Origin of the sequence: Paraburkholderia nodosa (assembly GCF_001718195.1) — a bacterium.
GTDB lineage: Bacteria > Pseudomonadota > Gammaproteobacteria > Burkholderiales > Burkholderiaceae > Paraburkholderia > Paraburkholderia nodosa_A.
Genome location: NZ_MCNV01000003.1, coordinates 57,407 through 113,557, shown reverse-complemented (window position 1 = coordinate 113,557; position 56,151 = coordinate 57,407). Strand labels below are relative to the sequence as shown.

Below are 56,151 nucleotides of genomic sequence, written 5' to 3'. Positions count from 1 at the left end.
GCGCCGCGCTCAAGCCGGCAGGGTGCGATGCTATGATCGAAACGGTGCGCGGCAGCGGCTACCGTCTCGCCAAGAGCGCCTGAGCTGGACCCATGGCCGCGCCGCAGGGTGACTCACCGGGCGGCGCGACCGTTTCACTGCCGCCGGTATTCGCGCGGTAGTCACTCGATGTCGCGTGCCCGCATCCGACCGTATTTATCTTCGATCGCAGGAACATGAACATCATCTGGGCGCGCTCCCTCGTATCGATCGTGTTGCTCGCGCTCATGTGCGCGGGCGTTGGCGCGATTTTCGGCGTCAAGATCGCGCTGAGCATCGCCGTGCTGGCGCTGCTCGCGCAAATGCTCTTCAGCACGTTTCACAAGCAGCGTCTGTGGCGCCTGCTCGACGCGCCGGTCTACGGCGAAGTACCGAGCGCTCCCGGCATCTGGGGCGAAATCTACTACCGTCTGCATAAGCTCGCGAAGCGCTGGCACGCTCAGGTGCGCCAGGTGGAGCAGCAGCATTCGCGCTTCATCCAGGCGATCCAGGCGTCGCCCAACGGCGTCGCCATGCTCGACGACCACGACCAGATCGAGTGGTGCAACGCGATCTCGGAAGTTCACTTCGGCCTCGATGCGAGGCGCGACCTGCGCCAGCACATCACGCATCTCGTGCGTCAGCCCGACTTCGTGCGCTACCTCAATTCGCACGATTACAAGGACATGCTGATCATGCGAGGCATGGGCGCGAAGCGTCAGAACGTGATCTCGGTGCAGGTGTTTCCGTACGGCGAGAACCGCAAGCTCATCCTGTCGCAGGACATCACCGAACTCGAGCGCACCGACGCCATGCGGCGCGACTTCGTGGCCAACGTCTCGCACGAGCTGAAAACGCCGATCACGGTGCTCTCGGGCTTCCTCGAGACGATGCGCGAGCTGCCGCTTGGCGAAGCCGAGCGCAATCGCTACCTGGAACTGATGGAGCAACAGGCCTCGCGCATGCGCCATATCGTCACCGACCTGCTCGTGCTCGCCAAGCTCGAAGGCGAGGGGCGCCAGCCCGGCGACCACATGGTCGATATGCGCGCGGTGCTCGGGCACGTGCGCGAGGACGCCGAAAGCCTTTCGGGCGGGCGTCACCGCATCACGGCCGATTTCGACGACGGACTGAGCGTCACCGGTTCCGAAACCGAGATCATGAGCGCGCTCGGCAATCTGGCGACCAACGCGGTGCGCTACACGCCGGACGGCGGGACGGTGCATCTGTCGTGGCGCGCAGAACACGGCAGCGCGGTCTTCGCGGTCACCGACAGCGGCCTCGGCATTCCGGCCGCCGATATTCCGCGCCTGACCGAGCGCTTCTATCGTGTGGACCGCAGCCGCTCGCGCGATACGGGCGGCACGGGACTGGGTCTCGCGATCGTCAAGCACGTGCTGCAGCGTCACGACGCGGCGCTCGAAGTGAAGAGCGAGGAAGGGCGGGGCAGCACGTTCACGGTGCGCTTTCCGGCCGCGCGCACGACGAGACGGCAGCCGGCGCCGGCGTAACGAAGCGCCGTCGCAATTGAAAAAGCCGCTTCATTCGAAGCGGCTTTTTTGCGTTCAGCGTTATTGCTCCGTCAAGGCATCACGGACAGAACTTCGCCAGCAAGCTCAACTGCGCATTGCGCACGGCCTTGCCCGCGCGGCGGCGGCGATAGTGGCCGTCGCTTTGCATGAGCCACGCCGATTGATTGTCGCCGAGGAAGGTGGAAAGCCCTTCGGCGATCACGCGGCGCTTGAGCCTGCGGTCGTGAATCGGGAACGCCACTTCGACGCGGCGGAACAGGTTGCGATCCATCCAGTCCGCGCTCGACAGATAGACGTCTTCCTTACCGCCCGCATAGAAGTAGTAGATGCGGTGGTGCTCGAGGAAACGCCCGACGATCGAGCGCACGGTGATGTTCTCGGAGAGCCCCGGCACGCCGGGCTGCAACGAGCACACGCCACGGATGATCAGATCGATCTTCACGCCGGCCTGCGATGCTTCGTACAACTCGTCGATCACGGTCGGCTCGAGCAGCGCGTTCATCTTCGCGACGATGCGCGCCTTCTTGCCCGCGCGCGCGGCATCGGCTTCGTTGCGGATCGCCTCGATCATCTTCGGATGCAGCGTGAACGGCGACTGCCACAGATCGTGCAGCTGCAGCTCGCCGCCGATGCCGGTGAGCTGCTGGAAGACGTGGTGCACGTCCTCGCACATCTTCGGCTCCGAGGTCATGAGGCCGAAGTCGGTATAGAGGCGTGCCGTGCGCGGGTGGTAGTTGCCCGTGCCCAGGTGCACGTAGCGGCGCAGCACCATGCGCCCGTTCACGGGCACGCGGCGCACGATCAGCATCATCTTGGCGTGGCACTTGTGGCCCACCACGCCGTACACCACGTGCGCGCCCACGGCTTCGAGCTGCGCGGCCCAGTTGATGTTGGTCTCTTCGTCGAAGCGCGCGAGCAGCTCCACCACCACCGTCACTTCCTTGCCGTTGCGCGCGGCCTGCATGAGCGCGTCCATGAGCGGCGAGTCGGTGCCGGTGCGGTAGATCGTCTGCTTGATCGCGACGACGTTCGGGTCGTTCGCGGCCTGCAGCAGTAGTTCGAGCACGGGCTGGAAGCTCTCGTACGGATGATGCAGGAGCACGTCGCCCTGATCGATCACATCGAACATGTTGCTGTTCGCGGCAATGCGGCGCGGAATCGCGGGCACGTGCGGCACGAACTTGAGGTCGGGGCGATCGACCATCTCGGGCAGCTGCATGAGCCGTACGAGATTCACGGGGCCATCGACGAAATAGCAGTCCTTTTCGTCAAGGCCGCTTTCGTCGAGCAGGCGCTTCACGAGATGCGGGGGCGTTTCCGCCGACACTTCGAGACGCACCGCATTGCCGAGGTGCCGCGCGGGCAGTTCGCCCTGCAGCGCCACGCGCAGGTTGGTGATTTCGTCTTCGTCGACGAAGAGTTCACTGTTGCGCGTGATGCGGAACTGGTTGCAGCTGCGCACGACGAGGCTCGGGAACAGCTCGCCCACGAAGCGCTGCAAGAGCGAGCCGAGCAGCACGAAGCCGTGCTGGAAACCGGAAAGCTCCTGCGGCATGCGCACGAGGCGCGGCAGCGCGCGCGGCGCCTGCACGATGCCCATGACGGCCTGCCGCCCGAAAGCGTCCTTGCCTTCGAGTTCGACCACGAAGTTCAGACTCTTGTTGAGCACGCGCGGGAACGGGTGCGCGGGATCGAGCCCGATGGGCGTGAGAACGGGCAGCAGTTCGTCGAAGAAGTATTTGCGCGCCCATGCGGTTTGCGCTTCGTTCCAGGCGTCGGTGCCGTGGAAGTAGATGCCTTCCTGTTCGAGCGCGGGCAGCACGGTGTCGTGCAGCATGCGGTACTGGCGATGCACGAGACGCTGCGCGCGCTCGACCACGAGGTCGTACACGTGCTGCAGCGACATGCCGTCGGGCGAGAGCACGCCCGGGTTGTCGCGCATCTGCTCCTGAAGCCCGGCCATACGGACTTCGAAGAATTCGTCGAGGTTGCTGCTGGTGATACAGATGAAGCGCAAGCGCTCCAGCAAAGGAACAGCGGGATCGGACGCCTGTGCGAGCACGCGCTCATTGAATCCCAGAATGCCCAGTTCGCGATTGAGTAGGGGATAGCGGATGGACATCGGCAATGAAAACGGAATGTCAGGAATGGATTCGAACGGACGCTCGGAAATTCTCACAGTAATATGACTTTATTGTGACTTTCGAAGTGTCATAAATTTTACGCCGCATTTTCACGAAATCGACAAGTCGCGTTGCGAACATGCACGCTGGGTAAAAGTACCCATGGTCATGACCAATGCGAGGAGCGACATGGTGAAGTCGGCTACGCTTAAAATGACGCATTTGGACAGCGCGGCGGCGGCGCAGCAAGCCCGCATGGCTGCGCGTTCGTCTCTGTATGCACGCATGGAGCCTGCCCCTTCGATGGTCACCAATCCCCAACTGCTTGCCGCCGTCGATCTCGGTTCGAACAGCTTTCGTCTGATCGTCGGCCGCGTCGAGGAAACCGATGCCGGCAGCCAGATCTACCCGGTGGACGCGCTGCGCGAACCGGTGCGCCTCGCGGCCGGCCTCTCGAGGGACAAACTGCTCGACCGCGCCTCGCAGGTGCGCGGCTGGGACGCGCTCAAGCGCTTCGGCGAGCGCCTGCGCGACTTTCATCCCGACCAGGTGCGCGCGGTGGCGACCAATACGCTGCGTGTCGCCAAGAACGCGCGCGAGTTTCTCACCGAGGCGGAAGCCGCGCTCGGGTTCCCGATCGAAGTGATCGCGGGGCGCGAAGAAGCGCGCCTCATCTATGCGGGCGCCGCGCACTCGGTGCCGGCGAGCGCGGGCAAGCGCTTCGTGGTGGACATCGGCGGCGGCTCGACCGAGTTCATCATCGGCGCGCACTACACGCCGATCCGCATGGAAAGCCTCTATATCGGCTGCGTGAGCCATAGCCGCCAGTTCTTCCCGTCGGGCAACGTCGACGAGTACACCATGCGCCAGGCCGAACTCGCGGCCACGCGTGAAATCCAGATCATTTCCTCCGACTACCGCAAGACCGGCTGGGACCAGGCGATCGGCTCGTCGGGTACGGCGCGCGCGCTCGCAGAACTCGTCGAGGCGAACGGCTTCAACGATCCCGGCATCACGCACGGCATTTCGCGCGGTGGCCTCGAACGCCTGAAGCGCGCGCTCATCAAGGCCGAGAACGTCAACCGGCTCAAGCTCGTCGCGCTCAAGCCCGACCGCATCCCGGTGCTGGCGGGCGGTCTCTCGATCATGATCGCGGTGTTCGAGGAGCTCGGTATCGACTATGTCGACACCACGGACGGCGCGTTGCGCCTGGGCGTGCTCTACGACCTGCTGGGCCGTTCGCAGCACGAGGACATGCGTACGGTGACGGTGGAGGGCTTCATGCGCCGCTACGGCGTGGATCGTGCGCAGGCGGGGCGCATTGGCGAGCTGGCCGTGAAGTTCTACGATCAGTTCGAGGAGCCCGACGACGAGCGCCGCGAAGAGAACCGCATGTTCCTCACGTGGGCGGCGTCGCTGCACGAAATCGGGCTTTCCATCTCGCACAGCGCGTACCACAAGCATTCGGCCTACATCGCCAGCAACGCGGACATGCCCGGCTTCTCGCGCACCGACCAGGCGCGCCTCGCCGCGCTGGTGCTCGGCCACGTGGGCAAGCTCGGCAAGCTCTCGCAAACGCGCGATGTGGAATGGACGCTGCTGTTCTGTCTGCGTCTCGCCGCGCTGCTGACGCGCCGCCGCGCCGATGTCGGTCTGCCGCACATCAAGGTGGAGGAGGAGGGCAACGGCTACGAAGTGCTGCTGCCCAATGCCTGGGTTCAGAATAATCCGCTCACCGATTACAACCTCGTTCAGGAAGCGGCGGAATGGGGCAAGATCGGCATTCCGTATCGCGTGGTCTATACGGAGGAGTGAGCAAAGCGCGCTGCGCCTCGTCTGACTGCGCCGATAAAAAAGCCCGGCTCGTTCGTGAGCCGGGTTTTTTTGTTGACTCATCCTGCCCACTGAGGAGCGGATGAGGTTTTAACGCGTGACGGCTTCGCCGAGGAAGTGGCGCGCGTAACGCTCGTTGATTTCCGAGAGGCGGAAGAGCGTGAGGAAGTCGGCGGTGTTGAAGTCGGGGTCCCAGGCGGGCGCGCCACAGATCTTCGCGCCGAGGCGCAGATAGCCCTTGATGAGCGGCGGCGGCACGGCCGGCGTGCCGGTGCGCAGTTCCTCGACGGGCAGCGGCGTGTGCGGGAACGCGCGGTATTCGGGCGCGGTCAGCGCGTTCGCGCCGAGCGCGCAGTACAGGTTCGCCGCGTAGTGGCCACCGTCAGCCATGGCGACGCTCGCGCAGCCGAGCATCGTCTCGTAGCCGTTGTGCTGCATATAGCCGCCGAGACCGCCCCACAGCGACATGATGACCGAGCCGCTGCGGTAGTCGGGATGCACGCACGAGCGGCCCACCTCGACCATTTTCGGGCGCAGATGCGCGAGGCGCGAGACGTCGAATTCGCTTTCGGCATAGAGGCGGCCGATGCGCGCCGCCTGGTGCGGCGGCAGCACGCGATAGGTGCCGACGACCTTGAGCGTGTCGAGGTCGCGCACGAGCAGGTGGTCGCAGTAGGCGTCGAAGGCGTCGACGTCGAGGCCGGCGGGGCCGGTCAGGCGTGCGCCCATCTCTTCGGCGAAAACGCGGTAGCGCAGGCGCTGGGCTTCGCGCAGCTCCTCGTCGGTGCGAGCCCAGGCCACCTGCAGCCGATGCTGCGCGGTGACCGTTTCTTCGGCACGCGGCAAGCGTCGGTTCGACTCGAACAGCGTCGAGGCGAACGGCAGGGTGGGCGTCGGCAGATCTCGCATAGGGCGTCCTGGTCGGAAGTAAGAGAACTTTTCCGGCAATGTAGTAATACGCGGTTACGTTTCCATGAAAACGCAATGACGATTCGATGACGTGGCGTCAGGCAGACGGACGAGGTGGCGCGAAAGGCGGGGGGCGGCGGGCGCGTTTGAAGGGCGCTTGAATCGCGTTTGAACCGCGCTTGAACCGCTGTAGGGGCCGCGCGCAGGCGGCCCGGTGGGCAGACGCAGGCGGGGTCAGGGCTAGACGAGATCGGGCGTGATGGCCGCGTGGAGGACCGCCTGGTCGCCGCCGTCGCGCTCACGGCTCGCAAGCCAGAGCACGCCGGCTTTCTTGACGGCCCAGCTGCGCGAATCGGCGCCGCCCGAGAGCAGCCGCGCCGCGACCTCGCCGAGCGTGGGCTGATGGCCGACCACGACGACCGTGGACGCGAGGCCCTTGGGCCAGCCGACGGCGGTCAGCACCTCCTCGACGCTCGCCTCGGGGGCGAGTTCGCGCACGACGCGATATTGGTCGGTGAGCGCCTCGGCGGTCTGGATGGTGCGTGCGGCGGGGCTGGCGAGGATCACGGCGTCGTCGGGCAGGCGCGCGCGCAGCCAGCGCGCGACGTTCTGCGCCTGCTTGCGCCCGCGTGTGGTGAGCTGGCGGGAGAGGTCGCTGGCGGCGATGTCTTCGGCTTCGGCGTGGCGCCAGAGGATGAGGTGCATGGCGTCTCCTTTTTTGGCGGTATGGGGTGCACGTGCGGCGTGTCCTGTCATGGTGCACGCCAGGCCGGTGTGCGGCAAGCGCGTGATGTGGATCGCTTTTCGTCGCTATGGCTCACTCAGATTTGACGACGTGGCATCAGTGCCGATACAATCGCTGATTCGTCGGAGCGTAGCGCAGCCTGGTAGCGCATCTGATTTGGGATCAGAGGGTCGTAGGTTCGAATCCTATCGCTCCGACCAGCAATACCGAGGGGTTACACGCCATTGGCCTGTAGCCCCTTTTTCTTTTTCTCCCATGTTGGGTCATACGCGCTCGCGTCTCGTCGTACGGCTTGCGTTCCCTTTGAAAAGCCACCGAGCCTATAAAATACGGATCGGCCACAACTCCCGTGGCGATCGCACCCTGGCAGCCATGTTACGTTTATCCGAAGTCAAACTCCCCCTCGACCACGCCGAAAGCGAACTTGAAGCCGCGATTCGGGGACGTCTCGCGGAACTCGGCGTGGGGGCGGATGCGCTCGTGCGTTACACCGTATTCCGCCGTGCGCACGACGCACGCAAGCGCTCGGATATCAAGCTGACCTATATCGTCGACGTCGAAGTCAAGGACGAAGCGGCCGCGCTCAAGCGGATCGCCGGCAAGCCGCATTGCGGGGTGACGCCCGACATGACCTACCGCTTTGTCGCCAAGGCGCCCGAGCACTCGACGCATCCGCGTCCGGTGGTGATCGGCATGGGGCCATGCGGCCTGTTCGCGGGACTGATCCTCGCGCAGATGGGCTTTCGTCCCATCATCCTCGAACGCGGCAAGGCCGTGCGCGAGCGCACCAAGGACACCTTCGGGCTGTGGCGCAAGTCCGTGCTCAACCCCGAATCCAACGTGCAGTTCGGCGAAGGCGGGGCCGGGACGTTTTCCGACGGCAAGCTGTACAGCCAGATCAAGGATCCGCACCACTACGGCCGCAAGGTGCTCGAGGAGTTCGTCAAGGCGGGCGCGCCGGAAGACATCCTGTACTTGAGCCGGCCGCACATCGGCACGTTCCGTCTCGTCAGCATGGTGGAAAAAATGCGCGCCACCATCCACGAGCTGGGCGGTGAAGTGCGCTTCGAAACCCGCGTCGAAGACATCGAGATCGAACAGGGCAAGGTGCGCGCGCTCAAGCTTTCGAACGGCGAGACGCTGCCGTGCGACCACGTCGTGCTGGCCGTCGGCCACAGCGCCCGCGACACGTTCCAGATGCTGCACGATCGCGGCGTGTTCATGGAAGCCAAGCCGTTTTCGCTGGGCTTTCGGATCGAGCATCCGCAGGGGGTGATCGATCGCAGCCGTTTCGGCAAGTTTGCGGGCCACAAGCAACTCGGCGCGGCCGACTACAAGGTGGTGCATCACGCCAACAATGGACGGGCGGTCTATAGCTTCTGCATGTGCCCGGGCGGCACGGTGGTCGCGGCGACCTCCGAACCCGGCCGCGTGGTCACCAATGGCATGAGCCAGTATTCGCGGGCCGAGCGCAACGCGAATGCGGGCATCGTCGTCGGCATCACGCCGGAGGACTATCCGGGCGGTCCGCTCGCGGGCATCGCCTTCCAGCGCAAGTGGGAAGAGCGGGCGTTCGAACTCGGCGGCGGCAATTACCAGGCGCCGGGCCAGCTGGTCGGCGACTTTATCGCCGGTCGTCCGTCGACGTCGCTGGGCTCCGTGGTGCCGTCTTACAAGCCGGGTGTGCACCCGACCGATCTCAGCACCGCGCTGCCCGACTACGTGATCGAAGCCATCCGCGAAGCCCTGCCTCAGATCGACAGGAAGATCGCAGGCTTCGCGATGCACGACGCCGTGCTCACCGGCGTGGAGACGCGCACGTCGTCGCCGCTGCGCATTCGTCGCAAAGACAATTACCAGAGCATGAACGTCGAAGGTCTGTATCCGGCGGGCGAAGGCGCCGGGTATGCCGGTGGTATCTACTCGGCGGCCATCGACGGCATCGAAGTGGCGCAAGCCGTGGCGCTCGATATGACGTCGGCGCAGGCGTCTTGATAGCAACAAGCTCTGCCGCCCTTATCGCACACCGCCCACATCGGGCTGGCGGCGTGTATTAAGCGGCGTTTGCCCCGGACGTCAGCGCGACGTCCGGCGGCGGTCCGGTCGCCGCTCGGCGATTGCAAAGTGACCCACCCCCAATTTCCGCCTCCTCCAATCCCAAAAAATACTGTATAAATATACAGGTGGAGGCGCGCTGCCTCCTGCCTGCGATGCCCCATTTCTTGCCGGGCAGGGCGCAGCGTTCCCATCAACCAGGCCACGAACCATGGCAGCAGCAGCCCAGACCACTGCGCAAACCACCGCGCAACTCGCCGCGCACTTGCCCCCCCGGCTGCAAAGCCGCGTGTGGCAAGGCGATCAGCTCGCGCGCGCCAGCGAGCGCACGGTGCCGAGCGGCCACGCGACGCTCGACGCCCAGCTCCCCGGCGCCGGCTGGCCCTCGGGCAGCCTGACCGAGCTGCTCGTCGAACAGGGCGGCGTGGGCGAGATGCGGCTCGTCGCGCCGGCGCTGCGCGCGCTCACCGCGCAGGCGGGCCGGCACGTGCTGCTCGTCGCGCCGCCGTGGCGCCCATACGCCTGCGCGCTCAAGGCGTGGGGGCTCGCGCTCGATCGCGTGATCTGGGTGCGCGCGGCCGAAGACGAAGCCGCCTGGGTGGCCGAACAGGCGCTCAAGCAGGAAGGCATGGGCGCCGTGCTGCTCTGGCAGGCGAAGGCGCGCGCCGACGCTGTGCGCCGTCTACAGGTCGCCGCCCAGGATTCGCAGGCGCTCGCATTTCTCGTGCGGCCGCTCGCCGCGCGCAACCAGTCGTCGCCGGCGCCGCTGCGCATGACCTGCTCGCCGGTGCCGCCGCCCGACGACGCGAGCCTGAACCGCCGGCAATGGATGCAGTTCGCCGCGCTCTCCGTCGATATTTTCAAGCGCCGCGGGCCGCCGCCCGCCCAGCCACTCGTCATTACATTGCCGCTGCAGGATGCGGTGCTGCCCCAGCCGGACGCAGCTTCCGTCGTCATGCCGTGGCCCGGGGTCAATCATGCTGTGGATCGCCGTCACCTTGCCGTTGTTGCCGCTGGAGGCCGTCAGACCTCTGATGCCGCCGGCGCCGTCAACGCCGCTCCTGCCTGAAAGCGTCGATGCCCATGTCACCAGCGCGCCGCGCTGCTACGCGCTCGCCGACCACACGCGCATCCTGATCGCCGATCTCGACGCGCTGCGCGCAGGCGTCGAGCCCGGCAACACGCGCTCGCATGCGCTCGCGCTCGCGCCGGGGCTCGTGCTGCTCGAAGCCGATCCGGCGCGCGAGACCCGCGCGTTCGAGGCGCTCGCGCTCGCGTTGCTCGCCTATACGCCCAAGGTGTCGTTCGCGCAGTCGCACACGCTGCTGCTCGAAGTCGGCTCGAGCTTGCGTCTGTTCGGCGGCGTGCGTGCGCTGCTCGCCAGGGTCGCGGCGACAGTGGCCGGCTGCGGGCACACCGCGCGCATGGCGTGCGCGCCCACGGCGTGGGGGGCATGGACGCTCGCGCAGGCGCACGTCACGCGTTCGTCGCGCCGCTGGCACGTGCTCAAGGAAACGACGCTCGCGCGCGTGCTCGACTCACTGCCGGTCACGCTTGCGCCGTTCGCCGCGCAGCACGACCACGCGCTCACGCAGATCGGCTGCGCGACGCTCGGCGATTTGCGGCGGTTGCCGCGCGACGGCATCGTGCGGCGTTTCGGCGACGGCGTGCTCGGCTGGCTCGCGCAGGCGCGCGGCGAGGCGCCCGACCCGCGCGTCTGGTTCGCCGCGCCGCCGTCGTTTCACGCGTCGCTCGAATTGCAGGCGCGCGTGGAGAGCGCCGAGGCGCTGCTCTTTGCCGCGCGCCGGCTCGTGATGCAGCTGGCCGGCTGGCTGGCAGCACAGCACGCGGCGTTGAGCGGCTTCGAGCTGCGTCTGGAGCACGAGCTGGCTTCGCGTCACGCGCCGCGCACATCTAGCCTCACGATCGCCTGGGCATCGCCTTCGCGCGACGCCGAGCATCTGCTGTGGCTGCTTCGCGAGCGCCTGAATCAGACTGAGCTTGCCGCGCCCGTGATCGGCCTTGCGCTCGTCGCCTCGCAGGTGAGCGAATACGCGGCGCCCACCGACACGCTCTTTCCGATGGCCGAGGCTGCCGAGGCATCGCTCGGGCAGCTCTTCGAGCGCATCGGCGCGCGGCTTGGCGAGCAGAACGTGCTGCAGCTTTTCGTCGAGGACGATCACCGGCCCGAGTTGGCGATGTCGGCGCGGCCTTACCGCGAGAGCGGCGCGAAGCGTACGCGCAGGCCGCGCAAGGCAGGCAAGCCGCAGCAGGAAGCCGGCGCGAGCGCGCCCGTGCAAAGCGCCTTCGATCTGCCCGAGGTGCCGCTGCCGACCCAGCCGCGTCCCGCGTGGTTGCTCGAAAAGCCGCTCAAGCTTGCGACGCGCGGCGATCGGCCCGTTTATCGCCGGCCGCTGAAGACGCTCACGCGCACCGAGCGCATCGAGTCCGGCTGGTGGGACGGCGAGGGCGTCGGGCGCGACTACTACGTCGCCGCCGACGACCAGGGTCGCATGTTCTGGCTGTATCGCGAGCGCATTGGCGGCCAGTGGTATCTGCAAGGGCTGTTCGGCTAGCGCTTATTCGTCGTTCTTTCGGGTTTCAGGAATCATGTCGATCAGCGGGACGGGCGCGTCGTCGCCTCCACAGTTGCCGCCGCAGTTGGCCGCGCAGCTGCCTGACTACGCCGAGCTGCACTGCCTGACCAATTTCACCTTCCTGCACGGCGCGTCGCGCCCGGGCGAGATGGTCGAGCAGGCGATCCGCCACGGCTACCGCGCGCTCGCGATCACCGACGAATGCTCGTTCGCGGGCGTCGTGCGCGCCTGGAGTGCGCTCAACGAATACGACGAGGCGCGCAAAAAGGCGTATGACGAAGCCGTGCGCGAGGCCCGCGAACGCGGCGGCCATGCCGCTGCCGCGGCGCTGGGCCCGTTCGAGCCGTCGCTGCACCTGCTGATCGGCAGCGAGCTGAATCTCGTCGACGAATATGGCGCCCCGTTCTGCACGATCGTTGCGCTCGCAACGACACGCGAAGGCTACGGCAACCTCTGCGAGCTGATCACGCTGGCTCGCTCGCGGGCGGCAAAGGGCAGCTATCGCGTGCATCCCGCCGATTTCACCGAGCCCGAGCCCGGTTTCGAGCATCTGCAGCACTTGCGCGAGTGCGTGTTGCTGCTCGTGCCGCAACGCGCGGCCACGCTCGCGCAAACGCTGCGCGCCGCGCACTGGCTCGCGGGCTTCGCGGCCGAGCGCGCCTGGCTCGCGCTCGAACTCTGGCAGACCGGCGGCGACGACACGCAGATCGAAGTGCTGCGCCACGTCTCGCAGGAGAGCGGCCTGCCGCTCGTCGCGGCGGGCGGTGTGCTGATGCACGCCCGTTCGCGCAAGCCGTTGCAGGATACGCTGAGCGCGATCCGTATCGGCAAGCCGCTCGCTTCGTGCGGGCGCGCGCTGGAAACGAATGCAGAGCGGCATCTGCGCTCGCGCGTGCGGCTTGGCGCGATTTATCCGCGCGAGGCGCTCGACGCGACGCTCGACGTCGCGCGCCGTTGCACGTTTTCGCTCGGCGAACTGGCCTACGAATATCCCGAGGAACTGGTGCCGCCCGGCGAGACGCCCCAGTCGTGGCTGCGCAAGCTCGTGATGAAGGGCGCACTGGAGCGCTGGCCCGACGGCCTGAACGACAAGCGCCGGGATCAGATCGAGCAGGAGCTCGGGCTCATCGACGAGCTGAAGTACGAGAAGTACTTCCTCACGGTGCACGACATCGTCCGCTTCGCGCGCGATCAGAAGATCCTGTGCCAGGGGCGAGGCTCGGCGGCGAACTCGGTGGTTTGCTACTGCCTGAAGATCACGGAGATCGACCCCGTGCGCATGAACATGCTCGTGGCGCGTTTTCTCTCCCGCGCGCGCAACGAGCCGCCCGATATCGACGTCGACTTCGAGCATCAGCGCCGAGAAGAGGTCATTCAGTACATCTACCGCAAGTACGGCACGCGCCGCGCCGCGCTGGCCGCGACGCTCATCACCTATCGCTCGCGCAGCGCGTTGCGCGATGTCGGCAAGGCGCTCGGCCTCGACAATGCGCTCGTCGAAAAGCTCTCGGGCGCGCATCAGTGGTGGGACGGCCCCGATTCGATCGCGCGCCATCTGGAGGAAGCGGGCTTTTCGCCCGATTCGCACGTGACGCAGCAGCTCATCCGCCTCACACGCGAGCTGCGCGGTTTTCCGCGCCATCTTTCGCAGCACGTGGGCGGTTTCGTGATCGCGCGCGACAAGCTCTCGCGCCTCGTGCCGATCGAAAACGCGGCGATGAAGGACCGCTACGTGATCGAGTGGGACAAGGACGATATCGACGCGCTGCGGCTGTTGAAAGTGGACGTGCTCGCGCTCGGCATGCTCTCGGCGATCCGGCGCTCGCTCGAATTCGTGGCGCTCAGGCGCGGGTTGCCCGAGATGCGCGTGCAGGACATTCCGGTCGAGGACCCGGCGGTGTACCGCATGTGCGCCAGGGCCGATACGGTCGGCGTGTTCCAGATCGAGTCGCGCGCGCAGCAGAGCATGTTGCCGCGTTTGCGGCCGCGCACGTACTACGACCTCGTGATCCAGGTGGCGATCGTGCGACCGGGGCCGATTCAGGGCGACATGGTGCATCCGTACCTCAAGCGCCGGCACGGCGACGAGCCAGTGGAATATGCGAAGGAAGAATTGCGCCCGGTGCTCGAACGTACGCTCGGCGTGCCGATCTTCCAGGAGCAGGTGATGCATCTCGCGATGGTCGCCGCGGACTACACCGGCGAGGAAGCCGACAAGCTGCGCCGCGCAATGGCCGCATGGCGGCGCGATGGAGATCTGCGGCCGTATCAGGCCGATCTCACGAAGCGCATGCTCAAGAAGGGCTACTCGCCGGAATTCGCCGAGCGCATCTGCAAGCAGATCGAGGGTTTCGGCGACTACGGCTTTCCGGAAAGCCATGCGGCGAGTTTCGCGCTGCTCGTCTACACGAGTTCGTGGCTCAAGCGTTACGAGCCCGCCGCATTTCTGGCAGGACTGCTGAATAGTCAGCCGCTCGGTTTCTATTCGCCTTCTCAGCTCGTGCAGGATGCGAAGCGTCACGGCGTGCCGGTGCGCGCGCCCGATATCGCGTTGAGCGACTGGGCGTCGGTGCTGGAGCGGCGCGACGCACCCGGCGAGCGGCTCGATGGCGAGGCGGTTCGCGCACGCAACGCCGAGGGGCTGCGTTATCGCGCGCTGCTGGGTGCGGCCGTGCTGACGCGCAGGGGCACGCTCAAGCGCGGCGGCCGGCGGCACAGGTTCATGGACGGCCTCAAGCGCGTCGTGCACTTGCGCATTGCGCTTGCGCCGCAGCGCTATGGACGCGGCGGGCCGGCCGTGCGCCTCGGCTTCAGTCTCATCAAGGGCTTTTCCGAAGATGCCGCGCGGCGGGTGATGCAAGCGCGCGAGCGCGCGCCGTTCGCCGACGTCGACGATCTCGCGCGCCGCGCGGCGCTCACGCGACGCGAGCTGGAGGCGCTGGCGGCGTCGAACGCGCTCGAGAGCATCGCGGGCCACCGGCGCGAGGCATGGTGGGCCGTGACCGCGCAGCACGCGGTGCCTGCGCTTTTGCGCGACGCGCCCGTTGCCGAGGCGCCGCTCGCGCTGCCGCGCGCTTCTGAAGGTGCGGAAATCGTCGCCGATTACGCGAGCCTGCGTCTCACGCTCAATCGCCATCCGCTCGAACTGCTGCGCCACGGCCTCGCGAAGCAGCGTTTTCGCACGGCGGAGCAACTGGCGCACTGCCGGCACGGCATGCTCGCGCGCGTGTGCGGGATCGTGACGGTGCGGCAGCGGCCGGGCACGGCAAACGGCACGATCTTCGTATCGCTCGAGGACGAGACCGGCAGCGTCAACGTGATCGTGCACGCGTCGCTCGTCGAGTTGCAGCGCAAGGAACTGCTAGGGTCTTCGCTGCTGGCGGTGGCGGGCGTGGTGCAGCGCGAGGGCGAGGTCGTGCACCTCGTGGCGCACCGGCTGGAAGACCACAGCCGGCTGCTCGGGCGGCTCGCCACAGAGAGCCGCAATTTTCACTGAATTTTCACTGGCGAGCGGCCGGCGCGCCGTCTCTCATGAAAGCGTCGAGCACGGCGCGAATCGCCACGTCGAACGGCGTGCGGCGGCCCATCCCCAGCGTTTCGAGGCGGCTCGAATCGAGATGACAGTCGCGCGGGCGCGGCGTGGCGTCGGTGGGCGTGGGCTGTGCGAGCAGACGCGCCTCTACGCCAAGCGCCTGCGCGATCCGTTGGGCGATGTCGTACTTCGTCATCGGCTCGTCGCCGGACCACTGCGCGACCCCGCGCACCGCGTTGCCGTCTGCGCAGCGCAGCAACAGTTCGCGGATCACGAACGCCACGTCGGGCGTGAAAGTGGGGTAGCGCGTGGCCCACGCGTCCATCGGCGCCGCCTGCGCCCCGGTCTCTCCCGAAGCGACGATGGCCGGCACGAGGCTCGTGACGGCGGATTCGTGCCAGCCGACGATCGGCCCGTACAGCAACGGCAGGCGCAGCACGAGGGCGTTGTCGCTGGTTTCGAGCAAGGCCCGTTCGCCTTCGAGCTTGCTGTGGCCGTAGGCGTTGAGCGGATTCGGCGTGTCGTCGACGCGGTAGGGCGGCTCGGTGCCGTCGAAGACGTAGTCGGTGGAGATCGAGAGCACCCACGCGCCGCGCTGCCGCGCCGCCGCGGCGACGCTGCGCACCGCATCGACATTGAGCGCGCGCGCCGCTGCCGGATCGTGCTCGCACACGTCGGGGCGGCGCTCGGCAGCGGCCAGCACGATCGCGTCGGGCGCCTCGCGCTCGACGAACGCGTTCACGGCCTGCGTATCGCGCACATCGAGCACAGTCTGTTGCGGACCGCCGTGACGGAACGCGGTCGGCACGACTTGCCAGGCGGTATCGGCGGCGAGTTCGCGCACCACGGCGCGCCCAAGCAGGCCAGACGCGCCGATCACGGCAACCTTGAACATGGCCCGGACCGTCAGCTGGCCGTACCGACGACGGTGTAGCCGGCTTCGTCGATCGCCGTTTTCAGGACTTCGGCGCTCTGGCTCGATTCGACCTTCACGCGGCCGGCGGCCAGATCGATCTCGACCCGGGCTTGCGCGTCGTGTTCGTGGATCGCGCGCGTGACGGCGCCTACGCAGTGCTGGCAGCTCATGCCTTCGACGTTGAACTGAATCATCGTGTGTTCCTTTTTCAGAGATTGAGGCTTGTCCTACTCGATATGAGGCCGTCGGCGGATTATGCCAGCGGGGACTGGATGCCGCGCTGGACCTTCCCATCGTGGGAAGGTGTACGATCAGTGCATTGATCAAACGATCGACCAGACAGCGGGAGAACGGCGTGAACATCGGTGAAGCGGCGCGCGAATCGGGCGTTACGGCAAAAATGATCCGGTACTACGAAAGTGTCGGGCTGCTCGCGCCCAAAGGGCGTACGGAGTCCGGCTACCGCGTCTATGGCGCGGAGGAAGTGCATTCGCTGCGCTTCATCCGCCAGGCGCGCCGGCTCGGCTTTCTGGTAGAGGACATCCGGCGCCTGCTGGCGCTCTGGCACGACCGCTCCCGCGCGAGCTCCGAGGTCAAATCGATCGCGCTCGAACATGTCGCGGAACTCGACCAGCGCATCGCCGAACTCTCCCAGATGCGCGACACGCTCGCCCACCTGGCCTCGCACTGCCAGGGCAACGACCGGCCCGACTGCCCGATCATCGAACGGCTTGCCGACGCCGCGACTACAGAGTGCCACGAGCCCGGCCACGTGCACTGAGCGCAGGTGCAACCGCGGCGGGCAAATTGACGCAACCACATGGGCTGTTTGCACCGTATTGGTGCGATGTAACGTGGTTGCCGTCAAGTCTCCGCGAATTCGCTGGAAAATGTGTCGATAGAACATGATGTTGCCGATTCGCACTTAGGGGTCATTCCAAAATGGAATGCACAGTATTCGGGCAATTCACTGGCAAAGTTCGGTGCAACCGTTACAATACGGGTTATCCCTGATGAGGGTTATCCCTGATGCAAATTCACCGGGGATCGCCGAACCGAATCCTTGGAGCACACCGTCATGTTTGCATTCCTTCTTGAAAAGCTGAGCAACTGGTTTGAAACTGCCGAACGTCGTCGCCGCGAAGCGTATCTCGCCTCGTCGGCCGATATCGTCCAGCTCGAGCAGCGCCTTCGTTCGATCGAAACGAACGGCTACAACTCGCTGTAAGCCAGCTTTGACCGGGCTCAGTCCGGTTGAAGCAGCACGATCTCAAGCCCCGCATTGGCGGGGCTTTGTCGTTTCTGCACCGCCGATGGAACCGAGTCTGAGCCTTCCCACCGGGGTAAGGTAAAGTCTTTTTGCGACAAGCCGTCATAGCAATGGTGTCGCTTTCTCTCCGGGGGCCGTTCATGGTGCTAGACCGCATTTCCCACCGCATGCCTGTGTTGCCGCGCCGCGCGTTGCGTCGTTTTTCTGTTGCGCGTGCGGGCCTGATCGTCGTCGTGATGGCGTGCGCCAGCGTCGGCGCGCATGCCGGGCAGCCGCTCATTCTGGATACACAAAGAGGGATCAGCGACGGCCAACCGGGGCTGGTGCTGCAAAACGCGCCGCTCTCGCACGAGCCGATGGTTCAGGCGACGCAACCGGCGGGTCTCGCGCCGGATTCTTCGCAGCCGTATGTCGTCGCGCCGTATGTGGAAGTGCAGCAGGGCGGCGGGAGGCCGACACCGCCGCGGCCGCCGCGCCCCCCTCATCGCCCAAACCCGCCGCTTCCCCAGCCGCTACCGTCCGGGCAGTGACGCCGTTCAGGCGGGGTTGAGTCCGTGGCTTAGTCGCCGCGCGACTCGATCCTGAATTGCGCGCCGGCGTCCTGGCCGAGATTTTTCACGAGCCACGGGAGCGCCTCTTTCATCGCCGCTTCGAGCGTGTACGGCGGGTTCAGGATGAACATGCCGCTGCCGTAGAGGCCGAAGCCGTCTTCTGGCGGGTTGCTCACCGAAAGCGTGAGGTGCAGCCAGTTCTTGTTCTGCAGGCGCTTGAGTTGCTCCGGGAAGCGCTGCGATTCGGGACGGGTGACCTGCGGATACCAGACCGCATAGGTGCCGTTCGCGAAGCGTTTGAGACTTTCCTCGACGCACGTCAGCGTGCGCGCGTAGTCGCGCTTGTCCTCGAAAGACGGGTCGATCAGCACGAGCGCCCGGCGCGGCGGCGGGGGCAGGAGTGCCTTGATGCCGTCGAAGCCGTCGCCCGCGTAGATCATCACGCGGCGGCCTGCGTCGTGGAAGCGGTGGCGCAGCACGTCGATTTCCGTGCTGTGCAATTCGAACAGCCGCATGCGGTCCTGCTCGCGCATGAGGCGCCATGCGAGATAGGGCGAGCCGGGATAGAAGCGCAACTCACCGTCGGGGTTCAGCGCCGCCACTTCGTCGACGTAGTCCGAGAGCGCCGCAGGCAGGTCGTTGCGGCCCCACAGCTTGCCGACGCCCGTGTCGAACTCGGCGTTCTTCGTCGCGTAGCCTTCGCGCAATGCATAGGCGCCGGCGCCCGCGTGAGTGTCGATGTACCAGTACGCCTTGTCCTTCTTGCCGAGGTAATGCAGCAGTTGCACGACAACGGCGTGTTTCAGGACATCGGCATGATTGCCGGCGTGGAAGGCGTGACGGTAGCTCAGCATGATGGACGGGACACGAGGTCCGGTGAATACGGGGGAGACGGCAGCGGCGGCGCGATGACTGCGCCGCCCGCGAGGCCGCGTATTGTACGCCACCGCAAGACGCGGCCCGCGGTACGCCGTCCGTCCGGCTATGCCCGCGCGCGAATCCGCCCCGCGGTGTCGGGTGCGCCGCGCCTCGCGGGTACGCGCTCCACGTCAGTCGTAAGCGTCGCCGACGATCGCCTCGATCTGCGCCTTGACGTCCGGCGTGATCTTTTCCGCCACGTCGCGCGCCTTCATGTTTTCGCCGATCTGCTCGATGCGCGAGGCCCCGGTGATGACCGTGCTCACGTGCGGATTCTTCAGGATCCACGCGAGCGCCAGTTGCCCCACCGAGCAGTCGAGTTGTTTCGCGAACTCGGCGAGCTTGCCGACGATCTCGTTCTTGTCGGGGTCGGTGACGTTCTTGCGCAGCCAGTCGTAGCCCTGCAGTTCCGCGCGGCTGCCCGTCGGCACGCCGCCGCGGTACTTGCCGGTGAGCAGACCCGAGGCGAGCGGGCTCCACGTGGTGAGGCCGAGGCCGATGTCTTCGTAGAGCCGGCGGTATTCGTCTTCCACGCGCGTGCGGTGAAACAGGTTGTATTGCGGCTGCTCCATGACCGGCTTGTGCAGGTGATGGCGCTCCGCGATCTCCCACGCGGCGCGGATTTCGTCGGCGCTCCACTCCGAGGTGCCCCAGTAGAGCGCCTTGCCGCGCGTGATCATGTCGCTCATTGCCCAGACGGTTTCCTCGACCGGCGTGTTCGGGTCGGGGCGGTGGCAGAACACGAGATCGACGTACTCGAGCTGCAGCCGCTCGAGCGAGCCGTCGATGGCGTTCATGAGGTACTTGCGGTTGAGCGTGTGGTACTGGTTGGGCGCTTCGTTCAAGCCCCAGTAGAACTTGGTCGAGACCACATAGCTCACGCGCGGCCACGCGAGTTCCTTGAGCGCCTGGCCCATGAGCGCTTCCGACTTGCCGCCGGCGTAGGCCTCGGCGTTGTCGAAGAAGTTGATGCCGGCGTCGCGCGCCGCCGCGAGCGATTCGCGCGCGAGCCTGGCGTCGACCTGGTTGCCGTAGGTGACCCACGAGCCGATGGACAGTTCGCTTACCTGCAGGCCTGAGCGGCCCAGTCGCCGATAGTTCATGAACGCCTCCTTGTGAGCCGATAAAGCTAGCACGACTTGGCCGTCGCTGCTGAACGGCTTGCGCCGTGCGCGCCGCGCCTTGCAGTGCGGCGAAAATCTCTTTTGCCTGTCCTGCTCGATGCTTCGACGAGGCGCCTTCATGCACAATAGCCTCGTTGGCCGCGACGCAACATCCGGCCGGATGGCATAAGCCATTCGTCAGGTTTGACGGCGCGCGCTCCGAGGTTTCATCCTGTCCCGTTCACTCACCTGGAGGTGCCCGATGTCGTCTCTCTCTCTGAACACGAAACTCGATGGCAAGGTCGCCGTCGTTACCGGCGCGGCCAGCGGCATTGGCAAGCAGATCGCGCTCACGCTCTCGCAGGCGGGCGCCGCGGTCGCCATCGCCGACCTGAACCAGAGCGGCGCGGATGCCGTGGCCGAAGAGATCAAGGGCGCAGGCGGCAAGGCCATCGGCGTCGCCATGGACGTCACGAGTGAAGAGGCCGTGAATCAGGGCATCGACCGCGTCGCGGCCGAACTCGGCCCGGTTGACATCCTCATCTCGAACGCCGGCATCCAGATCGTGAACCCGATCGAAAACTACGCGTTCTCCGACTGGAAGAAGATGCAGGCCATCCACGTGGACGGCGCGTTCCTCACCACCAAGGCGGTGCTCAAGCACATGTACAAGGACGACCGCGGCGGCGTCGTGATCTACATGGGTTCGGTGCACTCGCACGAAGCGTCGCCGCTCAAGTCGGCCTATGTCGCGGCCAAGCACGCGCTGCTCGGCCTCGCGCGCGTGCTCGCCAAGGAAGGCGGCAAGCACAACGTGCGCTCGCATGTGGTGTGTCCGGGCTTCGTGCGCACGCCGCTCGTGGAAAAGCAGATTCCGGAGCAGGCGAAGGAACTCGGCATCTCGGAGGAAGAAGTGGTCAAGCGCGTGATGCTCGGCGGCACGGTGGACGGCATCTTCACGACCGTCGAAGACGTCGCGCAGACCGTGCTGTTCCTCTCGGCGTTCCCGAGCGCTGCGTTTACCGGCCAGTCTTTCGTGGTGAGCCACGGCTGGTTCATGCAATAACGCAGGCATCGGGCCGAGGAGGCGCGGCAATGGCGCAACGCAAGAAGGGGCAGGTCCAGTCGAGCGCAGTCGACGACGAGGTCGGCGCGCATACCGGCGCGCGTGTCGGGAACGCACCGCAGGGGAACGCACCGCAGCCGCATGTTTCGAACTGCGGCGCGCAAGCGAAAGAATGGGAAACCATCGCGCTCACGCTGCAAGGGGGCGGTGCGCTCGGCGCGTATCAGGCCGGCGTGTACGAAGGGCTCGTCGAGGCCGGCATCGCGCCGAACTGGATCGCGGGTATCTCGATCGGCGCGCTCAATACCGCCGTGATCGCGGGCAATGCGCCCGAACATCGCGTGGCGCGGCTGCGCGAGTTCTGGGAGACGATCTGCCAGCCCGCCTTCAGCTTCCCGCTGCCGCCCTTCGTCGAGCATGCGCTCTTCAATGCAAACGCCGCCGTGCGCAAGACCTTCACGGCGATGCAGGCGGCAGGCGCGATCGTGGAGGGGCAGAAGGGCTTTTTCGTGCCGCGCTTCCCGCCGCCGCTGCCCAACGGATCGGGTTCGCCCGAAACGGCCAGCTACTACGACACGAAGCCGCTCAAGGCCACGCTGGAACGCTTGTGCGATTTCGAGCGCATCAACTCGGGCGAAACGCGCGTGTCAGTGGGCGCGGTCAACGTGGGCAGCGGCAACTTCGTCTACTTCGACAACAAGACCACGACCTTGCGTCCCGAGCATTTCATCGCCTCGGGCGCGCTGCCGCCGGGCTTCGCGGCGGTGGAGATCGACGGCGAGTACTACTGGGACGGCGGCCTGATGTCGAACACGCCGCTCTATGAGGTGATCCAGACTACGCCGCGGCGCGACACGCTCGCGTTCCAGGTCGATCTCTGGAGCGCGCGCGGGCCGGTGCCCGACAACCTCATCGACGTGCAGGGGCGCGTGAAGGACATTCAGTATTCGAGCCGCACGCGCCTCGTGACCGATATCCTGCAGCGCTCGCAGCGTTACCGGCATGTGTTGCGCGAGGTTCTCGACCGCGTCGCGCCCGAGCATCGCAATGACCCGTGGGTCGCGCTGGCGGACGAGCTTTCGTGCTCGAAGAAGTACAACGTGATCCACCTCATCTACAGGCAGAAGGAATACGAGGGGCACTTCAAGGACTACCAGTTCGGCCTCTCGACCATGCACGAGCACTGGGCTAGCGGCTTGCAGGATATCCGCGCCTCGCTCGCGCAGCCGGACTGGCTCGACAAGCCGGACAACGACTCGGGCTTCGTCACGCACGATATCCATCGCGATTCGCGAGGCCACGGCGGCTGATACTTGCCGGCGGGTTTTCCGCAGTCTTCACCAAAGAAAAAGGCGTCCGTTCGAAAGAACGGACGCCTTTTTTATCGCGCCGGCTAGCCGCTGCGCAGCGGCCTGTCTTGCTGGCGAACGCGCTTACTTCAGCACTTGTGCGACTGCGCTCGCCACGACGTCGAGATTGCGCGTGTTCAGCGCGGCCACGCAGATGCGGCCCGTGCTCACGGCATAGATGCCGAACTCTTCGCGCAGGCGGTCGACTTGGGCAGCGGTCAGGCCCGAGTACGAGAACATGCCGCGCTGCACGTTGATGAAGTTGAAGTCGCGGTCCACGCCGGCGGCCGTGAGGCGCTCGACGAGGCCCGTGCGCATCGCGCGGATGCGGTTGCGCATTTCGCCGAGTTCCGCTTCCCACATGGCGCGCAGGTCGGCCGAGCCGAGCACGGCTGCGACCACCGAGCCGCCGTGCGTCGGCGGGTTCGAGTAGTTCGTGCGGATCACGCGCTTGAGTTGCGAGAGCACGCGCGCCGACTCTTCCTTGCTGGTGGTGAGGATCGACAGCGCGCCCACGCGCTCGCCGTACAGCGAGAACGACTTCGAGAACGACGACGAGACGAACACGTTGAGTTCCGAAGCGGCAAAGAGGCGCACGACTTCGCCGTCTTCCGCGATGCCGTCGCCGAAGCCTTGATAGGCGATGTCGAGGAACGGCACGAGGCCTCGGGCCTTCACGACCTCGATGACCTGCTTCCATTGGTCGATCGTGAGGTCCACGCCGGTCGGGTTGTGGCAGCACGCGTGCAGCACGACGACGGTGCCGGCGGCGTAGCCGTTCAGCGCGCTCAGCATGCCTTCGAAGTTCACGCCGTTGGTCAGCGCGTCGTAGTACGGATACGCGACGACTTCAAAACCCGCGCTTTCGAAGAGGGCGCGGTGGTTTTCCCAGCTCGGGTCGCTGATCGCGACCTTGGCGCTCGGGTTCACGCGCTTGAGGAAGTCCGCGCCGATCTTGAGTGCGCCCGTGCCGCCCAGCGCCTGCGCCGTGACGACGCGGCCCGCGGCGATCAGCGGCGAGTCGTCGCCGAGCAGCAGCTTTTGCACCGCGGCGTCGTAGGCGCCGAGGCCTTCGATCGGCAGATAGCCGCGCGGCAGACCGGCTTCCACGCGGGCCTTTTCTGCTTCGCGCACCGCGCGCAGCAGCGGAATCTTGCCTTCCTCGTTGGTGTACACGCCCACGCCGAGATTCACCTTGGTCGCGCGCGCATCGGCGTTATAGGCTTCGTTCAGACCCAGGATCGGGTCGCGGGGGGCGAGTTCGACAGCGGAAAAGAGGGACATGATCGTTCGGCTAGAGTGAAGGAAGATCGGTTGGGCCGCATGCTGCACCGGCCACGGAACTCGCTATTGTAACGAATCCTCAAGCGGGATTTCCGCGGATTTGCCATTCTCCGCGCCGTTTTGAGGGCTATTTCCGGTACGATTGGGCGATTTCTGCGGTGTCGTTGCGCAGCGTTCGCCGGCCGCCGATCGTCGTCTGGGCGCGTAGCCCTTGCAGAGCCGGCCGCCGCACCCATCTAGCATCCAGACCCCCCAAGGTTCAGTCAGACCCACCCAGGCTCGCCCCTCGGCAAGAGGCGGCGAGACGCTAGAATAGTTGTTTGCTCCGCGCACAGGATGCCCTCATGTCCGACCACACCGTCGCCGACGCGCCCGCGCTCGACGAGTCGAAATTCGTCCACTACGAAGGCTCGCCGTTCCAGCTCTACCAGCCGTACCCGCCGGCCGGCGACCAGCCTACGGCCATCGAAACGCTCGTGGAAGGCGTGGAAGACGGCCTCTCGTTCCAGACGCTGCTCGGCGTGACGGGCTCGGGCAAGACCTACACGATGGCGAACACCATCGCGCGCCTCGGCCGCCCGGCCATCGTGTTCGCGCCGAACAAGACGCTCGCCGCGCAGCTCTACGCCGAATTCCGCGAGTTCTTTCCGCGCAACGCCGTCGAGTACTTTGTCTCGTACTACGACTACTACCAGCCGGAAGCCTATGTGCCGCAGCGCGATCTCTTCATCGAGAAGGATTCGTCGATCAACGAGCACATCGAGCAGATGCGGCTTTCGGCCACCAAGAGCCTCATGGAGCGGCGCGACGTGGTGATCGTCGCGACGGTTTCGGCGATCTACGGTATCGGCAATCCGTCCGAATACCACCAGATGATTCTCACGCTGCGCCACGGCGACAAGCTCGGCCAGCGCGACGTCATCGCACGCCTGATCGCCATGCAATACACGCGCAACGAGCAGGACTTCCAGCGCGGCACCTTCCGCGTGCGCGGCGATACCATCGACATCTTCCCGGCGGAGCACGCCGAAATGGCCGTGCGCGTGGAGCTGTTCGACGACGAAGTGGAAACGCTGCAGCTCTTCGATCCGCTCACGGGCCGCGTGCGCCAGAAGATTCCGCGCTTTACGGTGTACCCGTCGTCGCACTACGTCACGCCGCGCGAGACCGTGCTGCGCGCCGTCGAAACCATCAAGTCGGAACTGCGCGAGCGCCTCGAGTTCTTCCACACGGAAGGCAAGCTCGTGGAGGCGCAGCGCCTCGAGCAGCGCACGCGCTTCGATCTGGAAATGCTTCAGGAGCTGGGCTTCTGCAAGGGCATCGAGAACTACTCGCGGCACTTTTCGGGCGCGCTGCCCGGCGAGCCGCCGCCTACGCTCGTCGATTACCTGCCGACCGACGCCATGATGTTTCTCGACGAGTCGCACGTGCTGATCGGCCAGTTCAACGGTATGTACAACGGCGACCGCGCGCGCAAGGAGAATCTCGTCGATTACGGCTTCCGGCTGCCTTCGGCGCTCGATAACCGGCCGCTCAAGTTCAACGAGTTCGAGCGCAAGATGCGCCAGGTGGTATTCGTCTCGGCCACGCCGGCCGACTACGAGAAGAAAGTGACGGGGCAGATCGCCGAGCAGGTCGTGCGGCCCACGGGCCTCGTCGACCCGGTGATCGAAGTGCGGCCCGCATCGACGCAGGTCGACGACGTGCTCGGCGAGATCAACGAGCGCGTGGCCGCGGGTGAGCGCGTGCTGGTGACCACGCTCACCAAGCGCATGGCCGAGCAGCTCACGGAGTTCCTCGCCGACCACGGCGTAAAGGTGCGCTATCTGCACAGCGACATCGACACGGTCGAGCGCGTGGAGATCATCCGCGACCTGCGTCTGGGCACGTTCGACGTGCTCGTGGGCATCAACCTGCTGCGCGAGGGCCTCGACATTCCCGAGGTCTCGCTCGTGGCGATTCTCGACGCCGACAAGGAAGGCTTCCTGCGCGCCGAGCGCTCGCTCATCCAGACGATCGGCCGGGCCGCGCGTAACGTGAACGGCAAGGCGATCCTCTACGGCGACCGCATCACGGATTCGATGCGCCGTGCCATCGACGAAACCGAGCGCCGCCGCGCCAAGCAGATGCACTTCAACGAAGAGCACGGCATCGTGCCGCGCGGCGTCGTGAAGCGCATCAAGGACATCATCGACGGCGTCTACAACGTCGATGAAGCCCGCGCCGAACTGCGCGAGGAGCAGGAGCGCGCGAAGTTCGAGGACATGTCCGAGAAGCAGATCGCGAAGGAAATCAAGAAGCTCGAAAAGCAGATGATGGACTACGCGAAGAACCTCGAATTCGAGAAGGCCGCACAGACGCGCGACCAGCTTGCCGTGCTGCGCCGGCGCGTGTTCGGGGCGAACGTGGGCGATCATCCGATCTGATGGGCGTCGAGCGGGCTATCCCCTCGGCCGGGCAGGGCGGCAGGGACGCCGCCCTGCGCCTGTCTCGCCCCCAGTATTCCTTCGATTGCCTTTCGTGTATTCCCGGCCCGGGAACCCCGCTGTAAGGCGCCCTAAGCCTGTGTTAACCAGGCGCTGCTAAAACCCTGTTCCACTGAGGCTTTTCCTGGCGCCGAATTTGTCCCTCATCTGCATCGGTGTTAAACTTCGCCATTATTGAGAATTGTTCGCATTAACTTTCTTATGTGCATGCGGCAGGCTCAGTGGGAAGTCACCCTCATATAAAAACCAGGAGTTTCGATGCGGATTCACACTCTCGTGCGCGGCACTGCCGTCATTGCGGCCGCCACGGCGGCATTTGCCGCCAACGCAGCTGAATACCCGATCGGCAAGCAGGCCATCCAGGGCGGCATGGAGATCGGCGCGGTCTATCTGCAGCCGATCACGATGGAGCCCGAAGGCATGATGCGCAAGGCATCGGATTCCGATATTCACCTCGAATCGGATATCCACGCGGTCAAGAACAACCCGACCGGTTTCGCCGAAGGCGACTGGATGCCGTATCTGCAGGTTCACTACGAACTGACGAAGCCGGGGTCGAGCTATGCGCAAAAGGGCGACCTGATGCCGATGGTCGCGAACGACGGCCCGCACTATGGCGACAACGTGAAGCTGGCCGGTCCCGGCAAGTACCACCTCAAGCTGATCGTGGACGCGCCGATGCAGACGGGCCACATGGCGTTCGGCCGTCACGTCGACAAGGAAACGGGCGTGGGCCCGTGGTTCAAGCCCATCACGCTGGAATACGATTTCCCGTTCGCGGGCATCGGCAAGAAGGGCGGCTACTAAGCCGTCGCGAAGCAGCTCGGGCGGCGGCGCGCATCGCGTGCAGCGCCGCCGCATGAATGGCAGCAAGGAGCAGGTAAAACCAATGACTGGAATGCGGAAGTTTGCGGCGCTCGCACTCAGCGCGTCGTTTGCGGTGTCGCTGGCGGGCGTGGCCACGACGGCGCACGCCGAAGATCTGCCCACGTTCAAGCTCGAAATGGCCGACGGCAAGCTCAACCCCGCGCGCATCGAAGTGCCGGCGGGCAAGCGCATCAAGATCGAGGTGCGCAATACGGGCAAGGGCGCAGCGGAGTTCGAGAGCGTTCAGCTGCGCAAGGAAAAAGTCCTGGCGCCGGGCGCGGACTCCTTCGTCGTGATCGCGCCGCTCGATCCGGGCGAGTACAAGTTTTTCGACGATTTCCATCAGCAGGCGCAGGGCGTGATCGTCGCCAAATGAGCGTCGCCAAATGGGCATTGAGAAGTCAGGCCGCCGGCGCGTATCGCCGGTAGCGGGAGGTGTTGAATGGGTCAGGTGATGTTCATCGTATGGCGGGAGAGCGTCGAGGCGCTGCTCGTCGTCGGGATTCTTTATGCGTGGCTGAAAAACGGCGACGCGGATGCGCGGCGCGGCGTGCCGTACCTGTGGGGCGGCGTGGCGCTCGGCATTCTTGCCGCCATCGGCCTCGGCGCGGCGCTGGTCGGCTTTACCGAAGTGCTGTCGGGTGATGCGCAGGACTACTTCCAGACCGGCATGGTGCTGGTGGCGTGCGTGCTGATCGTGCAAATGGTGCTGTGGATGAAGCAGCACGGCCGCACGCTCAAACGCGAGATGGAAGAGTCGCTGGAAAAGAGCACGCAGGACGCGAACTGGTGGGGCATAACGATTCTCGTCACGCTTGCCATCGCGCGTGAGGGCAGCGAGACGGTGATCTTTCTCTACGGCCTCGGCTTCGGCCAGTCGGGCCATGTGGACGCGAGTCAGTACCTCGCGGTGCTGATCGGCCTCGCGCTCGCGTTCCTCACGTTCTATCTCCTGCAGCTGGGCGGCAAGATCTTCTCGTGGCGGCACTTCTTCCGCATCACCGAGATCATGCTGCTGTTCCTCGGCGCGGGCCTGTTCCAGACCGGCGTGGACAAGCTGATCGACAAGGAAATCCTGCCGACCATCGTCGACCAGGTGTGGAACTCCTCGGCGATCCTCGACGACTCGAGCACCTTCGGCTCGCTCGTCGCGACGCTTACGGGCTACCGCGCGCATCCGGCGCTCATGAACCTGATCGCCTATGCCGTGTACTGGCTCGTGGTGTGGTTCCTCGTGCGGCGCGCCACTGGCCGCGCGGGTGCGGTTGCGAAGAGGAAGGCAGCATGAGTTGTGCATCCGCTCGCCCGACGCAGGCAACGGGTCGACCAGGCAAGCTCGCCCAGGCGGGCCAGTGGATGCAACGTAACGGCGCGGCGATCCGCGCCGTGCAGTGGGTCGTGGTCGCTGTCTACGCATTCCTGATTCTCGTGCCGGCGGCGATGCCGCTGCCCGGCGACACGGCGCACCTGTGGAACAACTTCACGCTCGCAGCGCAGTTCGTGTTCTGGGGCATCTGGTGGCCGTTCGTGCTGCTCTCGATGGTGATGCTCGGCCGCGTGTGGTGCGGCGTGCTGTGCCCCGAAGGCGCGCTCACCGAGTTCGCGAGCAAGTTCGGCCGCGGCCGCGCCATCCCGCACTGGATGCGCTGGGGCGGCTGGCCTTTCGTGGCCTTCGGTCTCACCACGATCTACGGACAGATGGTGAGCGTCTACCAGTACCCCAAGGCGGTGTTGCTGGTGCTGGGCGGATCGACGCTCGGCGCGATGGTGATCGGCTTTCTGTACGGGCGCGAAAAGCGCGTGTGGTGCAAGTATCTCTGCCCCGTGAACGGGGTTTTCGCGCTTCTGGCGCGTCTCGCGCCGTTTCGCTACAAGGTCGACGAAGACGCCTGGCGCAACTCCTACACGCACGGCGAGCACGGCGGGCATCGCGTGATTCCCGTGAACTGCGCGCCGCTCGTGCCGCTGCGCAACATGAAGGGCGCAGCGCAGTGCCACATGTGTGGCCGCTGCAGCGGCCACCGCGACGCCATCGCGCTCTCGTGGCGATCGCCGGCGCAAGAGGTGGTCGAACTCGGCGACAGCCAGGCCAGCGGGTGGGACACGGCGCTGATTCTCTACGGCCTGCTCGGCGTGGCGATCGGCGCGTTCCACTGGACCGGCTCGCCGTGGTTCATCGGCGTCAAGCAGTGGCTCGCGGGCTGGCTCATCGACCGCGACATCACCTGGCCGCTCGATACCAACGCGCCGTGGTTCCTGCTCACGCATTACCCCGCGCAGAACGACGTCTTCTCGTGGCTCGACGGCGCGATGATCGTCGCTTATATCGTTGCGACGGGGCTCGTCTATGGCACCGTGCTGCTCGCGATCCTCGCGGGCTCGACTGCCGTGCTCGGGCGTTTCGAGATGCGCCGTCTGCATCACTTCGCACAGTCGCTGATCCCGCTGGCGGGGGCCGGCGTGTTCCTCGGCCTGTCCGCCACGACGCTCTCGCTGCTGCGCGCGGAGCACGTGCCGCTCGACTGGGCCGCCGAGGTGCGCATTGCGATTCTGATCATCACGAACCTCTGGAGCGCGTGGCTCGCGTGGCGCGTGACAGGGCGCTACAGTTCGCGGTTCTGGCAGCGCGCGCTCGCGCTCGCGGGCTTTGCGCTGGCGCTCGCCGTGGTGGACAGCGCCTGGTGGCTCATGTTCTGGGGCTGGGTGCGCTGAGCCTGTTTCGACGCTTCTTCATCTGCCGCTGATATAGGCGACATACGAAGGATCAGCGCGTCGCGGCACAAGTCTGGGTGTTACTCTCAAAACCGGGTTGGCGATTTCGCCAAATCCGGTTTTTGACTTTTCGGAGAGACGCATGCGAACGCGAGCAGTACTGACCGATGAAGACGTGATCCGGGTAGCCGAGGCAGCCGTCGCGCACGCCCGTTCGAATGAATGGCACGTGACGATCGCCATCGTCGACGATGGCGGCCATCTGCTGCATTTGCGCCGCCTCGACGGCGCAGCGCCCATCAGCGCGGAGATCGCCGTGGCCAAGGCGCGCACCGCGTCGCTGGGCCGCCGCGAGAGCAAGGTGTACGAGGACGTGATCAAGCAGGGCCGCACGGCGTTCCTGAGTGCGCCGCTCACGGGCATGCTGGAAGGCGGCGTACCCGTGAGCGTGAACGGCGATGTGATTGGCGCGGTCGGGGTCTCGGGCGTGAAGTCCGACCAGGACGCCGCCATCGCGCGCGCGGGCATCGCGGCGCTGGAGGTGGAGTAAGCAATCCTTTGCCGCGCCGGGCGGCGCCGGAAAAAACAAAAGCCGCGGACGGATGCCGCGGCGTTTGTCCCGGGCGGCTCACGCTTCGCGCGCCGCCCCGATCTGGTATGAGAACAAAAAAATGGCGTGGCTTGCTTCGACGGCTGGCTTGAAGCTTGAAGGATGTCTGCACGAAGGGGTCTAGATCTCGCGTGCAAGCCGTCGTTGCTGGCTAATGCCCCAACGCCTCTCGGTGGAGGCGGTCCCCACAATACCCGGTTGAAAACTGCGTAAAGCCTATTTCGTCAGGATCAGCTTGCCGAGCCGGGTGGCCCGCAGCTGATACGTTTCGCCGTTGTGCATGATGCTCACGTGGCTGCGGCCTTGCAGCAGCGCCGCGCTATCCAGTTTCCTCTCGTCGCTTGCCGCGGCGGCCGCCGGTTCGGCGCCCTTGCGCGGCTGGGGCTGTGTGACGGCAGGCCTGGGTCGCGCGCTGGTCAATGCCGAGCTGCCGTTGCGGCGCAAGCTAAGCGTGGAGGTGCGGTTCAGTTCGGTCATGAACGTGACGTCTTTGTCTCGATTCGATGGATGAATTCTAAATGATAATAGTTCGTATTTGCAACTACGAGATATTCATCGAAATCGAATGCCGATAGCCTGAGCCGAAGCGCGCTGAATCGGCGCTTGCCGCGCCGCGCAGGGCGATAGGGCAAGCGCACGGGGGGCGTCAGTGCAGCGCGCTGCCGTCGCCCTGCACGAACTGGCGGATGAGACGCACGGTGTCGATGTCCGACTCGCGATAGGCCGACTTCACGATCTCGGAGGTCTGCCGGTCGTCCTCGGTATCGGCGGTCGGCAGCGTCGTGCGGTACTCGAAGCGCAGAAAGAGCTGTAGCGGATCGGGCTGCTCGATCGTCATCGTGAGCGAGCCGCCCACGTACTCGGCGGTTGCCATGATGTCGTAGCGCACGCTCTCGTTGGGCGTGAGCGTGACGCGATCGCGTACCGTGGCGTGGCCATAGTGCAACTCGCGCTCCATCGTGCTCTCGGTGCGCGAGAGGATCGTGCAGCTGTCGAGCCCGATCACGAAGAGCTGCGGCTGCTCGGCGCGCAGCACGAGCCCTTCCCAGAGCTGCTCGCGCGTCATGGCCTCGACGAGCGGGTTCAGCGGATCGTTGATCTGGATGAGGTGTTCGAAATTCAAGGCGTCGCCTTCCTGTGTCTGTGTCCGCGCGCCGTCGCTCAAGCGACGGCGAGACCCGTGCGGATCGTGATCGTATTCGTGAGGACCTTGTGGACCGGGCAGGCGTTGGCGATCTGCAGCAGGCGCTCGCGCTGCTCGTCGGTGAGCGCGCCTTCGAGCACGATCTGGCGATCGATCTTCGTGCCTTCGCTGCCGGTTTCCATCGCGAGCTTCACACGTACGCCTTCGAGCGGCCACTCCTTGCGCTGCGCGTACATCTTCAGCGTGATGGAGGTGCAGGCGCCAAGGCTCGAGAGCAAGAGCGAGAAGGGCGACGGTCCGCGGTCGCCGCCGCCGAGCGAGGCGGGTTCGTCGGCGATCCAGGTGTGGGTGCCGTCGTCGAACTGGACCTGGTAGTTCGTCGAGCCAATGTGTGCGGTGACTGCGGGTTCGGCCATGCGCTCCTCGCGGGCGGGACGGTTAAAGAGGGACGGGCGCGCAACCTGCGATGCGCGCCCCAGAAACCTTATTGTGACGGAAACCGGGCCGCCCTGTAGCGATGCTTCGGAAGCCCCGTCCCCGCGCAACCCGGTTTCAGTGAGCGATGCGCCCCATGCGCCCGGCCTGATAGTCGAGCACGGCCTGGCGGATCTCCTGCTCCGTGTTCATCACGAACGGGCCGTAGCGCACGACCGGCTCGTTCAGCGGCACGCCGCCGATCAACAGAACGCTGAGCGGCGCGCTCGCGTCGGCCGGGGCGGCGAGCGTGACGGTGTCGCCGTCGCTCGCGAAGGTCACCATCTGCTGGGCATCGATCGCTTGCGCATCGGGCCCGTACAGACCCGTGCCAGAAAGACCGTACGCAAACACGCGATAGTCGCTCGGCACCGGCTGCTCCACGCGCGCGCCGGGCGCGAGCGTGAAGTGCTGGTAGAGGATGGGTGTGCGCGTTTCGATCGCGGCCTTCACGCCCAGCGCTTCGCCGGCGATGACTTTCACCGAGACCTTGCCGTCCTTCGAGCGGCCCACCGGAATCTGCTCCGTGGGCAGCTCCTGGTAGCGCGGCGCCATCATCTTGTCGCGCGCGGGCAGATTCACCCACAGCTGCAGGCCATGCATGCGGCCGCCCGTACGCGTGAATTCGGGGTCGGGCATCTCGCTGTGGATCACGCCTGCGCCGGCCGTCATCCATTGCACGTCGCCGGGGCGCAGCGTGCCCGAATGGCCCGCCGAGTCCTTGTGGCCGAAGCGGCCTTCGACCATATAGGTGACGGTCTCGAAGCCGCGGTGCGGATGGTCGGGCGCGCCCTTGGCCTCGCCGGGCGCGTAATCGACGGGGCCCATTTCGTCGAGCAGCAGGAACGGATCGAAGTCCATCAGCTGGCGGGTCGGAAACGGCCGATGGACGATGAATCCGCCACCCTCGGTGGTGCGAACCGCGGGATACACGCGTTCGATCGTACGGGTCATGGTCATGGATATCACCTCGAATTGTGGGAATTGCGTTATATGCGAAACAAACCGCTATTATAGGTAGCCAATTTGGCCTGTTTTATGGCCTCATCGCAATGGATTGTCCCATCGCTGGAACGACGACATGAAAATCGATTCGCATAATCTCAACGACCTGATGTACTTTTCGCAGGTGATCGAGCATGGCGGCTTTTCCGCTGCCGAACGCGTGCTCGGCATCTCGAAGTCGCGTCTGTCGAGGCGGGTGAGCGAACTCGAGGCCTCGCTCGGCGTGCGCCTGCTGCAGCGCTCCACGCGCAAGCTCGCGCTCACCGAAGCGGGCGAACTCTTCTACCAGCATTGCCGCTCGATGCTCGCCGAAGCGCAGGCCGCGGTGAACGTCGTTCAGTCGCTGCGGTCGTCGCCGCGCGGCACGGTGCGCGTGAGCGTGCCCGTCACGCTTTCGCAAACGATCTTTTCGCAGGTCATTCCGGAATTCATGCATCGCTACCCCGAGGTGCGGGTAGTGATGCGCGTGACGAACCGCGTGATCGACCTGTTCGAAGACTCCGTGGATATTGCGCTGCGCGTGCGCTCGGAGCCGCCGCAGAACGCCAATATCGTGGTGCGTCCGCTGTGGCGCACCGAGCAGATGCTGGTGGGCGCGCCGAGCCTGCTCGCGCAGAACGCGCCGCCGCTCACGCCGGAAGACCTCGCGCGCTTCGAAACGCTCGATACGCCCACGGGCGACGGCCGCCACGTGTTTCAGCTCATCGCACCCGATGGCACGCGCCACTCGCACGAACACGAGCCGCGCCTCATCACCGCGGACCTCACGACGATCCGTGAAGCGGCGCTCGAAGGCCTCGGCATCGCGGCATTGCCGGAGATGATGTACGGTGCCGCGCTGCGCTCGGGCAAGCTTTCACCGGTGATGCCGGGCTGGACGCTGCCGGTGCCGCAGCTCTATGCGGTATTTCTCTCGCGCCAGGGCATGGTTCCGGCCGTGCGTGCCTTCGTCGATTACCTCGTCGAAGTGCTCGATGCCGATAAGGGCTTGCAGCAGGAATGTCCGCTGAAAAGCGACATCGCCGCGCTTTCGCCGAAAGCGCAAGGGCAGAGTGCACCCGCCGGGCAGGTTGGGCTCTCGCGCACAAAGAGCGCGAGCAAGATCGAAACTGCATGAAGCTTTGCGAACGTGCAGGCACGTGCGCTTGTATGAAACTTGAGTTTTCACGCAGTGCATTTGTGCGCAACGTATAGCGCCATTTGTTTTTAGGCATTCAAGCGTGAGCGGCCATCGCTACTTTCAATGGCCTGGCTCTTGAAGGTGCGAAGCGAGAGGAATATATTGAAGTCCTTCTCGCCAAGCACCGGTCTTGAGCGGGAATTGATGGCCGCTATCATAGTGGGCCTTCAGGGCCGAAAGCGCAGTCCGTGTTGCCCACGGCAGTCGCATGTGCCGACGTGAACCGATCGATTGTCGGGGAGTCGCCGCCACCGCCCGAATGCGCCGCGTGCGCACGAAAAAAGGCCTTCATCTGACGATGAAGGCCTTTTACTTTGTACCGCTCAATTTTGCGCGTTGCGTGCAGTGACGCGATCAGTGATGCGCAGGGTCGGTGACGAAGCCGAGCTTCGTGAGGCCGCCGCTTTGCGCGGCAGACATCACTTGGGCCACGCGTTCGTATTGCACCTTGCGGTCCGCGTTCAGATGCAGTTCCGGTTGCGGCGTGGTTTGCGCCGCGGCTGCGATCTTCTGGTTCAGCGCCGCGTCGTCGACCTGCGTGCCGTCCCACAGCACAGTACCGTCCGCTTCGATCGAGATATTGATCTGCGCGGGCTTCGCGTCTTCCTTCTGGCTGCTCGCATGCGGCAGGTCGATCTTCACGGCGTGACGGATCACCGGAATCGTCACCATGAAAACGATCAGGAGAACCAACATGACGTCGACGAGCGGCGTCATGTTGATTTCGTTCATCAGGCCATCGTCGTCGTCGCTGGCAAAGGGGCTCATCGCCATGATGCTTGCCTCCGCTCTTTAGTGGCTGCGCGCAGCGACACGCAGGTTGCTCGTGTTGCCTTCCTTCGCGCCGCCGCGTGCGGTCGAGGTGAGGCGCGCGCCCGTCACGAAGAAGGCATGCAGGCCGTGCGCGAAGCGGTTGAGCTTCGTGACGATCGCCTTGTTGGCGCGGGTGAGGGCGTTGTAGCCGAGCACGGCGGGAATCGCGACAAAGAGGCCGAAGGCGGTCATGATGAGCGCTTCGCCAACGGGACCCGCCACGGCGTCGATCGAGGTTTGACCCGTCGCGCCGATCGTAAGCAGTGCGTGATAGATGCCCCACACCGTGCCGAACAGGCCGACGAACGGCGCCGTGCTGCCGATCGAGGCGAGAATGGCGAGACCGCTTTGCATCTTCGCGACCGACTCGTCCATCGTGTCCTTGAGGCACCGCGTGACCCAGTCCGACACGTCCATGCGGTCGTGCAGATGCGGCTGGGTCTGGTGATGGTGATCGGCGGCTTCCTGGCCCGACAGCGCAAGCGCGAGGAACGGGTTGTCTTCGCGCGAGCCGCTGCCGAGCTTCTTCACGCCGTCGGCGAGATCGTCCGAATGCCAGAACTGCTGCTCGGCGTTCTTCGTGAGGCGTTTCAGGCGCGCGACATTCCAGCCTTTCACGACGATCACGCACCACGACAGCACCGACATGATCAACAGCGCGAGCGCGATGCCGCGTGTCACGAAATCCCCTTGCGCCCAGACGTGGGCGATACCGTAGTTCTGCATTCCTGATCCTCTTTATTCAATTCATGGAAGCGTGTGACTTCAGCCCGTCAATTGTTCAGGCTGAACTCGAATGGTTGCGTGTAGGCCGCGCGGACGGCTTCGCCGTTTTCCAGGTACGGCTTGCACGAGCTTTGGCGCATCGCGTCGAGCGCGGCGTCATCGAGGCGGGTGGAGCCGCTCGACTTCTTCAGCTCGATGTTCTCGATCTTGCCCGTGAGTCCCACGACGAAGTGCACGAATGCCGTGCCGGTTTCGCCGCGCCGGCGCGAGAGCGTCGGATAGTCGGGCTGCACGATGCGGCAGTCGAGGTGCGAGACGTTCTTCGGCGCCGAGAGCGCCATGGTCGGCCTGGCGTCGGTGGCCGCCGCGGCTTGCGGTGCCGGTGCGGGCGGCGTGGGAGCCGGCGGCGTGGGTGCCGTGGGCGTGGGTGCCGTGGGCGCGGCCGATTCGATCGCGTGCTGCGAGGGCGTTTCGGCCACGGGCAGCGGTGTTGGCTTGGGCTTGGGCTGAACTTTCGGCTTCTCGCGCGTCACGTGCGGGACCGGCTTGGGCGGAGGCGGCGTGGGCGTGGACTGAATCGCAGCGGGGGCGGCTACCGGCTCGGGCTTGAGCAGTTCGGCCATCATCGTCTGCGACTGGAGCGCGACGGGCGTCACGGGTTCGCGCTTCATCAGCACGACGGCGATGAGCGCGGCGTGCAGCGCGACCACGATCGCGCTCGCGGTGACGACACGGCGGTTGACGCGAACGGAGGGAGACGGCAGCGTGCCAGTGGTGGTTTGGAAAGCCTGCATGTTTAGCGTGGCTGCCATGCGGACGACGGCGCGCAGGCAAACCTACGCGTCGTGTCGGGCAGCTTTATTTGCGAAAGATCAACAGCGAGATGCACAACGTCGTTACGAATCCGAGCAGCAATTCCATCACGACCTCCTTTGATGGGTACGAGCGGTAGCTGGCTGGTCGGGAGACGGGCTTGCTGTCGGCGGCGATTTGACGTCCGCGGCGCGTGGCGCCTGAGGCGCCGCCGGCTAAACGGGCGGACGGGGCGGGCGCGCATCGGTGGCCGGATGCGCGCCATGGCTTCAGGCAGCCTTGCGCTCGTAAAACGCGAGAGGAACCGCATGGGGGACCACGGCGGGGTGCGCCGGTTGCGTGACCCCGCAGCGGCTCGCACAGACACCGCTTTGCGCCATCACGTCACGAACGGATTCTTCGCACTTGCCGCAGCAGGTCGCGACGCCGAGCTCGAACTGCAGCTCGTCGAAAGAATCCATGCCTTCCTGAATGGAGGCGCGGATCGTCCGGTCGGAGACGGATTTGCAAACGCAGACAATCATGATGGACCGCAATAGAGAGAGTTAATGCGAATTATTATCATTATGTTTGCTGGGTTTGGCAAGCGCGTAGGCGGATTTTTTGTAACAAAACCGGATGCTTAGCAGGGGTTTTGCTTTGCGTCAGGAAAAGGCAAGCCTTTGTAGAGCGCTCGTCAAGGCGTTTGACGGGCCGGCTAGCGGTTAGCCGTTGCGTGACTGTCAGCAGGATTGAGCATTGCCGCGGGAGCCCACCAGGAGACTGCTGGCAGGAGCCAAGCGGAACGAGGCGGGTGAGTTAGATAGGCGGAAACGGGGTTGAAACGCGCTCTTCCGGGCGAGGCGCGAATCGCGAACTTCGTATCACGCGCGGTGTGTGGCGCCGGTGCGTCAGGCGGCGTTCGCTTCCAGTTCCCGCGAGCGGCGCGAGGGGATGACTACGCGCTCGACAGGGGCGTCGAGACCCAGCAGCGCGGCCGCCAGTTCGTGCAGGTGCGCACCGTCGCTCGTCGAGCAGAAGCGAATCTCGTCGCCGCCCGCGCCGGCAGGCTCGCCGCTAGCGCGCAGGCCGTGCTGGTCGAGCACGCGTTCGAGCTGCCGCGCGATGGCGACGCTCGTGTCGACGAGCGTCATCCGTTCCCCGACGATCGAGCGGATCGCCGTGTCGAGAAACGGGTAGTGCGTGCAGCCGAGCACGAGCGTGTCCGCGCCCGCGTCGAGCATGGGCTCGACGTATGCGCGCAGTAGCGCGAGCAAGTCGGCCGAACCGATGTCGCAGCGCTCCACGGCCTCCACGAGGCCATGGCCCGGCTGGCACAGCACGCGCAGGTCGGCTGCGTGGCGCTCCACGAGCGCCTGAAAGCGCGCGCTGCGCAGCGTGACCTGGGTGGCGAGCACACCCGCTACGCGCGATTTCGAAACCAGCGCCGCCGGTTTGATCCCCGGCTCCACCCCGATGAGCGGGATGGAGAGCCGCTCGCGCACGAGCGCGATGGACTGCGCCGTCGCCGTGTTGCAGGCCACCACCAGCGCCTTCGCGCCCTGCGCCACGAGCCATTCGCAGATCGCGAGCGTGCGGTCGGCGATGAAGTCGTCGTCGCGCTGGCCGTAGGGGGCGTAGCGCGAGTCGGCGGCATACACTAGCCGCTCGGCGGGCAGTAGCGCACGCACGGCGCGCAGCACCGACAGGCCGCCGAGGCCAGAGTCGAAGATGCCGATGGGCGCAGCGCTGGATGAGGCCGGAAGGTTCACGGGGATGGGCGCAAAAGGGTTGAGGCGCACCCGCAAGGCGGACGGATGCGCGCGGGCGCGAGGCGCGCGATCAGGATTCTACCGAACCCATGGCCGACTGCTGGTAATTCTGGATGCCGATCTTGCCGATGAGGTCGATCTGCGTTTCGAGCCAGTCGATGTGCTCTTCGGTGTCTTCGAGAATCGTCACGAAAATCTCTCGCGAAACGAAGTCGCGCACCGATTCGCAATAAACAATGGCTTCTTTGCAGGTGGACTGGGAAATCTGTTCGAGCTTCAAATCGCACTCGAGAATTTCCCTGGTTTCTTCGCCAATCAACAACTTATGCAGGTCCTGGAGGTTCGGCAGACCGTCGAGCATGAAAATACGCTCGATGAGCATATCGGCATGTTTCATTTCGCCGATCGATTCGTCATATTCATGCTTGCCGAGTTTCTCGAGGCCCCAGTGCTTGTACATGCGGGCATGCAGGAAATACTGATTGATAGCCGTGAGCTCGTTCTTGAGCTGCGCGTTCAGATATTCGATGACCTTCTTGTCGCCTTGCATAGTCTTTCCTTTCTTTGTGGGGCGGTGACTGGTTTCCAACAATAAACGCTCAATACACAAAAGCCAAGGCCGAATCCACATTGAATTGCGGTGTATATCGGCGATTTACTCAGTGCTGGGAACTAATCTCGGTACGCCTCGCGTGATGCAAAAAAAACCGGGGCGCGCGGCCCCGGTTTTTAAACAGGCATCAGGCAGACATCAAACCGTGGCGACCGGAATCTTGCCGATCTTCGCCTGCCATTCGGCGGGGCCGGTCTTGTGGACCGAGGTGCCCGACGAATCCACGGCGACCGTCACCGGCATGTCCTGGACGTCGAACTCGTAGATGGCTTCCATGCCGAGGTCTTCGAACGCGAGGACCTTCGAGCCGCGGATCGCCTTCGACACGAGGTAAGCCGCGCCGCCCACCGCCATCAGGTAAGCCGCCTTGTGCTTCTTGATCGCCTCGATGGCGACCGGGCCGCGCTCGGCCTTGCCGACCATCGAAATGAGGCCCGTTTGCGAGAGCATCAGCTCCGTGAACTTGTCCATGCGCGTGGCCGTGGTGGGACCTGCCGGCCCGACCACCTCGTCGCGCACCGGATCGACCGGGCCGACGTAGTAAATCACACGGTTCTTGAAGTCCACCGGCAGCTTCTCGCCCTTGGCGAGCATGTCGGCGATGCGCTTGTGCGCCGCGTCGCGGCCCGTGAGCATCTTGCCCGAGAGCAGGAGCGTCTGGCCCGGCTTCCACGAAGCGACTTCTTCCGGCGTGAGCGTGTTGAGGTCGACGCGCTTGCTCGTTTCCGTGTTCGGTTCCCAGTTGACCTTCGGCCATGCGTCGAGCGAGGGCGCTTCGAGCTTTGCCGGGCCCGAGCCGTCGAGCACGAAGTGCGCGTGGCGCGTGGCGGCGCAGTTCGGGATCATCGCGACGGGCTTCGAAGCCGCGTGCGTGGCCGTGGCCATGATCTTGACGTCGAGCACGGTGGCGAGACCGCCCAGACCCTGCGCGCCGATGCCGAGCGCGTTGACCTTCTCGTGCAGTTCCACGCGCAGTTCTTCGATCCAGTCCTTCGGGCCGCGCTTGATGATGTCCTGGATGTCGATGGATTCCATGAGCGATTCCTTCGCCATCAGCATCGCCTTTTCGGCGGTGCCGCCGATGCCGATGCCGAGCATGCCCGGCGGGCACCAGCCCGCGCCCATCGTCGGCACGGTCTTGAGCACCCAGTCGACGATCGAGTCGGAGGGGTTCAGCATCACGAACTTCGACTTGTTCTCCGAGCCGCCGCCCTTGGCTGCGACCTGCACGTCGACCTTGTCGCCCGGCACGATCTCGTAGTGGATCACGGCCGGCGTGTTGTCCTTCGTGTTCTTGCGGCCGCCTTCGGGCGGGCTCACGATCGAGGCGCGCAGCACGTTGTCCGGGTTCAGGTAACCGCGGCGCACGCCTTCGTTGATCATGTCGGTCACGCCCATCGTGGCGCCGTCCCAACGCACGTCCATGCCGACCTTCACGAAGATCGTGACGATGCCGGTGTCCTGACAGATCGGGCGGCGGCCCTCGGCGCACATGCGGCTGTTGGTGAGGATCTGCGCGATCGCGTCCTTCGCGGCCGGGCTCTCTTCGAGTTCGTAGGCGCGGCCGAGCGCCTCGATGTAGTCCTGCGGATGGTAGTAGCTGATGTATTGCAGCGAATCCGCAATGCTCTGGATGAGGTCTTCCTGTTTGATGACGGTCATGGCTAGCTTCTGTGGGGACGGGTGTTTTGAATCATGTCTGCCGTGTGCGCGGTTCAGTCGGACTCGGCGTGCTCGGGAACCGCTCGACGCGCAGCGGCGTGCCCGCCTGGCGCTGGATGGCGCGCGGCGAGCTCCTGATAGTGTTCGGGGTGCGTATGCGTGGTGATGCGGTCGATCCACGCCATCACGAGCGCGGAGGCGAGGAACGCCACGTGGATGATCACCTGCCACATCACCGTATGCGCCGAAGCGGCGTCCGGATTGATGAAGGTCTTGAGCAGGTGGATCGACGAAATGCTGATGAGCGCCATGGCGAGCTTCACCTTGAGCACGCCGGCGTTCACGTGGTCGAGCCATTCGGGCTCGTCGGGATGGCCTTCCAGGTTCAGGCGCGAGACGAAGGTCTCGTAGCCGCCCACGATCACCATGATGAGCAGGTTCGAGATCATCACCACGTCGATCAGGCCGAGCACGGCCAGCATGATGCTCGTTTCGTCGAGCGTGGTGGCGTGGCTCACGAGGTGCCAGACCTCCTTGAGGAACAGCACGCAGTACACGGCTTGCGCGACGATCAGGCCCAGGTAGAGCGGCACCTGCAGCCAGCGGCTCATGAAGATGATGCTGGGCAACGGACGCATGCGGCGACGGGCTTTACCCGGGGCGGCGGCGGAAGGCGGCTGGGGGCGTGCGGCGGACATGGGCAATCACGATGGCGAATTCGGGCGGGGCTGCCTAAGCGGGGCTGCCTAAGCGGGGCTGCTCAAGCGGGGCTGCTCAAGCGGGGCTGCTCAAGCGGGGCCGTCTGGTTAGGGCCAGAAGGCGCGCGCGAGGGGCCGGGCGGGCGCTATTGTACAGCGTCGCAGGAAGGGCTCGCCGGGATTGCGGCAGCGCCGCCCGCGCCCGATACTTTCAATCGCATTACGGAATGGTCACGAGGCCACCGGCGGCAGGCGCTTGATCTTGAGGCTCGCGAGGCCGATGCCGACCACCACGCAGGCGAGGGCGATGCCGTGCGCGGGCGTGGGGCGCTCGCCGAGAAACGCGATGCCGTACACGGCTGCCGCGACCGGCAGCACGGCCGTGAACACGCCGGCGATGCTGCCTGGCACATGGCGTATGCCCATCATCCAGAGACAGAACGAGAACACGCTTGCCGAAAGCCCGTACCAGAGCGCCAGCCACCAGATGCCCGAAGGGACGCTCGCGAAATCGAACGACAGTGCGCCCGGCAGACCCACGGGCAGCATCAGCAAAAGCCCGAACAGGTGTGTGTACGCGCAGATGTCGAGCGGCGCGAGCGTTTGGGTGAGACGGCGCGACAGGATCACATAGAGCGATTCGCAGCACACCGCGCCGAGCACCATCAGGTTGCCGATCAACGAGCTGGCGCCGGTGTCGCCACCGCCGCCCACGTGCGCGAAATTGATGACCGCGATGCCCGCAATGGCGAGCACGATGGAGGCGAGTGCGCGTGCGTCGGGGCGCTCGCGCAGGAAAAGCCAGGAGAAGAGGGCGACCACGGCGGGGATCGTGCTCGTGATGACGCCGGCCGCGACCGCGCTCGTGCGATGCACGCCGCCGAGCATCAGCAGCGTAAACCCGAATGTCCCAAACAGCGCCTGGAGGAACAGATTGATCCATTCGCCGCGCTTCACCTGTTGCATTTTGGAGCGACGCAGGAGCGGGCCCAGTACCGCGAGCGCGATCACGAAGCGCAGCAGCGCGAAGAGGGGAACGGGAATGAAGGCGACAATCGATTTGCCGATGCCGACGTTGCTGCCCACGAGCAGCATCGAGGCAATGAGAAACAGGGAATAGCGATTCAAGCTGGAATCCGGGTGCGCAGTTCAGTTAGCATTCTAAATGTCTGCTTACTTGCGTGCCATGGCGCGCCGCTGCATGGGCGCGCGTAAGTGGCTGGTAAGTTGCTACGCTTAATCTTGCCGGCATGGGTAGTTTGCGAAGATCGCGCACGATCGTGCCTGTATCGCGCGCCCATGCATGCCGGATGCCACAATGGCGGCTCCCGGCGCAAGCCAATAGCGCCGTGCCCGCATGCGGGCGGCGGCGCACGGAGACGGCGCGCACGGGCATTGAAGATGCTCATGCGTGTCCACGAGTTTGACGTTTCATCTTCACCAAGGGGTTGTCGATGTCTGCGATTGAATCGGTTCTTCAGGAACGCCGCGTCTTTGCGCCTTCCGAGCAAACGGTGGCTGGCGCCACGGTGTCCGGCATGGACGCATACAAGGCGCTGTGCGCCGAAGCCGAACGCGATTACGAAGGCTTCTGGGCGCGCCTCGCGCGCGAAACCCTGAGCTGGCAAAAGCCCTTCACGAAGGTGCTCGACGAATCGAAGGCGCCGTTCTACACGTGGTTCGAAGACGGCGAACTCAATGCCTCGTACAACAGCCTCGACCGCCACGTCGAGGCGGGCAATGGCGAGCGCGTCGCGATCGTCTTCGAAGCCGACGACGGCACCGTCACGAACGTCACGTACAAGGACCTGCTCGCGCGGGTGTCGCGCTTCGCCAATGCGCTGAAGAAACGCGGCGTGAAGAAGGGCGACCGCGTGGTCATCTACATGCCGATGTCGGTGGAAGGCGTGGTCGCGATGCAGGCTTGTGCACGCATTGGCGCGACGCACTCGGTCGTGTTCGGCGGCTTCTCGTCGAAGTCGCTCAACGAACGCATGGTCGACGTGGGCGCGGTCGCGCTCATCACCGCCGACGAACAGATGCGCGGCGGCAAGGCGCTGCCGCTGAAGAACATCGCCGACGAAGCGCTCGCCATGGGCGGCTGCGAAGCGGTGCACAGCGTGATCGTCTACAAGCGCACGGGCGGCAAGGTTACATGGCACGAAGGCCGCGACCAGTGGATGCACGAGCTTTCGGCAGCCGAGAGCGACACGTGCGCGCCGGTGCCGGTGGGCGCGGAACACCCGCTCTTCATCCTCTACACGTCGGGCTCGACGGGCAAACCGAAGGGCGTGCAGCACAGCACGGGCGGCTACCTGCTGTGGGCCGCGCAAACGATGAAGTGGACTTTCGATCACAAGCCCTCGGACGTGTTCTGGTGCACGGCCGACATCGGCTGGATCACGGGCCACAGCTACATCGCCTATGGCCCGCTCACGATCGGCGCGACCCAGGTCGTGTTCGAAGGCGTGCCCACGTACCCGAACGCCGGCCGCTTCTGGGACATGATCGCCAAGCACAAGGTCACGGTGTTCTATACCGCGCCCACGGCGATCCGCTCGCTCATCAAGGCATCCGAAGCCGACGCGAAGGTGCACCCGAAGAGCTATGACCTTTCTTCGCTGCGCATTCTCGGCACGGTCGGCGAGCCGATCAATCCCGAAGCGTGGATGTGGTACTACGAAAACGTGGGCGCCAAGCGCTGCCCGATCGTCGACACGTGGTGGCAAACCGAAACCGGCGGCCACATGATCACGCCGCTGCCGGGCGCGACGCCGCTCGTGCCGGGTTCGTGCACGCTGCCGCTACCGGGCATCATGGCCGCGATCGTCGACGAAACCGGCCAGGACGTGCCGAACGGGCAGGGTGGCATTCTCGTCGTGAAGCGTCCGTGGCCCGCAATGATCCGCAACGTCTGGGGACAACCCGAGCGCTACAAGTCGGGCTACTTCCCCGAGGAACTCGGCGGCAAGCTGTATCTGGCCGGCGACGGCAGCGTGCGCGACAAGGACACGGGCTACTTCACGATCATGGGCCGTATCGACGACGTGCTGAACGTCTCGGGCCACCGCCTCGGCACGATGGAGATCGAGTCGGCGCTGGTGGCGAATCCGCTCGTGGCCGAAGCCGCCGTGGTGGGCCGCCCCGACGACACCACCGGCGAAGCCGTGGTGGCGTTCGTGGTGCTCAAGGCCACGCGTCCGCAGGGCGACGAGGCCGTGAAGCTCGCCAACGATCTGCGCGCCTGGGTGGGCAAGGAGATCGGGCCGATCGCCAAGCCCCGCGACATCCGCTTCGGCGAGAACCTGCCGAAGACGCGCTCGGGCAAGATCATGCGCCGTCTGCTGCGCTCGCTCGCGAAGGGCGAGGCGATCACGCAGGACGTCTCCACGCTGGAAAACCCGGCGATTCTGGACCAGCTCGGCGAATCGCTCTAAACGCCGAGGCTCGCGCGGCGCCTTGCCTGGCGCCGCGCGCCGCATCGATCCCCGCATTGCCCCGGATTGCCGGCCCTACGCGTTTTTGCTACACAGGCGCATGGCCGCGCCACACACGACTCCGCAGAACAATCTCAATCCATTGCCTGAGCCACCTCCGGTGAGCGAGGCGATGGCGCGCGCGCATCGGCGCTACTGGCGCTTCAATCTCGCGCTGATCGCCGTGCTCATGACGATTGGCTTCCTGGTCTCGTTCGTCGCGCCGCTCTTTGCGCGGCAGCTCGCCGATCTGCGCTTCGCAGGCTTCAGCCTGCCGTTCTACCTCGGCGCACAGGGCGCGATCCTGCTCTACGTGCTGCTCGTGGCGATCTATATCGTGCTGATGCAGCGCGCCGACCGCGTACTGCAAGCCGCGCTCGAAGCCGATATCGCCATTCGCGAAGCCAGCAAGGCACAGCAACGATGAGGCTTGCGCACCGGCTCATACGCTCCTATGCGTTGTACACGCTCGGCTTTCTCGCCTTCGTCTACGTGATGTGGCGTATCGAGCTTTCCACCGGCCCCGGCATGTGGATCGGCTATGTGTTCCTGTTCGTGCCGATCGCGGTATATGCGGTGATCGGGCTGCTTTCGCGCACCTCGGACCTCGTCGAATACTACGTGGCGGGGCGGCGTGTGCCGTCGTTCTTCAACGGCATGGCGACGGCCGCCGACTGGCTTTCCGCCGCGTCGTTCATCGGCCTTGCGGGTTCGCTCTACGCGAGCGGCTACGACGGCCTCGCTTACCTGATGGGGTGGACGGGCGGCTACTGCCTCGTCGCCTTCCTGCTGGCGCCGTATGTGCGCAAGCTCGCGCGCTACACGATCCCCGACTTCCTCGGCACGCGCTTTTCGAGCAACCTCGTGCGTGCGCTCGCCGTGCTCGCGACCATCCTCTGCTCGTTCGTCTATCTCGTCGCGCAGATCCAGGGCGTGGGGCTGATCGCCACGCGCTTCATCGGCGTGGATTTCGCCATCGGCATTTTCTGCGGGCTGGCGGGCATTCTCGTGTGTTCGTTTCTCGGCGGTATGCGCGCCGTGACGTGGACGCAGGTCGCGCAATACATCATTCTCATCGCGGCCATTCTGATTCCGGTTTCGCTGATCGCGCATCGCGACGGCCTCGGCTGGCTGCCGCAAGTCGACTACGGCAACGTGATGCGGCGCGTGGAAGCGCTCGAGCATGACGTGCGCGGTGCAAGCACCGAAGCCACCGTGCGCGACGCTTACCGCGAGCGCGCGGCGCAATGGCAGACGCGGCTCGACACGCTGCCGCAGTCGTACGTTGCGGAGAAGACGCACCTCGTCGAATCGCTTGCGAACCTGCGCCGTCACAACGGCCCGCTGCGCGATATCGATTCGCTCGAACGTGAATTGAGCGCCTTCCCGCGCGACGTGGATGCCGCACGCATGGTGTGGACGCGCCAGCGCGACGACCTGCTCGAGCGCGCCGCGCCGCCCGTGCCGATGAACGAACCGTTTCCCGCCGACGACGATGCCCAGCGGCGCATTCATCAACGCAACTTCCTGTCGCTGCTCCTGTGTCTTTCGCTTGGCACGGCGAGCCTGCCGCACATCCTCACTCGCTACAACACGACGACCTCGGTGGCCTCGGCTCGGCGCTCGGTGGGCTGGACGCTGTTTTTCGTCGCGCTCTTCTATCTGACCGTGCCGGTGCTCGCGGTGCTGATCAAGTTCGAGATCCTCACGCATCTGGTGGGGCAGCGCTTCGACGATCTGCCGCAATGGGTCATGCAATGGCGGCGCGTCGAGCCATACCTCATCAGCATTGCGGATATGAACAACGACGGCGTGGTGCGCTGGAGCGATATCCAGATGCAGCCTGACATGGTCGTACTCGCTGCGCCGGAAATCGCGGGGTTGCCGTATGTGATGTCGGGGCTCATCGCATCGGGTGCGCTCGCGGCTGCGCTTTCGACCGCAGACGGTCTGCTGCTCACGATCTCGAACGTGCTCTCACACGATGTGTACTACCACATGGTCAGTCCGGGCGCGTCGAGCCAGCGGCGCGTGACGATGTCGAAGATCCTGCTGCTCGGCGTGGCGCTGTTCGCCTCGTATGTGGCGTCGCTCAACGCGGGCAACATTCTTTTTCTGGTGGGGGCGGCGTTTTCGCTCGCGGCGTCGAGTCTTTTTCCGGTGCTTGTGCTCGGCGTGTTCTGGAAGCGCACGACGCGCCTGGGCGCCGTGGCCGGCATGATCGCGGGCCTGACCGTGTGCGTCTATTACATCGTCTCGACGTACCCGTTCTTCACGCAGCTCACGGGCTTCGCGGGCCCGCGATGGTTTGGCATCGAGCCCATCAGCTCTGGCGTGTTCGGTGTGCCCGCAGGCTTTCTCGTGGCGATCGGCGTGAGTCTCATCGATCGCAAGCCGGACGCGTATACGCTCGCGCTGGTGGACTATATCCGCCATCCGTGAGAGTGGGGACCTGATTGCCGGTGTGCGGTCGAGCACTTAAAAAACGGGCGGCCGAGGCGATACTGAAGTCCTCTCGTTCCCGCGCCGGTCCTCGAAGCAGTACGCGGGAATTCGGCGTCGGGCTGCGGCCCGACGCCTTTTTCTGCTTGCCTGTTCTGGTCGATTCGGACTTCCTTCCAACGTTGCGTGTTCAACGACCGGCGGCGCTGCTGTTCTCGTTGCGCCCATCAAGTCATCCGTTTTTTGTCCGATAACTAGCGGGAGCGTGCGATGCACGCGTGTCCGGCGCATCCGTAGATAGCCCTGGCGGCTACGGTACAATTTCGCGCGCCGCCGGCCTCGGACTCGTGGTGAATCGAGCCGAAAAAGGGCGTTTTCTCGGGGAAATCATTGAAGCGCGTTGCACTCAGCCTGATCATTTTCGGCGCCTTTACGGCGCCCGCCGCTTTTGCCAAATGCTGGGGCAACGATGCCTTCCAGAACTGCGTCGACGAATCGGGCAATTCGTACACGGTGCAGCGCTTCGGCAATACGTCTACCGTCAACGGGTATCAGCAGAAGCTGCCGGGCGAGGCCTGGGAGCAGACCGGCGCGTCGATTGGCGACACGACGTTCATCACCGGGCAGGCTGCCGATGGGTCGACGTGGACCGAGACGATCACGAACTACGGCAACGGCACGCGAACGATCTCGGGGATGGATGGCAAAGGGCTCGTGTACAACAAGTATTGCACTGTGAGCGGGTGTAATTGAGGGCGTTTGGACGTGCCCCGCGCACGTTATCCCCTCTCTGGCGGGCTATTTGATGGGCTGGAAAAACAAAAACCCCGTAAGTCATTGCGCTTACGGGGTTCCGGCGTTTTGTTCTGGCGGAGAGAGGGGGATTCGAACCCCCGATAGGCTATTAACCTATACACGCTTTCCAGGCGTGCGACTTAAACCGCTCATCCATCTCTCCGGCGGGAGGCGAATTATAGCAGACTCCGCGCGCCGGAGGAAAGCGCTCGCGCAGCGCCTGGCACGATCTGCGCTTTGCAAAGTCCCTCGCGCACCCTAAGCAACGCAGAATTCGTTCGTTCCCCGCTTGCCGGGCATTCCGTAACGTTGCCGCACCGGCCTTGCAGCCGCCTCGCAAGGACCGCGTAGCGACAACCACCACACGCAACGGAACGCCCCGCATGAACAACAAAAACGCCTCTTTCACACGCCGCCCGCTAACCGCCGCTCTCGCGCTCGCCTTCGCCGCGTCGGGCGCCACTATCGCCACGAGTGCCCACGCGCAAAGCAGCGTCACACTCTACGGCATCGTCGACGCGGGCCTCGCTTACGTGCACAACGCCCAGGGCGCGAACGGCCTGAACCAGTCCACGCTCGTCAAGCTCAGCAGCGGCAACCTTTCGGGCAGCCGCTGGGGCCTGCGCGGCACCGAGGATCTCGGCAACGGCCTCGCCGCCATCTTCCAGCTCGAAAACGGCTTCAACGTGGGTACCGGCGCGCTCGGGCAGGGCAGCCGCGAATTCGGGCGCAAGGCGATCGTCGGTCTTGCCAGCACGACGTGGGGCACGCTCACGCTCGGCCGCCAGTACGATCCGCTCGTCGATCTCGTGCAGCCGCTCACCGCTGACGGTCCGTTCGGCGGCGTGTTCGGCACGCCTGGCGACCTCGACAACTACGACAACAGCCTGCGCGTGAGCAACTCGGTCAAGTACGCGAGCCCGCTCGTCGCAGGGCTGCAGTTCGAGGCGCTGTACGGTTTTGGCGGCGTGGCCGGCGCGAGCGGCAGCGGCCAGACTTACAGCTTCGGCGCCGCCTACTCGAACGGGCCGCTCTCGCTCGCGGCCGGCTATTTCTTCGCCAATGGCGGCAGCACGCTCACTGCCGGCGTGCGCAGCTGGACGAGCAGCTCGGATAGCCTCTTCAACACGGTCATCAATCAGGGCTTTGCGAGCGCAACCTCCATCCAGATCATGCGCGCAGGCGGCAGCTATGCGGTGGGCGCATTGAGCTTCGGGCTGGCCTACTCGAACACCCAATACGCAAACGATGCGTACTCGACCTTCCACCAAACCGCCAAATTCAATAGCGGCTCGGCGTTCCTGAATTACCAGATCACACCGGCGCTGCGCGCGGGCGCGGGCTACAACTACACGTCGCTCACCGGGCCCTCGTCAGCGCACTACAACCAGGTGAACCTCGGCAGCGACTACTCGCTCTCCAAACGCACCGATCTCTACGCGCTCGCCGGTTACCAGAAGGCGAGTGGCCGCACGCTCGACGCAAAGGGTTCGAGTGTCGTTGCGCAGGCATCGATCGGCGACTTCGGCGTGAGTTCGGGCGCCGACAATCAGGCGCTTGTCGTAGTGGGTATCCGTCACAAGTTCTGACGCCAGAACGGAGCCACGCGGCGAGCGTCGGCAGCCGCGCGGGGGATCGCCGATAATGCTTCGTCGATCCCCCGAGGAGAATCTGCTTGAAGGTCAGCGAAGCCGTCACGAGCCGCAAGTCCGTGCGCCAGTTTTTGCCCGATCCGGTGGACCCCGCCGTCATTCGCCGGGTACTCGATACCGCTGCGCGCGCGCCTTCGGGCGGCAATCTGCAGCCGTGGCATGTTCATGTCGTGGGCGGCGAATCGCTCGCGAAGCTCAAGTCGATCATGGCCGATCGCATTGCGCAGGTGCCTGCGGGCGAGCCGATGGAGTACGACGTGTATCCGCGCGAGCTGGGTTCGCCATATCGCGAGCGTCGTTATCAGGTGGGCGAGGATCTTTACCGCAGCATCGACGTCGCGCGCGAGGACCGGCCGGGCAGGCTACGGCAATTCGCGCGCAACTACGCGTTTTTCGACGCGCCGCTCGCGCTTTTTTGCAGCGTAGATCGTCAGATGGGGCCGCCGCAATGGGCCGACCTCGGCATGTTCCTGCAGACGGTGATGCTGCTCCTGCGCGAAGCCGGCCTGCATAGCTGCGCGCAGGAATGCTGGGCGCGCTACGCGCAAAGCGTTGGCCAGTTTCTCGCGTTGCCGCGCGAACGCATGGTGTTCTGCGGCATGGCGATCGGTCACGAAGACCCGGACGCGCCCATCAACCAGTGGCGCTCGGCGCGGGTCCCGCTCGACGAATTCGTGCAATTCGACGGCGTTTAAGCGTCAAGAATAGCTAACGTTAGCAATACATATTGCTTACAGTGCAGCGCGAATGCGCGCGGCCAGCGCTTCGAGCTGCGCCATGTCGGCCATTTCACGCGCATGCGGGCGCAGTTCTTCGCCCGCGCGGCGCGGAATCAGGTGGAAGTGCACGTGCGGTACGGTCTGCCCGGCGGCGGCGCCGTTGAACTGCGCGATCAAGAGGCCTTCGGGCGCAAGCACCTTGCGCATCGCGACCGCCATCTTCTGCACCGTCGCCATCGCGGCGGCGCCGGCTTCCAGTGAAAGCTCATAGATGAACTCGGCGCCTTCCTTCGGCAGCACGAGCAGGTGGCCTTCGGATTGAGGCATGACGTCCATGATCGCGAGCGTAGCGTCGTCCTCGTACACCTTGATGCAGGGTGCTTCGCCGCGCAGGATGCGCGCGAAGATGTTCTTGTCGTCGTAGGCCATTGTCGGTATCTCCAGTTCGGGCGCGCCGTTTGCTGGCGCCAGGGCGATGGGTTTCGTCGAGTTTGCGATTATGGCCCGCCCCGTATGGCTTGTGCGTGTTCCTGCACAATTTTTGAAGTAGGTGCATCATAGAGTTTCTCGCAGCGCGCGCGACGACGAATGTCTTGATAGCAACCTCTTGAATGGCATCGGAGCAAGGTACCAAGGACCCGACTCCTGCCGCATGGAGCACGTATGGCAACGACTGATCTCGAAGCAGCTCAACCCGTTCGTGAGGCCACCGTTTCCGGGGCCTGGCGGTTTATAGCCCAGCTATTGGCGCGCGCTGACGTGAAATTCAACGGCACACGGCCGTGGGACATGCGCATCCACGATCCGCAGTTACCCGAGCGCGTATTGGCGCTCGGCAACCTGGGCCTCGGCGAGGCCTACATGGACGGCCAGTGGGATTGCGAGCAACTCGACGAATTCTTCGCACATGTGTTGCGCGCGCATCTAGACGACCAGATCGATCCCTCCCGTCTCGTCTTCTACGCGCTCAAGGCGCGCCTCATGAACCGCCAGACCGTGCGCAGGGCATGGAAGGTGGGCCAGCAGCACTACGACATCGGCAACGAGTTCTACGAGGCCATGCTCGACAAGAACATGGCCTACACCTGCGGCTACTGGTCGGGCGGCGCGAAAACGCTCGACGAGGCGCAGGACGCCAAGCTCGATCTCATCTGCCGCAAGCTGGGCCTGAAGCCTGGCATGCGCCTGCTCGACATCGGCTGCGGGTGGGGCAGCCTTATGAAGTTCGCGGCCGAACACTATGGCGTGTCGTGCGTGGGCGTGACGATCTCGAAGGAGCAGGCCGCGCTCGGCGCCGAGCGCTGCAAGGATCTGCCGGTTGAATTCCGCCTGCAGGACTACCGGTTGCTCGACGAGAAGTTCGACCGCATTGCGAGCGTGGGCATGTTCGAGCACGTGGGCCCGAAGAACTATCGCACCTATATGGAAGTCGCGCACCGCTGTCTTGCCGACGACGGCCTGTTCGTACTGCACACCATTGGCAAGAACCGCCGCGACACCACGCCCGATCCGTGGATCGACAAATACATCTTCCCGAACGGCGAGCTGCCGACCATCGGCCAGATCGCCGACGCTTCGGGCGGCCTGTTCGTGGCCGAAGACCTGCATAACTTCGGCGCCGACTACGACCGCACGCTGATGGCCTGGCACGCGAATTTCGAGGCCGCGTGGCCGCGTTTCAAGGCGCAGATGGGCGAGCGCTTCTATCGCATGTGGCGCTACTACCTGCTTTCGTGCGCCGGAGCGTTCCGTGCGCGCGACATCCAGTTGTGGCAGTGGGTGTTTTCGAAGAACGGTTTGCTGGGCGGGTATCAGCGTCCTGCCTGATCTTCCCGTCGCATCATTAATGCGGCCGCGTTTCGCGAATGGCGAACGCGGCCGTTTTCGTTGCCGATCAGCGAACCAGTGCCGATACCGTTGCAATGCCAAGGATCGTCATGACGACCGAGGCGCACACGTGAATGGCGATTTCGCCCGCGGCCCAGCCGAAACGTCCGTGCTGCAGATGCGAAACGACTTCGGCTGAGAAGGTCGAGAACGTGGAGAGGCCGCCCATCAAGCCGGTAATGACAAAGAGGCGCCATTCGGAGGAGAGTTGGGGCATGCGCCCGAAATAGGCGACTGCGACGCCGATCACATAGCCCGCGATGATGTTCGACGCAAGCGTGCCGAGCGGCAGGTCAGGGTAGAGGGCATTCAGGCGTAGCCCGAGAACCCAGCGCAACAGCGAACCGAGCGCGCCGCCAATGCCGACGGCGAGGATGGACAGATACATGGTCTGGAGTGGTTGAGGGCGCAATATGAGCCGGCGCGCCATGCCTCCGGCTCTGTCTTTCTACCGTTTTTCGACCACGGAGTGTAGCACCGGCCGGGACCGCCGGTTTCACGCCGCAGCGGTTTGCCCTGAGACCACGTCCCGCCCGGGTTCTGCCGCGAAGCCACGCCGGGCGGCGTGTCAGACGATCCCGCCGTTCGCGCGCAGCACCTGGCCGTTGACCCAGCCGCCGTCCGGGCCCGCGAGGAACGACACGACATTTGCAATGTCGTCGGGTTGCCCGAGGCGCTGCAGCGGCGGCATGTTCGCGAAATGCTGGACCTGTTCTTCGGTCTTGCCGCTGAGGAATAGTTCTGTCGCCACCGGCCCCGGCGCCACCGCGTTCACGCAGATCGAGCGGCCGCGCAGCTCGCGTGCGAACACACGCGTGATCGTCTCCACGGCCGCCTTGCTGGCCGTATAGAGCGCGTAGCCCGGCAGATTCATCGCGAGCACGGAGGTCGAGAAGTTGATCACGCGGCCGCCATCCGCGAGTTTCGTCGCCGCTTCGCGCAGCGTGTTCAGCGTGCCGCGCACGTTGATGTCGAACGTTTCGTCGTAGATCGCGTCGGTCGAATCGGCAACTGTGACCGTCTTCATGATGCCCGCGTTATTCACGAGCAGTGTGGGCTGGCCCAGCGTTTCGGCGGTGTTGTCGAAGAGACGGCGCACGTCGTCGGTCTTCGCGACGTTCGCTTGCACCGCAATCGCGCGACCGCCGCCCGCCGCGATCTTCGCGACGAGCGCCTCGGCTTCGGCGCTGCGCGAAGCGTAGTTGATGACGACGGCGTAACCGTCGCGCGCGAGACGTTCGGCAATGGCGGCGCCGATGCCGCGCGAGGCGCCCGTGACGATGGCGACGCCGCGCGAATTCGTGGAGGCATTCATGATCGGAGTCCTTCTCGTAAGTGGTGAGAACGGGCTCGATCATGGACGAAACCGCGGCGGCGATCATTGCGCGCCGCCGGGTTTCATCATTCCATTTCGATTAACAATGCTGCACGGCGGCGCTCAGTAGGCGATGCAGACGGATTTCGTCTCCGTGTACGCGTCGATGATCGCGCGGCCATGCTCGCGCCCGATGCCCGAGGCCTTGAAGCCGCCGAAGGGCAATGCCGGGTCGACCATGTTGTGCGTGTTGACCCATACCGTGCCCGCCTGCACGCCGTCCACGACGCGCAGCGCGCGGTCGAGCTGGTTGGTCCAGACACTCGCGCCCAGACCGTACTCCGAAGCATTCGCCGCCGCGACGGCTTCTTCGACGTCGTCATACGGCATGGCGACGAGCACCGGCCCGAACACCTCTTCGCGCACGACGGTAAGCGGCTTGTTGGTCGCGTTCGCAATCACCGTGGGCTCGATGAAGAAGCCGGGCCGATTGCCGCCGCCGCCGCCCGCCACGACCTCGCCGCCTTCGGCGCGACCCTGCGCGATCATGCCGGCGACCTTGGCGCGATGGCGCGCCGAAACGAGCGGGCCCATCTGCGCGGCCGCATCGAAACCCGAGCCGAGCACGGTTGCGCGCGCAACCTTAGCGATGCCATCGACGATCTCCTCAAAACGCGCGCGCGGCAGATACAGGCGCGAGCCTGCCGTGCAGACCTGGCCGTGATTGAAGAAGATCGCGCCGGCTGCGCCTTCGATCGCGCGCTGCGGATCGCAGTCGTCGAGCACGATCACGGGGCTCTTGCCGCCCAGTTCCAGCGAGACGCGCTTGAGATCGCTCGCGCATTGCTTGCCGATGAGGCGGCCCACTTCGGTCGAGCCCGTGAAAGTGACCTTGTCCACCTGCGCATGACGAACTAGCGCTGCGCCCGCCGTCTCGCCCTGGCCCGTGACGACATTGAACACGCCCGGCGGAAAGCCGGCTTCGTGCGCGAGCTCGGCGAGGCGGATGGCCGTGAGCGGGGTTTCTTCGGCGGGCTTGAGCACCACGGTGCAGCCGCAGGCGAGCGCGGGCGCGATTTTCCAGACCGCCATCAGCAGCGGGAAATTCCACGGCACGATCGCGGCGACCACGCCCGCGGGCACGCGCCGCGTGGAGGCGTTATAGCGCACGCCGGGCGGGAAAGCGAGCGAGAGATCCACGGTGCTGCCCTCGATCTTCGTGGCCCAGCCGGCCATATAGCGCAGCCATTGCACGCTGCCGCCCACTTCGAGCATCTTCGAGAAGGCGAGCAGCTTGCCCTGGTTGAGCGTTTCGAGCGCAGCAAGTTCGTCGCCGTGCTGTTCGACGAGGTCGGCGAGTTTGAGCAGCAGGCGCTCGCGCGCGGCGGGCGCCATACGCCGCCACGTGTCGGCTTCGAAGGCGCGGCGCGCGGCAATGACGGCAGCGTCGATGTCGGCGTCGCTGGCGTCGGGCACCTGCGCGATCTCCGCGCCCGTGGCGGGATTGAATACGGCAAACGTGCGGCCGTTGCCGCTTTCGCTAAAACGTCCGTCGACGAACATTTGTGTGCGGATCGTGTGCGTGAAGTCCTGGCGGTCCATACCGTCTCCTGATTTCGGTAGTGATGCGAACGTTTTTCGGTGAGTGTTTCAGCGTAAGTCGATTGTGCTGCCCGTAGCGAGGGCGGCTGACGCAGGGTAGGGCGTGTGTGCACGGAATCGGCGTGGCATTGCGAATGCGTATGCGCATGCAAGATTGAGCGCGCCCGCAACGATGAACAGCGCGTAAAAGCCCTGTCCGAAGCCCCATGACGTGGTGGCGAGCGCCGCGCCTGCCAGCATGCCCGCGTGATGTGCGAGGCCCGGGCAGCCGGTACCCGAGGCGCGCGACGTTCGCCCGCCGCGTATGAGCGTGGGGAGCGTCAGGTAGTCGAGCACGGCGAATGCGGGGGCAGCAAGCGCAGCCCACGGCGCGAGGCAATCGAACGTCAGCGCGGCGAGCAGTCCGCCACGCAATACGAAGAGCACGAGCAGTGCGCGCCGGTAATCGACGCGATCGGCGAGCCAGCCTGCGAGGCTCACCACGGCGAGTGACGTCACAACCTGCGTCACGGACATCGCAGTGCCGCCGCAGAGCGCGAAAAACTGGAAGCGCGCGAGCACGCCGCTCGACAGGCCTGCAAGCAGCGCGGGTGCGATGAGCAGCATGCCGTTGCGCCACACGGGCGCCGTTGCGTGCGTATGCACCGACCTTGCCGCGCTATCGCGCGTGCGCCGCAAGTGCATGCACGCCGCGGCGATCAAGGCGACGCCGCCCAGGATGAGCGGCGTCTGCGAGAGCGTTGCTCCTGCGTGCGCGCCGGCGCCCATTGCCGCCATCGTGAGTGCGAGTGCGCTCGCGATCGGCACTGTGGGGTGCGTGGCGAAGCTGCGCGCAAGCACGCCCGGAATCAACGCCATCGCAGGCAGGGCAAGCGCGCTCGCGGCGAATGCGGCAAACGGCGCGCCGG

General features: G+C 65.2%; 53 protein-coding genes and 2 tRNA genes (2 of these 55 only partly in view). 27 read left to right on the top strand and 28 right to left on the bottom strand.

Going from position 1 to position 56,151, the window contains the following annotated elements; translation table 11 throughout:
• Both phoB and phoR read left to right on the top strand, forming a co-directional pair.
• Positions 1-83, top strand: partial view of a phosphate regulon transcriptional regulator PhoB gene (gene phoB / locus BFD71_RS06745; RefSeq protein ID WP_042261377.1) — the 3' portion only. It extends 619 nt beyond the left edge of the window; the window shows 83 of its 702 coding nt (coding positions 620-702); its start codon lies off the left edge, out of view; the stop codon is at positions 81-83.
• A 132-nt stretch (positions 84-215) separates the two neighbouring features.
• The gene (phoR, locus tag BFD71_RS06740) at positions 216-1,529 is read left to right on the top strand and encodes a phosphate regulon sensor histidine kinase PhoR (RefSeq protein WP_069262533.1); all 1,314 of its coding nucleotides are present in this window, start codon (positions 216-218) and stop codon (positions 1,527-1,529) included.
• Between the two features lie 79 nt (positions 1,530-1,608).
• On the opposite strand, the gene ppk1 is transcribed toward phoR, so the two are convergent.
• Both ppk1 and BFD71_RS42060 read right to left on the bottom strand, forming a co-directional pair.
• Positions 1,609-3,672, bottom strand: coding sequence for a polyphosphate kinase 1 (gene ppk1, locus BFD71_RS06735; protein ID WP_069262532.1), 2,064 nt, complete (start codon positions 3,670-3,672; stop codon positions 1,609-1,611).
• Between the two features lie 111 nt (positions 3,673-3,783).
• Entirely contained in the window at positions 3,784-3,987 is a 204-nt protein-coding gene (locus tag BFD71_RS42060) for a hypothetical protein (RefSeq protein ID WP_256094572.1), read from the bottom strand.
• Here BFD71_RS42060 and ppx point away from each other — a divergent pair.
• The gene (gene ppx, locus BFD71_RS06730) at positions 3,887-5,488 is read left to right on the top strand and encodes an exopolyphosphatase (protein WP_069262531.1); all 1,602 of its coding nucleotides are present in this window, start codon (positions 3,887-3,889) and stop codon (positions 5,486-5,488) included. The two genes, BFD71_RS42060 and ppx, sit on opposite strands and share 101 nt — an antisense overlap.
• A 108-nt stretch (positions 5,489-5,596) precedes the next feature.
• Here ppx and BFD71_RS06725 read toward each other — a convergent pair whose 3' ends face one another.
• Both BFD71_RS06725 and sixA read right to left on the bottom strand, forming a co-directional pair.
• Positions 5,597-6,415, bottom strand: a complete 819-nt coding sequence (locus BFD71_RS06725; protein WP_069262530.1) for a GNAT family N-acetyltransferase — start codon at positions 6,413-6,415, stop codon at positions 5,597-5,599.
• A gap of 240 nt (positions 6,416-6,655) precedes the next feature.
• Positions 6,656-7,120: a phosphohistidine phosphatase SixA gene (gene sixA, locus BFD71_RS06720; RefSeq protein WP_069262529.1), complete on the bottom strand. Its 465-nt coding sequence runs from the start codon at positions 7,118-7,120 to the stop codon at positions 6,656-6,658.
• A 163-nt stretch (positions 7,121-7,283) separates the two neighbouring features.
• Between sixA and BFD71_RS06715 the strand changes: the two genes are divergently transcribed.
• The 5 genes from BFD71_RS06715 to BFD71_RS06695 all read left to right on the top strand — a co-directional run bounded on the left by BFD71_RS06715 (position 7,284) and on the right by BFD71_RS06695 (position 15,308).
• Positions 7,284-7,360 (top strand) — tRNA-Pro (locus tag BFD71_RS06715).
• 172 nt (positions 7,361-7,532) lie between these two features.
• Positions 7,533-9,155, top strand: coding sequence for an NAD(P)/FAD-dependent oxidoreductase (locus BFD71_RS06710; RefSeq protein WP_069262528.1), 1,623 nt, complete (start codon positions 7,533-7,535; stop codon positions 9,153-9,155).
• A gap of 271 nt (positions 9,156-9,426) precedes the next feature.
• Entirely contained in the window at positions 9,427-10,284 is an 858-nt protein-coding gene (gene imuA / locus BFD71_RS06705; protein ID WP_083245112.1) for a translesion DNA synthesis-associated protein ImuA, read from the top strand.
• On the top strand, positions 10,193-11,791 hold the full coding sequence (locus BFD71_RS06700; RefSeq protein WP_069262527.1) for a Y-family DNA polymerase: 1,599 nt from the start codon (positions 10,193-10,195) through the stop codon (positions 11,789-11,791). Before imuA ends, BFD71_RS06700 begins: the two co-directional genes overlap by 92 nt.
• 34 nt (positions 11,792-11,825) lie before the next feature.
• Positions 11,826-15,308 carry an error-prone DNA polymerase gene (locus BFD71_RS06695; RefSeq protein WP_069262526.1) on the top strand — a complete coding sequence of 1,161 codons (3,483 nt, stop codon included), beginning with the start codon at positions 11,826-11,828 and terminating at the stop codon, positions 15,306-15,308.
• Positions 15,309-15,312: 4 nt separating this feature from the next.
• Here BFD71_RS06695 and BFD71_RS06690 read toward each other — a convergent pair whose 3' ends face one another.
• Both BFD71_RS06690 and BFD71_RS06685 read right to left on the bottom strand, forming a co-directional pair.
• Complete coding sequence (locus BFD71_RS06690) at positions 15,313-16,239, bottom strand: dTDP-4-dehydrorhamnose reductase family protein (protein WP_069262525.1); 927 nt, start codon at positions 16,237-16,239, stop codon at positions 15,313-15,315.
• Positions 16,240-16,250: 11 nt separating this feature from the next.
• Complete coding sequence (locus BFD71_RS06685) at positions 16,251-16,454, bottom strand: heavy-metal-associated domain-containing protein (RefSeq protein WP_069262524.1); 204 nt, start codon at positions 16,452-16,454, stop codon at positions 16,251-16,253.
• Positions 16,455-16,615: 161 nt separating this feature from the next.
• On the opposite strand from BFD71_RS06685, the gene cueR reads away from it, so the two are divergent.
• The 3 genes from cueR to BFD71_RS06675 all read left to right on the top strand — a co-directional run bounded on the left by cueR (position 16,616) and on the right by BFD71_RS06675 (position 18,060).
• On the top strand, positions 16,616-17,041 hold the full coding sequence (gene cueR / locus BFD71_RS06680) for a Cu(I)-responsive transcriptional regulator (protein ID WP_069262523.1): 426 nt from the start codon (positions 16,616-16,618) through the stop codon (positions 17,039-17,041).
• Positions 17,042-17,338: 297 nt separating this feature from the next.
• Positions 17,339-17,488 carry a DUF3563 family protein gene (locus BFD71_RS38955; protein WP_083245111.1) on the top strand — a complete coding sequence of 50 codons (150 nt, stop codon included), beginning with the start codon at positions 17,339-17,341 and terminating at the stop codon, positions 17,486-17,488.
• A 182-nt stretch (positions 17,489-17,670) separates the two neighbouring features.
• A complete protein-coding gene (locus BFD71_RS06675; RefSeq protein WP_176732837.1) occupies positions 17,671-18,060 on the top strand; it encodes a hypothetical protein in 390 nt (129 codons plus the stop codon).
• Between the two features lie 29 nt (positions 18,061-18,089).
• Here the strand turns inward: BFD71_RS06675 and BFD71_RS06670 are convergent, their stop codons facing one another.
• Both BFD71_RS06670 and BFD71_RS06665 read right to left on the bottom strand, forming a co-directional pair.
• Positions 18,090-18,935: a 23S rRNA (adenine(2030)-N(6))-methyltransferase RlmJ gene (locus BFD71_RS06670; protein WP_069262521.1), complete on the bottom strand. Its 846-nt coding sequence runs from the start codon at positions 18,933-18,935 to the stop codon at positions 18,090-18,092.
• Positions 18,936-19,130: 195 nt separating this feature from the next.
• On the bottom strand, positions 19,131-20,102 hold the full coding sequence (locus tag BFD71_RS06665) for a potassium channel beta subunit family protein (protein WP_069262923.1): 972 nt from the start codon (positions 20,100-20,102) through the stop codon (positions 19,131-19,133).
• Positions 20,103-20,364: 262 nt separating this feature from the next.
• On the opposite strand from BFD71_RS06665, the gene BFD71_RS06660 reads away from it, so the two are divergent.
• Both BFD71_RS06660 and BFD71_RS06655 read left to right on the top strand, forming a co-directional pair.
• Complete coding sequence (locus BFD71_RS06660) at positions 20,365-21,168, top strand: 3-hydroxybutyrate dehydrogenase (protein ID WP_069262520.1); 804 nt, start codon at positions 20,365-20,367, stop codon at positions 21,166-21,168.
• Between the two features lie 29 nt (positions 21,169-21,197).
• Positions 21,198-22,478, top strand: coding sequence for a DUF3734 domain-containing protein (locus tag BFD71_RS06655; RefSeq protein WP_069262519.1), 1,281 nt, complete (start codon positions 21,198-21,200; stop codon positions 22,476-22,478).
• Between the two features lie 123 nt (positions 22,479-22,601).
• On the opposite strand, the gene BFD71_RS06650 is transcribed toward BFD71_RS06655, so the two are convergent.
• Entirely contained in the window at positions 22,602-23,801 is a 1,200-nt protein-coding gene (locus BFD71_RS06650; protein ID WP_069262518.1) for an amino acid aminotransferase, read from the bottom strand.
• 344 nt (positions 23,802-24,145) lie between these two features.
• Between BFD71_RS06650 and uvrB the strand changes: the two genes are divergently transcribed.
• From uvrB to BFD71_RS06620, 6 genes are all read left to right on the top strand, one after another.
• The gene (gene uvrB / locus BFD71_RS06645; RefSeq protein WP_069262517.1) at positions 24,146-26,227 is read left to right on the top strand and encodes an excinuclease ABC subunit UvrB; all 2,082 of its coding nucleotides are present in this window, start codon (positions 24,146-24,148) and stop codon (positions 26,225-26,227) included.
• Positions 26,228-26,545: 318 nt separating this feature from the next.
• Entirely contained in the window at positions 26,546-27,094 is a 549-nt protein-coding gene (locus BFD71_RS06640) for an iron transporter (protein ID WP_069262516.1), read from the top strand.
• Between the two features lie 91 nt (positions 27,095-27,185).
• Entirely contained in the window at positions 27,186-27,530 is a 345-nt protein-coding gene (locus BFD71_RS06635) for a cupredoxin domain-containing protein (protein ID WP_141710608.1), read from the top strand.
• A gap of 66 nt (positions 27,531-27,596) precedes the next feature.
• Positions 27,597-28,442 (top strand): FTR1 family iron permease, encoded by an 846-nt coding sequence (locus tag BFD71_RS06630; RefSeq protein WP_069262514.1) that lies wholly within the window; start codon positions 27,597-27,599, stop codon positions 28,440-28,442.
• Positions 28,439-29,866 carry a 4Fe-4S binding protein gene (locus BFD71_RS06625; protein ID WP_069262513.1) on the top strand — a complete coding sequence of 476 codons (1,428 nt, stop codon included), beginning with the start codon at positions 28,439-28,441 and terminating at the stop codon, positions 29,864-29,866. Before BFD71_RS06630 ends, BFD71_RS06625 begins: the two co-directional genes overlap by 4 nt.
• Before the next feature lie 142 nt (positions 29,867-30,008).
• Positions 30,009-30,416: a GlcG/HbpS family heme-binding protein gene (locus tag BFD71_RS06620; protein WP_069262512.1), complete on the top strand. Its 408-nt coding sequence runs from the start codon at positions 30,009-30,011 to the stop codon at positions 30,414-30,416.
• Between the two features lie 276 nt (positions 30,417-30,692).
• Here the strand turns inward: BFD71_RS06620 and hemP are convergent, their stop codons facing one another.
• From hemP to BFD71_RS06600, 4 genes are all read right to left on the bottom strand, one after another.
• Entirely contained in the window at positions 30,693-30,953 is a 261-nt protein-coding gene (gene hemP, locus BFD71_RS06615; RefSeq protein WP_069262511.1) for a hemin uptake protein HemP, read from the bottom strand.
• 169 nt (positions 30,954-31,122) lie between these two features.
• Positions 31,123-31,599 carry an SRPBCC family protein gene (locus BFD71_RS06610; RefSeq protein ID WP_069262922.1) on the bottom strand — a complete coding sequence of 159 codons (477 nt, stop codon included), beginning with the start codon at positions 31,597-31,599 and terminating at the stop codon, positions 31,123-31,125.
• A 38-nt stretch (positions 31,600-31,637) separates the two neighbouring features.
• Complete coding sequence (locus BFD71_RS06605; protein ID WP_069262510.1) at positions 31,638-32,036, bottom strand: OsmC family protein; 399 nt, start codon at positions 32,034-32,036, stop codon at positions 31,638-31,640.
• Between the two features lie 136 nt (positions 32,037-32,172).
• Positions 32,173-33,054, bottom strand: coding sequence for a pirin family protein (locus BFD71_RS06600; protein WP_069262509.1), 882 nt, complete (start codon positions 33,052-33,054; stop codon positions 32,173-32,175).
• Between the two features lie 121 nt (positions 33,055-33,175).
• Between BFD71_RS06600 and BFD71_RS06595 the strand changes: the two genes are divergently transcribed.
• On the top strand, positions 33,176-34,216 hold the full coding sequence (locus tag BFD71_RS06595; RefSeq protein ID WP_083245110.1) for a LysR family transcriptional regulator: 1,041 nt from the start codon (positions 33,176-33,178) through the stop codon (positions 34,214-34,216).
• Between the two features lie 417 nt (positions 34,217-34,633).
• On the opposite strand, the gene BFD71_RS06590 is transcribed toward BFD71_RS06595, so the two are convergent.
• From BFD71_RS06590 to BFD71_RS06550, 9 genes are all read right to left on the bottom strand, one after another.
• The gene (locus tag BFD71_RS06590; protein WP_028208423.1) at positions 34,634-35,053 is read right to left on the bottom strand and encodes an ExbD/TolR family protein; all 420 of its coding nucleotides are present in this window, start codon (positions 35,051-35,053) and stop codon (positions 34,634-34,636) included.
• Positions 35,054-35,071: 18 nt separating this feature from the next.
• The gene (locus BFD71_RS06585; protein ID WP_069262508.1) at positions 35,072-35,818 is read right to left on the bottom strand and encodes a MotA/TolQ/ExbB proton channel family protein; all 747 of its coding nucleotides are present in this window, start codon (positions 35,816-35,818) and stop codon (positions 35,072-35,074) included.
• Between the two features lie 47 nt (positions 35,819-35,865).
• On the bottom strand, positions 35,866-36,612 hold the full coding sequence (locus BFD71_RS06580) for an energy transducer TonB (RefSeq protein WP_069262507.1): 747 nt from the start codon (positions 36,610-36,612) through the stop codon (positions 35,866-35,868).
• Positions 36,613-36,900: 288 nt separating this feature from the next.
• Positions 36,901-37,155, bottom strand: coding sequence for a (2Fe-2S)-binding protein (locus BFD71_RS06575; RefSeq protein ID WP_069262506.1), 255 nt, complete (start codon positions 37,153-37,155; stop codon positions 36,901-36,903).
• Positions 37,156-37,521: 366 nt separating this feature from the next.
• The gene (murI, locus tag BFD71_RS06570; protein WP_256094518.1) at positions 37,522-38,382 is read right to left on the bottom strand and encodes a glutamate racemase; all 861 of its coding nucleotides are present in this window, start codon (positions 38,380-38,382) and stop codon (positions 37,522-37,524) included.
• A gap of 70 nt (positions 38,383-38,452) precedes the next feature.
• A complete protein-coding gene (gene bfr / locus BFD71_RS06565; RefSeq protein WP_069262505.1) occupies positions 38,453-38,932 on the bottom strand; it encodes a bacterioferritin in 480 nt (159 codons plus the stop codon).
• 201 nt (positions 38,933-39,133) lie between these two features.
• Positions 39,134-40,657, bottom strand: coding sequence for a fumarate hydratase (locus BFD71_RS06560; protein ID WP_069262504.1), 1,524 nt, complete (start codon positions 40,655-40,657; stop codon positions 39,134-39,136).
• A 53-nt stretch (positions 40,658-40,710) separates the two neighbouring features.
• Positions 40,711-41,355: a TIGR00645 family protein gene (locus BFD71_RS06555; protein ID WP_069262503.1), complete on the bottom strand. Its 645-nt coding sequence runs from the start codon at positions 41,353-41,355 to the stop codon at positions 40,711-40,713.
• Between the two features lie 231 nt (positions 41,356-41,586).
• Positions 41,587-42,483, bottom strand: a complete 897-nt coding sequence (locus BFD71_RS06550; RefSeq protein WP_069262502.1) for a DMT family transporter — start codon at positions 42,481-42,483, stop codon at positions 41,587-41,589.
• Between the two features lie 326 nt (positions 42,484-42,809).
• Here BFD71_RS06550 and acs point away from each other — a divergent pair, with 326 nt between their 5' ends.
• The 4 genes from acs to BFD71_RS06530 all read left to right on the top strand — a co-directional run bounded on the left by acs (position 42,810) and on the right by BFD71_RS06530 (position 48,026).
• On the top strand, positions 42,810-44,792 hold the full coding sequence (gene acs / locus BFD71_RS06545; protein WP_069262501.1) for an acetate--CoA ligase: 1,983 nt from the start codon (positions 42,810-42,812) through the stop codon (positions 44,790-44,792).
• A gap of 160 nt (positions 44,793-44,952) precedes the next feature.
• Positions 44,953-45,258 (top strand): DUF4212 domain-containing protein, encoded by a 306-nt coding sequence (locus tag BFD71_RS06540; protein ID WP_370684252.1) that lies wholly within the window; start codon positions 44,953-44,955, stop codon positions 45,256-45,258.
• Positions 45,255-47,273, top strand: a complete 2,019-nt coding sequence (locus BFD71_RS06535; RefSeq protein ID WP_069262499.1) for a sodium:solute symporter family protein — start codon at positions 45,255-45,257, stop codon at positions 47,271-47,273. Before BFD71_RS06540 ends, BFD71_RS06535 begins: the two co-directional genes overlap by 4 nt.
• Positions 47,274-47,663: 390 nt before the next feature.
• Positions 47,664-48,026: a hypothetical protein gene (locus tag BFD71_RS06530; RefSeq protein ID WP_083245108.1), complete on the top strand. Its 363-nt coding sequence runs from the start codon at positions 47,664-47,666 to the stop codon at positions 48,024-48,026.
• A 114-nt stretch (positions 48,027-48,140) separates the two neighbouring features.
• On the opposite strand, the gene BFD71_RS06525 is transcribed toward BFD71_RS06530, so the two are convergent.
• A tRNA-Ser gene (locus BFD71_RS06525) sits at positions 48,141-48,231 on the bottom strand.
• 220 nt (positions 48,232-48,451) lie between these two features.
• On the opposite strand from BFD71_RS06525, the gene BFD71_RS06520 reads away from it, so the two are divergent.
• Both BFD71_RS06520 and BFD71_RS06515 read left to right on the top strand, forming a co-directional pair.
• Positions 48,452-49,657 carry a porin gene (locus BFD71_RS06520; protein ID WP_083245107.1) on the top strand — a complete coding sequence of 402 codons (1,206 nt, stop codon included), beginning with the start codon at positions 48,452-48,454 and terminating at the stop codon, positions 49,655-49,657.
• Between the two features lie 86 nt (positions 49,658-49,743).
• The gene (locus tag BFD71_RS06515; protein WP_069262498.1) at positions 49,744-50,415 is read left to right on the top strand and encodes a nitroreductase; all 672 of its coding nucleotides are present in this window, start codon (positions 49,744-49,746) and stop codon (positions 50,413-50,415) included.
• Between the two features lie 36 nt (positions 50,416-50,451).
• On the opposite strand, the gene BFD71_RS06510 is transcribed toward BFD71_RS06515, so the two are convergent.
• Positions 50,452-50,868: an HIT family protein gene (locus BFD71_RS06510; RefSeq protein ID WP_069262497.1), complete on the bottom strand. Its 417-nt coding sequence runs from the start codon at positions 50,866-50,868 to the stop codon at positions 50,452-50,454.
• Positions 50,869-51,102: 234 nt separating this feature from the next.
• On the opposite strand from BFD71_RS06510, the gene cfa reads away from it, so the two are divergent.
• Positions 51,103-52,266 carry a cyclopropane fatty acyl phospholipid synthase gene (gene cfa / locus BFD71_RS06505; protein ID WP_083245106.1) on the top strand — a complete coding sequence of 388 codons (1,164 nt, stop codon included), beginning with the start codon at positions 51,103-51,105 and terminating at the stop codon, positions 52,264-52,266.
• Between the two features lie 67 nt (positions 52,267-52,333).
• On the opposite strand, the gene crcB is transcribed toward cfa, so the two are convergent.
• The 4 genes from crcB to BFD71_RS06485 all read right to left on the bottom strand — a co-directional run.
• Positions 52,334-52,714 (bottom strand): fluoride efflux transporter CrcB, encoded by a 381-nt coding sequence (gene crcB / locus BFD71_RS06500; protein WP_069262495.1) that lies wholly within the window; start codon positions 52,712-52,714, stop codon positions 52,334-52,336.
• Between the two features lie 180 nt (positions 52,715-52,894).
• Positions 52,895-53,641, bottom strand: a complete 747-nt coding sequence (locus BFD71_RS06495) for an SDR family oxidoreductase (protein WP_069262494.1) — start codon at positions 53,639-53,641, stop codon at positions 52,895-52,897.
• A 123-nt stretch (positions 53,642-53,764) separates the two neighbouring features.
• Positions 53,765-55,243 (bottom strand): phenylacetaldehyde dehydrogenase StyD, encoded by a 1,479-nt coding sequence (gene styD, locus BFD71_RS06490; RefSeq protein WP_069262493.1) that lies wholly within the window; start codon positions 55,241-55,243, stop codon positions 53,765-53,767.
• Between the two features lie 48 nt (positions 55,244-55,291).
• Positions 55,292-56,151, bottom strand: partial view of a hypothetical protein gene (locus BFD71_RS06485; protein WP_069262492.1) — the 3' portion only. Its footprint extends 121 nt past the window's final position; only the last 860 of its 981 coding nucleotides appear in the window; the start codon falls outside the window, past its right edge — the gene reads right to left on this strand; its stop codon occupies positions 55,292-55,294.

What these genes read in the sequence shown, in the direction of transcription:
- BFD71_RS06575 (WP_069262506.1), bottom strand. Translation starts at nt 37,155, where the DNA reads ATGATTGTCTGCGTTTGCAAATCCGTCTCCGACCGGACGATCCGCGCC.
- BFD71_RS06595 (WP_083245110.1), top strand. Translation starts at nt 33,176, where the DNA reads ATGAAAATCGATTCGCATAATCTCAACGACCTGATGTACTTTTCGCAG.
- hemP (WP_069262511.1), bottom strand. Translation starts at nt 30,953, where the DNA reads ATGACCGAACTGAACCGCACCTCCACGCTTAGCTTGCGCCGCAACGGC.
- BFD71_RS06585 (WP_069262508.1), bottom strand. Translation starts at nt 35,818, where the DNA reads ATGCAGAACTACGGTATCGCCCACGTCTGGGCGCAAGGGGATTTCGTG.
- BFD71_RS06640 (WP_069262516.1), top strand. Translation starts at nt 26,546, where the DNA reads ATGCGGATTCACACTCTCGTGCGCGGCACTGCCGTCATTGCGGCCGCC.
- BFD71_RS06555 (WP_069262503.1), bottom strand. Translation starts at nt 41,355, where the DNA reads ATGTCCGCCGCACGCCCCCAGCCGCCTTCCGCCGCCGCCCCGGGTAAA.
- BFD71_RS06695 (WP_069262526.1), top strand. Translation starts at nt 11,826, where the DNA reads ATGTCGATCAGCGGGACGGGCGCGTCGTCGCCTCCACAGTTGCCGCCG.
- BFD71_RS06590 (WP_028208423.1), bottom strand. Translation starts at nt 35,053, where the DNA reads ATGGCGATGAGCCCCTTTGCCAGCGACGACGACGATGGCCTGATGAAC.
- BFD71_RS06625 (WP_069262513.1), top strand. Translation starts at nt 28,439, where the DNA reads ATGAGTTGTGCATCCGCTCGCCCGACGCAGGCAACGGGTCGACCAGGC.
- BFD71_RS06655 (WP_069262519.1), top strand. Translation starts at nt 21,198, where the DNA reads ATGGCGCAACGCAAGAAGGGGCAGGTCCAGTCGAGCGCAGTCGACGAC.
- ppk1 (WP_069262532.1), bottom strand. Translation starts at nt 3,672, where the DNA reads ATGTCCATCCGCTATCCCCTACTCAATCGCGAACTGGGCATTCTGGGA.
- styD (WP_069262493.1), bottom strand. Translation starts at nt 55,243, where the DNA reads ATGGACCGCCAGGACTTCACGCACACGATCCGCACACAAATGTTCGTC.
- BFD71_RS06675 (WP_176732837.1), top strand. Translation starts at nt 17,671, where the DNA reads ATGGTGCTAGACCGCATTTCCCACCGCATGCCTGTGTTGCCGCGCCGC.
- bfr (WP_069262505.1), bottom strand. Translation starts at nt 38,932, where the DNA reads ATGCAAGGCGACAAGAAGGTCATCGAATATCTGAACGCGCAGCTCAAG.
- uvrB (WP_069262517.1), top strand. Translation starts at nt 24,146, where the DNA reads ATGTCCGACCACACCGTCGCCGACGCGCCCGCGCTCGACGAGTCGAAA.
- BFD71_RS06710 (WP_069262528.1), top strand. Translation starts at nt 7,533, where the DNA reads ATGTTACGTTTATCCGAAGTCAAACTCCCCCTCGACCACGCCGAAAGC.
- acs (WP_069262501.1), top strand. Translation starts at nt 42,810, where the DNA reads ATGTCTGCGATTGAATCGGTTCTTCAGGAACGCCGCGTCTTTGCGCCT.
- ppx (WP_069262531.1), top strand. Translation starts at nt 3,887, where the DNA reads ATGACGCATTTGGACAGCGCGGCGGCGGCGCAGCAAGCCCGCATGGCT.
- BFD71_RS06600 (WP_069262509.1), bottom strand. Translation starts at nt 33,054, where the DNA reads ATGACCATGACCCGTACGATCGAACGCGTGTATCCCGCGGTTCGCACC.
- BFD71_RS06510 (WP_069262497.1), bottom strand. Translation starts at nt 50,868, where the DNA reads ATGGCCTACGACGACAAGAACATCTTCGCGCGCATCCTGCGCGGCGAA.
- BFD71_RS06700 (WP_069262527.1), top strand. Translation starts at nt 10,193, where the DNA reads ATGCTGTGGATCGCCGTCACCTTGCCGTTGTTGCCGCTGGAGGCCGTC.
- BFD71_RS06620 (WP_069262512.1), top strand. Translation starts at nt 30,009, where the DNA reads ATGCGAACGCGAGCAGTACTGACCGATGAAGACGTGATCCGGGTAGCC.
- BFD71_RS06670 (WP_069262521.1), bottom strand. Translation starts at nt 18,935, where the DNA reads ATGCTGAGCTACCGTCACGCCTTCCACGCCGGCAATCATGCCGATGTC.
- BFD71_RS06520 (WP_083245107.1), top strand. Translation starts at nt 48,452, where the DNA reads ATGAACAACAAAAACGCCTCTTTCACACGCCGCCCGCTAACCGCCGCT.
- BFD71_RS06690 (WP_069262525.1), bottom strand. Translation starts at nt 16,239, where the DNA reads ATGTTCAAGGTTGCCGTGATCGGCGCGTCTGGCCTGCTTGGGCGCGCC.
- BFD71_RS06685 (WP_069262524.1), bottom strand. Translation starts at nt 16,454, where the DNA reads ATGATTCAGTTCAACGTCGAAGGCATGAGCTGCCAGCACTGCGTAGGC.
- BFD71_RS06660 (WP_069262520.1), top strand. Translation starts at nt 20,365, where the DNA reads ATGTCGTCTCTCTCTCTGAACACGAAACTCGATGGCAAGGTCGCCGTC.
- BFD71_RS06650 (WP_069262518.1), bottom strand. Translation starts at nt 23,801, where the DNA reads ATGTCCCTCTTTTCCGCTGTCGAACTCGCCCCCCGCGACCCGATCCTG.
- BFD71_RS06725 (WP_069262530.1), bottom strand. Translation starts at nt 6,415, where the DNA reads ATGCGAGATCTGCCGACGCCCACCCTGCCGTTCGCCTCGACGCTGTTC.
- BFD71_RS06630 (WP_069262514.1), top strand. Translation starts at nt 27,597, where the DNA reads ATGGGTCAGGTGATGTTCATCGTATGGCGGGAGAGCGTCGAGGCGCTG.
- cfa (WP_083245106.1), top strand. Translation starts at nt 51,103, where the DNA reads ATGGCAACGACTGATCTCGAAGCAGCTCAACCCGTTCGTGAGGCCACC.
- BFD71_RS06580 (WP_069262507.1), bottom strand. Translation starts at nt 36,612, where the DNA reads ATGCAGGCTTTCCAAACCACCACTGGCACGCTGCCGTCTCCCTCCGTT.
- imuA (WP_083245112.1), top strand. Translation starts at nt 9,427, where the DNA reads ATGGCAGCAGCAGCCCAGACCACTGCGCAAACCACCGCGCAACTCGCC.
- BFD71_RS06560 (WP_069262504.1), bottom strand. Translation starts at nt 40,657, where the DNA reads ATGACCGTCATCAAACAGGAAGACCTCATCCAGAGCATTGCGGATTCG.
- phoR (WP_069262533.1), top strand. Translation starts at nt 216, where the DNA reads ATGAACATCATCTGGGCGCGCTCCCTCGTATCGATCGTGTTGCTCGCG.
- BFD71_RS38955 (WP_083245111.1), top strand. Translation starts at nt 17,339, where the DNA reads ATGTTTGCATTCCTTCTTGAAAAGCTGAGCAACTGGTTTGAAACTGCC.
- crcB (WP_069262495.1), bottom strand. Translation starts at nt 52,714, where the DNA reads ATGTATCTGTCCATCCTCGCCGTCGGCATTGGCGGCGCGCTCGGTTCG.
- BFD71_RS06605 (WP_069262510.1), bottom strand. Translation starts at nt 32,036, where the DNA reads ATGGCCGAACCCGCAGTCACCGCACACATTGGCTCGACGAACTACCAG.
- sixA (WP_069262529.1), bottom strand. Translation starts at nt 7,120, where the DNA reads ATGCACCTCATCCTCTGGCGCCACGCCGAAGCCGAAGACATCGCCGCC.
- BFD71_RS06535 (WP_069262499.1), top strand. Translation starts at nt 45,255, where the DNA reads ATGAGGCTTGCGCACCGGCTCATACGCTCCTATGCGTTGTACACGCTC.
- BFD71_RS06665 (WP_069262923.1), bottom strand. Translation starts at nt 20,102, where the DNA reads ATGAACTATCGGCGACTGGGCCGCTCAGGCCTGCAGGTAAGCGAACTG.
- BFD71_RS06495 (WP_069262494.1), bottom strand. Translation starts at nt 53,641, where the DNA reads ATGAATGCCTCCACGAATTCGCGCGGCGTCGCCATCGTCACGGGCGCC.
- BFD71_RS06635 (WP_141710608.1), top strand. Translation starts at nt 27,186, where the DNA reads ATGCGGAAGTTTGCGGCGCTCGCACTCAGCGCGTCGTTTGCGGTGTCG.